This window comes from Janthinobacterium sp. Mn2066 (genome assembly GCF_049319705.1).
Lineage (GTDB): Bacteria > Pseudomonadota > Gammaproteobacteria > Burkholderiales > Burkholderiaceae_D > Janthinobacterium.
On sequence record NZ_JBMOUF010000018.1, the window covers coordinates 1 to 57,671 of the forward strand.

Genomic DNA, 57,671 nt, shown 5'->3' on the forward strand with positions numbered 1-57,671 from the left:
ACACCTGAACGGCTGGGGTCAGACCCCCTTGAGGCGCGCTGGTGCAATCATGCTGGCTGGTGTGGGGTCTGACCCCGGAGCTCGGTAGGTCGAATACGACCAGGGGGAGACGACGAGCTCCTCATTCGCACTCTCGATAATCAGCCGGCCCCATATATCGGACCGGCATATGCGTCATCATGGTTTATATCCATCGTTAAGTATCTTCAAGAAAGCGATGAGGTCAGCGATCTCTGCGTCGTTCAACGGCGGCTTATCGCCAGCTTTTTTGTCGAACGGTGCATCGAAGACGTCGATATTGGCGTGATCGCTTGCAGGTAGGTCATCGTATTGTTGAACATGTCCATTTTTATCGTGCGGATAAATTTTTTCGGGTTGCGTTGCCCGCAAATTATAAAAATCCAGGACTTGCTTCAGGTCGTGATAGACGCCGTTATGAAAGAAGACTTTTCGCATTGCCGCATTGCGCAGGGTCGGGGTCAGGAACATGCCGCAGTACTGCGATTGTGTCGCCATATCCCGGCGGAGAGGGCCGCAGATGCCCATGTCGTAGAACGTTGCAGCACGATTTGCCGGTAAATCCCGGTTACGGGGAACCCCCAGTGCTTCGTACTGCGTATCGGTAAACAGCGGTGGCTGACCATCCTGGGACGGTTGACTCAAATGGCACGCGGCACAATTTCCCTTGTTTTTATCGTTGAAAAGCACCATGCCACGTTGTTCCGACGACGTTAATCGTGCATGCCCTTCCAGCCAATAGTCGTACTTGCTGGAGAACGCATGAAACGAAGCATCTTCGAATTGGTAACGGCCGATTGCGAACATGGCCTCGGAAACGAACAAGTTCGGGTCCTTCGTCACCGCTGTACCGAAAATTTTTGCTAATTCGGCGCCATAACCAGCTTTGGCCAACTTACGCGCGACCTCGGCATTGTCCACGTTGGCCATCTCGGCCGGATTGGTCAAAGGACCGATTGCCTGGTCCTGAAGGGTGCTCGCACGGCCGTCCCAGAAGAACCCGCCCTGCGGCACCATTGCTGGTGCCGCCACCTTGACGTCTGCGGCCTTTTGCTGGCGAGGCGTATTGAGGGCGGAGGAGGCGAGTTGATCGAGATTCACCGGCGTGTCGGTCTCTCCGGCTTCAGGACCGATACCGAATACAGACTGGCGATACAGGTAGGCCAACGAGGGCACGGCCCGCAAGCCAGCTGTCGCCAGGTGCAGGCCGCCGAGTTGCACCGACTGTCCATTGGGCGGGCCATATCCGTTTTGCGCGTTATGGCAGGACGCACAAGATTGCCTGCCTGATGCCGAGAGCGTCGGGTCGTGAAATATGCGCTGGCCAATCAGGGCGACGGCGCTAAGCGGCATAACCGGAGGACGCACAAGCTTGACCGGGTGAGGGTTGATGCCGAACATATCTCCGGCGAGCTGCGCTATCGGTTCCGGCAGAGCTTGGGGACGGTAATATTGCGCGATGGTCGCGGCGATACAGATGACTGCGGCGCTGAGGATTGCTATCGACCAGCCTCGGCGAAAGAAGCGGGGAAAAGAAGTTGTGGACATGGTGGTATTGTTTAAACCCCAAAAAATTCGATAGCCTGGATTTTTTGGGGTTGGCTGGAGAATTAGCAGCAGTGTCTGCTGTTAAGCCGTCTTCCGCTCGTGCGCAAGGCGGCCGATTATCAGCTCAGATTGGTGTTAACAACAGGAGGTGTTGAAACCTTCAGGCCGGTTGTCGTGTCGATATAGACGGGTGGCGCAGGGTTGGCGGGTTTGAAATTGAACAAGCTCATGATACTGCCCGTTGTTGCATCGTGCGAACCGTTACCGAGACGCTTACCCCCCAGCCAGTTATCCTCGATGAACTGGACGATCGACGCCTGAGTGATTTGGGTATGGTCGATATAGTTCACCTTCGCATAAGGCGAAATTACCAATAAGGGAATACGGGTGCCAGGGCCGCAACGGCCGTTGACTGCACTGCCGGTGACGCCAACGCCTTGTTTTGCAGCGCTGGAAGTACAGGAACCCACACCGTTCAACTGGTCATGCACGGGGTCGAACGAGGAGGTGGTCGGTGCCGTATAGGCATGGTCGTACCAGCCATCCGAGTCGTCGTATGTAACGACCACGGCGGTATTCTTCCAGTCTGGCTGCTGTTGCAGGAAGTTAACCACGTTGGCGATAAATGCCTGTTCATCGAGTGGATCGGAATTGCCAGGATGCGCATCGCCGACGGCGGGCGCCTTGATGTAGCTTACCGAGGGGAAGTTACCTGCAGACACAGCAGCGAAGAAGTCATTCACGTCATATTGATGATGTACGGGAGTCGCTGTGCTGTCGAGCGGATCGGTGGCGCCGATCACAGCAGTCGAGCTTGGACGGGTATGCGCTGGATTTTGCGTCGTCGGATAATACTGGAACCAGGCATGGTGAGGCACATAGTCCGTCGAGTTGGCGGCCAGCACACTCGAATACGTACTGCGCTTGCAGCCATTTGTTCCGTTGGCGTTGACGGTTGCGAGATTGAAGCCGCCCATGAAACCACCCCAGGTGATGTTTTGGGCATTCAACAGGTCGCCGATGTTCTTGTTGTTCGAACTCATTTGCACGAGGCTGCTGGCGGAGGTCGAAGAGCAAACGTCACCGACCGGATCGGAGTCGCCGTTCATCGTGAAACCACCAGCCCCGTCGGCAATCACATTGTCGCCTTGCGCCGCACCGTTTGCCGGGATGGCGCCATTGGTCTGACCAGACACCACTTCGAGTGCGCCTGGCGTCGAAGGGCCGTACGTATCAGTGTACATATTGTCGCTCATGGCGAAATTCTGGGCGTAGTTCCAGAGTGCCGTGACCGTATTGCCATCGTAGTAGCCCATGACGAGACCGGGTGTACCGAACTTGGTGCCGCTTCCGCCACCGTTGTTACCGGTTTTTGCAGGGAACAGGTCGGCCGCGCCATTGTTGTAGGCCAATTGCTCGTTCGCGTAGTCGTGCGATTGGCCATTGGTATTCGCCTGGCTGCGATCCAGACGGAATGGATTGATACCGCTACCGGGAGCAGTGGCATTATTTTGCGGATTGAGGAAATTCGGGTTATTCGTCAGCAGTGTGCCTTGCGTCAGGTTGTTCGGCACGGTAGTGCCGGGAGCCGCATTGAAGGCTGGCTCGTTGAGGGGGTTCGCTGCGTTGGGATAGGTACCAAAATAATGGTCAAACGAGCGGTTTTCACTGAAGATCACGACCAGGTGCTTGATCGGCGTTGTGGTTGTCAACGCGTCCTGTGCCGAAACAGCTGGCGCGGGAGATCCATTTCCGCCACTCGCTGCAGGCGAGCTATCGCCTGAACTACAAGCGACTACTGTGAGCGCTAACGCAACACTTCCACATAAAATCTTGAGAGAATTATTATTAATTAACATATCGACAGGCTCCTGGAATACATATGATGATGCCGTCAAGGCAACGCCACGATAATTCGAAATGAATATAAGGGATGCATAATTAGCAACGGTTGGCGTTGCAACCATAAGTATGAAACGAATTTATGACCGTATTGTGACGTCGTGACTGAAGATGGCAAGTTTGCAAGCGTCACCGCTATGCATTCCTGATAATTATCGACAAACTATTACATTGATCTATGCAGGAAATGCAAGCTGTTACACGAAAAGCGATAGCAAATGTGGGAAGAACAGGGGATGCTGCGCCAGCAATTGGCAAGTCCGGCGCTTGAGCGTTATGCCGCTGCAGGCACGCTGCCGATACACAACAATTTGGTCGGGAACGCCATCCGGTCGATGGTCATCGGCAAGTTCAACCTGAATACCTTGCTTAGGTGGCGCGGCTTGCCGCTGACAAAAAAAAGCAGCGCGTAGCGCTGCTTTTTGGCTTTGATGGCCGTTCTTTATTGACCGGCTATCACTGGCATGGCGCCGCTTTTGGCTACCCAGTCGATCAACGCATCGGTAATGGCGCGCCCATTACCGTTGCCTGCCAGCTTGCTGTTGATCATGGCGACCACGATGCAGAGCTGGTTGTTGGCGTCGGGAACGTAGCCGGCGATGGCCACCACATTATTCAGGGTTCCTGTCTTGATGCGTGCCCGCGCTGCCGCCGGGCTGTTCAGCAGGCGCTTGCGCATGGTGCCGTCCAGGGCGGCGATGGGCAGGCTGGACTGGAACTCGGGCGCCCACACGCTTTGCTGCATGGCTTGCAGCACGCCCGCGATCAGGCGCGGTGAAACCCTTTCCGTGCGCGACAGCCCGGAGCCGTTCTCAATCTGCAAGCCTTGGTCATCGATATTATGCTGAACCATCCATGCATGGATGGCTTGCCGTGCGCGCGTGGCCGTGTCTTCCGGCGCGGCCATGGCGACAGGCCGGCTGCCCAGCCAGCCATCGCTTTGCAAGCTGCCCAGACTCAAGAAAAGCGTGCGGGCCAGGGTATTGTCCGAATTCTTGTTGGTATCGCGCAGCACTTCCGGCAAGGCGCGCGCCACGTGGTCCGCCAGCAAGCGGGTGCCGACCGGGTCGGCCGTGGCAGGCAGCCCGGTTGGCGTTGCTTCGCGCACCTTACCCGTGATGGTGCCGCCCAGGCGTTTCCAGGTGGCACGGAACAAGCGGTCCGCGTAATCGTTACGGTCCAGTACATTGATGCTGGTGGCTTTGGTGCAATTTTGCGGGAAGGTGCCGTGCAATATCACTTGCAGCTGGCCATTCGGGCCACGCACATATTCGGGCGGGCGCCAGCCATCTTCCCACCTGGAGCAATTGCCCTTGATCAGTTTCATGTCGCTGCTGATGCTGACATTATCCAGCGCCGGCATCATCAGCAGTTGTAATTGCCGCTCCGTCGAACTCATCTGGATGTCGAGCAGATTCGTGTTCAGCAGCAAGGCGTCGGGGATGACGTTGTAGCGGAACTCGCTCGACTCATCGAAGGGCGGCGCGCCGATATCGGGCCGGGCTGGCTGGAACAGCTGGCGGTCCAGGATCAGATCGCCCTTGATGGTGGTGATGCCCTGGTTGCGCAAGGCTTGCAGCATGTGCTCGAGCACATCGGCATTGAAATCCGTATCGGCGCCACCGCGCAATATCAAATCTCCCTTCAGTACGCCATTGATGACGTCGGCGCTGGTGCGCAATTCCGTGCGGCCCCGGAAGATCGGGCCCAATTGCTCCAGGCTGACGGCGGTGGTGACGATTTTCATGGTGGATGCCGGTTCCATGCTGCGCTCGGCGCCATGCGACAGCACGGTGGTATTGCCGCGCAAGACAATCGCACCGATGGCGTCTTCTGGAATATTGGCACTGCGCAACAGCAGGCTGACGGATTCAGGCAATTGCGCGTGGACATTGCTGATACCTATGCCGGCGAGCAAGGCGGCAAGCAAGACGGGACGTAACATGGCTCTCCTTAATGGAAAAAGACATAGGCGACAAAGATGGCGGCGATCACGCCGGCCAGGTCGGCGATCAGTCCGGCCGTGATGGCATACCGCGTCTTGCGAATGCCCACCGAGCCGAAGTACAAGGCCACGATATAGAAGGTGGTGTCGGCCGAGCCCTGGAACACGCAGGCCAGCCGGCCGACGAAGGAGTCCACGCCGTAAGTGTTCATGGCGTCGATCATCATGGCTTTCGAGCCGGAGCCGCTGAGCGGCTTCATCATGGCGGTTGGCAGGGCCGGCACGAAGTCGGTATTGATGCCCAGGTTGGCAAAGACCCAGTTGAGGCCTTCCATCACAAAGTTGAACACGCCCGCGTTGCGGATCACGCTGATGGCCACCAGCATGCCGACCAGATAGGGAATCACGGTAATCGAAGTCTGGATGCCGCCTTTTGCGCCTTCAATAAAAGCGTCGTAGACATTCACGCGCTTGCGCAGCGCGCCGATGATGAAGATGGCGATCACGCTAATTAACACCAGGTTGCTGACCACCTTGGAGACCAGCTCGATTTCCTGTTTCGTCAGGTAGTGCGTGAAATACCAGATCAGCGCGACGATGGCGCTGGTCATGCCGCCCAGCCAGCCCAGCACGACCCGGTTGATCAGGTTGATGCGCTGCTTGATGGCAACGGTGATGATGCCCACCACGGTGGCGACATAGGTGGCAATCATGCAGGGAATAAAGATGTCGGACGGATCGGCCGCACCCAGGATCGAGCGCTGCGCCATGATGGCCAAAGGAATTAAAGTCAGGCCCGAGGTGTGCAGCACCAGGAACATGATTTGCGCGTTGGTCGCCTCGTCCTTGTTCGGATTCAGGGTTTGCAGGCTTTCCATGGCCTTCAAGCCGAATGGCGTGGCGGCATTGTCCAGGCCCAAGAGGTTGGCCGAGAAATTCATCACCATGTGGCCGGTGGCCGGATGGTCCTTGGGAATTTCCGGGAAGATCCGAGAAAAGAAGGGAGCGATCACTTTCGCCAGCCAGCCCACGATACCGGCCTTCTCGCCGATATTCATGATCCCCAGCCACAAGGTCATCACGCCGGCCAGCGGTAGGGCGATATCCATCACGCCCATGCGCGCTGTTTCAAACGTACCATCGATGATGCGCTTGAAGATATCCGTGTCACCGAGAAATATCCACTGCAAGATGGCAGCGAGGAAACCAACGAGGAAAAAGCCGGACCAGATGTAATTAAGTGCCATATTGGATCAATTCTGTGTTTCGGGGGAACGGAGGAAACTATCTGCAAGCCAAGTATAGAGGCAGCCCGATACGAGTTGATGAAAGAATGCAGCAATCACATGCCAAAAAGTTATAAGCTGGCAGTCTGTTTTCATTGGCGCGCCATGGCTTGCCCGCGTAGTCTCGGTGACGCCTTTCCTTCTGCACTGGAATTCTGATGATGTCTCTGCATAAAACCGTCTGGGCCGCCGGCCTGGCCATCGCGCTGCTTTTTACCACCGGCAGCCAAGCCGCGCCCGAGGCGGCCGATGTCGACGGCCGCGCTGGCAAGACCTTGCACTTGTTCCTGAGCACCAGCGAGACGGGCCTGGACCCAGCCGTGGCGTCGGACCTGGCCAGCCTGAACCTGATGGAAAACGTGTTTGACCCGTTGCTGCGCTACGACTACCTGGCGCGCCCCGTCAAACTGCAGGGCAATACGGCGCGCGGCTTGCCCAAGGTCGAGGATGGTGGCCGCACGTATATCTTCCAGATACAGCCCGGTATTTTTTTTACGCCCGACCCGGCCTTCAAGGGCCAGCCGCGCGAAGTGACGGCGCAAGATTATGTGTACAGCCTGACGCGGCTGTACGACCCGAACCTGAAATCGCCATGGCTGTTTTTGCTGGAAGACAAACTGGTGGGCGATGCGGCCTTGAAGACCAAGTTCAGCTACGACAGACCGATCGCGGGCTTGCAGGCGTTGGACAAATACACCTTGCGCATCCGCTTGAATGGCGTCGATCCGAACTTTTTGTTTTACCTGGCGATGCCGGCTACCGGCGTGGTGGCGCGCGAAGTGGCTGAAGCGTATCCGGCGGCCGGCCAGTTCGGCAATCACCCGGTCGGCACGGGACCTTTCATGGTCAAGGAATGGAAGCGCAGCGACAAGATCGTGCTGCAAGCTAACCCGACTTTCCGCAAAAACGTGTTTCATACGGACGCGGCAGCGCTGGCCGCCTTGCCACCCGCCTACCAGGCGATTGCCGCCGCGCTGGAAGGCAAGCAATTGCCGCTGGTGCAACGTATCGAGGTGCGCATCGTTGAGGAATATCAATCGCGCATGCTGGGCTTCTTGAAAGGTGAATTTGATTATCTGGAGCAAGTGCCGGAATCCTTGACGGACATGGTGCTGGAGCACGGCAAGCTGAAACCGGAACTGGCGGCCAGGGGCATCACCCTCGACCGCTTTCCCGTGCTGCAGACGTATTACATGTGGATGAATATGGACGATCCCGTGCTGGGCGGCTATACCAGGGACAAGCTGGCCCTGCGGCGCGCGATTGCCCTCAGCTATAACAGCCGCGAAGATATTGCGCTGTTGAAAAAAGGCCTGGCCTTGCCGGCGCAATCGCCGCTGCCGCCGAACGTGCTCGGATATGACAAGGATTACCGTAGCCCTGTCGGCTACGATCCGGCGCTGGCGCGCGCGCTGCTGGACCGCTATGGCTACAAGCTGGGAGCCGATGGTTTCCGGCATCAGCCGGACGGCACGCCCTTGATTTTGAGCATGCATACGGAAGCGAATATGGTGGGGCGCTTGCGTGATGAATTGTGGCGCCGCAATTTGAACGCCATCGGCTTGCGCGTGGAATTCAAGAGCGACAAGAAGACGGAAATCATCAAGGCGTCGCGCCTCGGCAAGGTGCAGATGTTCGAGACCAACTGGGTGGCGGACTTTCCTGATGGTGATAACTTTATGCAATTGTTGTACGGTCCCAACAGTGGCCGCGCCAACTATGCCCGCTTTAATTTACCCGATTACAATAAACGCTATGAGGAGGCGCGCCTGCTGTCCGATTCGCCGCGCCGCCGCAGTCTGTACTTCGACATGTCACAGCTGATCCACGCGTACACGCCGTGGGTACTGCTGACACATCCCATCTCAGCCGACTTGCAGCAGCCGTGGCTAAAAAACTACAGGCGCCATCCCGTTGAATTCACGTCCTGGCGCTATCTGGATGTCGATATGACGCGGGGTCGCCCGGCTGGCAAGTGACCATGGTCTGCGAAAAAGGCATTCATTCCAAAAAGTTATAGTTAGGAAAGCATTTTTCATTAGCGGGTGTTTGAGGCAAGGCGTTACTCTGAAATTGAAAACAAATAAAGTCATGCGTAGAAGTCATTAGAAGAAGTAATGCGAAAAGTCCTACCGAGACCGACGCTACGACATGAAAAAACGACCTGACTTGAAAAATTCAAGTTTCGCTTGCCCAAACGAAGGAGAGACCCGTGAAATTGAAAAAGCTGGCGCAGTTGATGGCATTAATAGGGGTGGTGGGCCCGGCACTGGCACAGGAAGCCGAGCCGCAACCGTTGCAGCGGGTGGAAGTCACGGGCAGCAGCATCAAGCGCGTGGCCAATGAAGGCGCCTTGCCGGTGCAGGTGATCAGTTACGATCAAATCGAAAAACAGGGCATCACCAGTGCCGAGCAATTGCTGTCCATCATCTCTTCGAATGGCACGGGCGCCGATAACATGACTTCGGGCAATAACGTGTTTGGCGCCGATGCCGACCGCGTCAGCGGCGGCGCCTCGTTTGCCTCCTTGCGCGGCCTGGGCCCGAACAGTACCCTGGTGTTGCTGAACGGCCGCCGCATCGCCACCCACGGCGCCAGCGGCAAGGCGGTCGACCTGAACTCGATCCCGATGGGCGCGATTGCCCGCGTTGAAATTCTCAAGGATGGCGCCTCTGCCATCTACGGTACGGACGCCATCGGCGGCGTGATCAACTTCATCCTGAAAACCAATTACAACGGCCTGGAAGTATCGGGCACCACCAATTCCACGCAAGCGGGCGGCGGCATGCAACGTCGCGCGTCCCTGCTGGCCGGCCATGGCAACCTGGAAGAAGACCGCTACAACATCATGGTGAGCTTGACGGCGGACAATGACGACAAGCTCAGCTCGAACCAGCGCAAGTTTGCCAACGGCTTCCAGCCTGGCCGCGGCTTGTCGCCGGACACGACCGGCACGCCATATGCCAACCAGCTGACCGGGGCCGGCACGGCGCTCGGTACCTCGTTTACGGTGCCCGGCAGCACGAACCAGTATCTGCAAGCCAATCCGCTGAGTTTCCAGGGCAAGTGCGACACGGTCGCTGGCATGTCGCAATACCAGACGGCGCTCTGGTCGAAAGTCACCTCGCCGCTGCGTACCACCTATTCCTGCGCCTACGATTACGGCGGCGATTATGTGATCTCCTTCCCCGTCGAACGCGTCAATCTGCTCAGCCGTGGCACTTTCAAGCTGGCTGCCGATCACACGATGTTTGTCGAGTTGCTTGGTTCGCGCACCAAGGCGACGGCGGAATTTACGCCGATGCAGATCCAGGCCACGGCCGCGAATGGCGGCCTGTATCCGGTCGGTGGCGCGTATTACCAGGACCTGTCGGCCTACATCCCGACGTTCGACAAGACCAAGCCGATTTCCTATAAATGGCGCGCCAATGATTTCGGCAACCGCACGCAGGAAAACACCACCGACAACGTACGTTTGCTGGTCGGCTTCGAAGGCACGCTGGGCAAGTGGGACTACAAGGCTGGCGTATCGCATGCCGAAAGCAAGACCAATACCAGGCTGACCGATGGCTATGCGTACACGGCCGCCCTGTTCCCGGCCTTGGCCAGCGGCATCATCAACCCGTGGGTGGGTCCAGGCCAGACCCAGACCGACGCCGCCAAGGCCTTGATCGAATCGACCAAGTTCCGTGGCGACTTCCAGCATGGCAAGACGACCCTGACGGGCATCGATGGTTCGCTGTCGGGCGAAGTGATGCAATTGCCGGCCGGTCCCTTGTCCGCTGCCGTGGGCTTCGATCTGCGCCGCGAGAGTTATGCCTTCGCCCAGGATATCGATGCGACGACCGTGTATTTGTCGCCGGGCAATGCCGCGCTGGACAAGGCCAGCCGCAACGTCAAGGCCGTGTACGCGGAATTGCTGGTGCCTATCGTCAAGGACCTGGAAATGCAGCTGGCGCTGCGCCGCGATGATTACAGCCTGGTGGGCGCGACGACGAACCCCAAGGTTTCGTTCCGTTATCAGCCGGCTTCATGGCTGCTGTTCCGTGGTTCGGCCAACAAGGGTTTCCTGGCGCCCAGCTTCACGCAGCTGTATTCGGGGCAGTTGTACCAGGAGTTGTCGAGTGGCGTGATCGATACGGTCGGTTGCGCACGCCATCCTGGGGACCCGGCATTTTGCGCCCCGGCGCGCCTGAATTACTTTTCGGGCGGCAATCCGAACCTGAAACCGGAAACCTCGAAGCAAGGCAGCCTGGGGATGGTGATCGAGCCGTTCAAGGGGTATTCGGCGTCGCTCGATTACTGGGCCATCAATTCCAAGGACCGCATCCTGAATCGCTCGGCCACCATCGTGTTGCAGAACGCTGCCTTGTTGCCGCAATACATCATCCGCAACCCGGACGACACGATCAACTACGTGCAGGGCGGCTGGATCAATGCCGCCGGCTCGCGCACGCGTGGCGCCGACCTGAGCTTGCGTGGCGAAGGCAAAGTCAATGGCTTCAAATGGAATGCGGCGCTCGATGGCACGTGGACGCAAAGCTTCAAGTTCGCGGAAATCGCCGGCCAGGAATACAAGGAGTACGTGGGCAATTTCTACACGCGCGATCTGTACCTGCGCTGGAAACACAACGCCTCGTTCAGCCTGTCGCGTGGCGACTGGAGCGGCTTGCTGACGCAGAAATACAGCTCCGGCTATAAGGACCAGGTGCCGAACGGCGGCGCGCTGCCTTACCCGGTCGGCTTCAACCCCGACGTCTCCAGCTATACGACGTACAGTCTGTCGGGCACCTATACGGGCTTCAAGAACACCACCATCACCGTGGGCATCCAGAACCTGTTTGACCGTGATCCGCCATTTACGGCCCACAACGTCGATGATGTCGTCGGTGCGGGATGGGACCCACGGGTTGCTGATCCGCGTGGGCGTGCGCTGTCGTTCCAGGTAAAGTACAAGTTCCTGTAAAGGCAGATTGCCAGAAAGAGCCGCATGTCCAGTCCCACCCATCCTGGCCGACGCCGCTTCGGCGGCTTGCTGGCTTCCACCCTGGGGGCAGCCGGCGCAGTTGGGTTGCCGGCACTGGCGGCGGCGCAGCCAAAACCTATGCCGACTCCCCTTCCCCTGATCAAGCCGGCGCGGCTGCGCCAGGGCGACCTGGTCGCCATCATCGCGCCCGGTGGTGTTACGGACGATGAAGCGATTACCAAGGCGATCCACAATATCGAATCGCTGGGCTTGCGGGCCCAGCTGGGTGCGAACATCCGCGCCGTGCACGGCAATTATGCGGGCACGGTGCAGCAGCGGCTGGACGATTTGCATGCCGCCTTCCGCGATCCGCAAGTCAAAGCCGTGTGGGCGATACGCGGCGGCTCGGGCTGCATCTCGCTGCTGGCGCTGATCGACTATGGCTTGATCCGCAACTACCCGAAGATACTGATCGGCTATTCCGACATCACGGCGCTGCACCTGGCCATCGCCAGCCAGACGGGCCTGGTGACGTTCCACGGCCCGGTGGCGTCCTCGACGTTTTCCGATTACACGGTGACGCAGCTGCAAAATGTGCTGATGACGCCGCAGCCGCGCTACACCATCACGATGTCGGCGGAAAATCAGCTACTTGCTGAAACGCAATCCAACTTCGCCATCCGCACCGTGCATGGCGGCCTGGCCACGGGCCGTTTAATGGGCGGCAACCTGGCCATGGTCAGTGCGCTGGCCGGCACGCCGTATGCGGCCGATTTCCGCGAGCATATTTTGTTCCTGGAAGACGTCAACGAAGCGCCTTACCGCATCGACAGGATGTTGTGCCAGCTGGATTTATCGGTCGGCTTCAGGCACGCGGCAGCCTTGATGCTGGGTATTTTCGAGCATTGCGAAGCCGATGAAGGCGATACCTCATTGACCCTGGACGCCACCGTGGACCAGCATTTGCTGCCTGTATCGGTGCCAGCCGTGACCGGCTATTCCTTCGGCCATATCCGCCATCAGTTCACCTTGCCGTTGCAGATCCTGGCTACTTTGGATACCGAGCGGCAAAGCTTGACCTTGCTGGAAGCGGCTGTCACGTAGCGTACCCGTGCGCGCGGCGCGGCAAGCGTATTGCCGGTATGCTGAGCGCATGGACATCTTCAACCGCCGCGCCAGTGCGTATATCCTCGGCCATCCGCTGGCGTTTACGCTGCAGGTGCTGAAAGCCTTCCGCGCCAACCAGGGTTTGCTGCTGGCGGGCGCCGTGGCGTATTACTCGCTGCTCTCCATCGTGCCGCTGCTGATGCTGGTGGTGGTAGCCTTGTCGCATGTGATTGCGCAAGACGAATTGCTGCAAACCATAGGCCATTACCTGGAATGGCTGGTGCCGGGCCAATCGAAAGCCATCGTGGCCGAGGTCGCGCATTTTCTCGATAATCGCGGCGTGATCGGCTGGCTGCTGCTATTGACCATGCTGTTTTTCAGTTCGCTGGCGTTTACCGTGCTGGAAAACGCCATGAGCGTGATCTTCGTGCACCGCGTGGCCATCCGCCGTCGCCGTTACCTGATTTCCGCCATCTTGCCCTATTGCTACATCCTGTGCCTGGGCCTGGGCATACTGCTGATCACCTTGGTGGCGGGTAGTTTGCAAGTGATGGGCGAGGAAAGCGTGCACTTTTTACGCCACGACTGGGGCCTGGGCCGCGTGTCCGGCGTGCTGCTGTACTTGCTGGGGCTGGTGGGGGAAATCCTCGTGCTCAGCTCAATCTACCTGGTGATGCCGGTGGGGCGGCTGTCGATCTCGCACGCGCTGATCGGCGGCGTGACGGCAGCCCTGCTGTGGGAAATCGCGCGCCACGTGCTGGTCTGGTATTTTTCCACCTTGTCGCAAGTGAACGTGGTGTACGGTTCGATGACGACCGCCATCGTCGTGATGTTCAGCCTGGAGATCGGCGCCACCTTGCTGCTGTTGGGCGCACAAGTCATTTCCGAATACGAAAGAGTGGCCCGCGGCGACAAGGACAAGCCGTCAGGTGCGCTAAATACTTGATTTTAAATAGTTGTTGCATCGCACAAAAAAGCTGTGCTATAATAGCTTCAGTGATTGAGATTTGCTTGCAAATAGTCTCACTATTCAGCCCTCGCACGGCGACCGGCACAGGTGTAATGCCGATGGCGTGACAGTGTGAAGTATGGATTTTTGTAATTCCGGATACGATGGTCGCTACACCTTGGAGTCACCATGCAGATAGCATGGGAGTCCGAAAATCAGGAGGCACTTTGCAGATAGCACTGGCGTCCATGACTCGATTAAAGCATTGGTAATACATTGGAACAAAGCCTGCAACTATGCAGGCTTTTTTTTCGTCTATTGTTGGCGCATGATTGGGGTCTGACCCGCCGGGTCAGACCCCAGCTTTACAACGCCCGCGCGATCAGGATTTTCTGGATATCGCTGGTCCCCTCATAAATCTGGCACACGCGCACATCGCGGTAAATGCGTTCGACGGGGAAGTCGGACACATAACCATAGCCGCCGTGCACCTGGATCGCGTCGGAGCAGACTTTTTCCGCCATTTCGGACGCAAACAGCTTGGCCATGGCCGCTTCTTTCAGGCAGGGCAAGCCGGCATCCTTCATCGCTGCGGCATGGCGTATCAATTGCCGCGCCGCTTCGATTTGGGTGGCCATGTCGGCCAGGCGAAATTGCACGGCCTGGTGTTCATAGATGGGTTTGCCGAAACTTTCACGCTCGCGCGCATACGACAGGGCCGCTTCGTACGCGGCGCGCGCCATGCCCACCGCTTGCGAAGCGATGCCGATGCGTCCGCCTTCCAGGCCGGACAAGGCGATCTTGTAGCCTTGTCCTTCTTCACCAATCAGGTTTTCCGCAGGAATGCGGCAATTGTCGAACAGGATTTGCGCCGTGTCCGACGAATGCTGGCCCATCTTCTGTTCCAGTCCTGCCACGATATAACCGGGTGTATTGGTGGGCACCCAGAAGGCGCTGATGCCGCGCTTGCCGGCCGCCTTGTCGGTCACGGCCATGACGATGGCCACGTCCGCATATTTGCCGCTGGTAATGAACTGCTTCGCGCCATTGATGACGTAGTCATTGCCGTCGCGCGTGGCCGTGGTGCGCAGGGCCGAGGCGTCGCTGCCTGTATGGGGCTCGGTCAGGCAAAACGCGCCCAGCATGCTGCCTTGCGCCAGCGGGCGCAGCCACTGTTCTTTTTGCGCCTCATTGGCGTACATCATGGCGATGCTGCACACGGGGCAATTGTTGACGGAGATAATCGTCGACGTACCGCCATCGCCAGCGGCGATTTCTTCCAGCACCAGGGCCAGCGAGACATAATCGAGTCCGGCGCCGCCCAGCGCTTCGGGCACGGCCACGCCGAATGCACCGAGCGCGGCCAGTTCCTGCAATTCTTCTTTCGGGAAATGATGTTCCTTGTCCCAGCGCGCTGCGTTGGGCGCCAGGCGCTCGCGCGAAAAACTGCGCAAGGCGTCCTGGATCATCGCTTGTTCTTGATTCAGTATCATCGGTGCTTGTCTCTTTCGTTTTTATGATTGTGCGCCGGGTCAGCTGTTTGTCCGCTTACCAGCCGATAGGCTTGCCATCGTAATTGCGGAACACGGCCTCTTGCGTGGGCGCAAGGCTGGCCAGGGTGGCGCGGATGCCGGCCGCGCTTTCTTCAGGGGAAATATCGGCGCCGTCGCCGCCCATCGCCGTGCGTACCCAGCCCGGATGGAAAGCCACGCAGCTGACGCCTTGCGGGCCATGCACGAGGGCCGTATCGATCAGCACGGAATTCAAGGCCGCCTTGCTGGCGCGGTACAGCGAGCCACGTGGGCTGTTGCGTTCGGAAAGCGAACCCATGTGCGATGACAGTACGGCCAGCTTGCCTTGCGCATGGGCGACCAGCGGCGCCAGGATGGGTAATAAACGCATGGCGGCCAGCACATTGGTGTGCATCACCGTGTCGAAATCCTGCTGCGAGGGAAAGCCATCATGACGGGGACCGAACACGCCCGCATTGAGGATGGCCACGTCGAGCTTTTCATCATCGAGTTTCCAGCCCATGCCGGCGCAGCCTTCCACGTCCGTCACGTCCAGCAGATGCGCTTCGGCGCCCAGCTGTTTGAGCGCTTCGCAATCGTCCGGTTTGCGGGCGGTGGCGATGACGCGCCAGCCGTCGTGGCGGTATTGACGAACGATTTCGTGGCCGATGCCGCGCGAGGCGCCGATGATCAATGCTGTAGGCATGTGCTTCTCCCTGGAATGAAATAAAAAAGCGCGCCGTCTGCAAGCTGAATGCTGACTGCGCGCCTGTCGTGTCAAGCAGGAAGCTTATACCAGTTCGATCGCCATTGCAGTGGCCTCGCCGCCGCCGATGCACAAGGCTGCCACGCCGCGCTTGCCGCCGGTTTTTTTCAGGGCGCCCAGCAGGGTGACGATGATGCGCGCACCGGAAGCGCCGATCGGATGGCCCAGCGCGCAGGCACCGCCATGGATGTTGATCTTGCTGTGTGGAATGTCGAGATCATGCATGGCAGCCATCGGCACGGCGGCAAACGCTTCATTGATTTCAAACAAATCCACATTGCTGCTGCTCCAGCCCGTCTTGGCGTACAGCTTTTTCACCGCGCCGATCGGGGCCGTGGTGAATTCGTTGGGCGCCTGTGCATGGGTGGCGTGGCCATGGATTTTGGCGATCACGGTGCAGCCCAGTTTCCTGGCTGTCGATTCGCGCATCAGCACCAGCGCCGCAGCGCCGTCATTGATCGACGACGACGAGGCGGCGGTGATGGTGCCGTCTTTCTTGAAGGCAGGTTTGAGCGAAGGTATTTTTTCCAGGCGCGCTTTTTGTGGACCTTCATCGAGGCTGATCACGGTGTCGCCGCCACGGCCGGAGACGGTCACGGGTGCGATTTCCCATGCGAAGCTGCCATCCTTGCTGGCCGCCTGGGCACGTTGTACCGAAGCGATGGCAAACGCATCCTGCGCCTCGCGCGTGAACGCGTACTGGCTGGCGCACTCTTCGGCAAAGGTGCCCATCGAGCGGGCATTGCCTTTTTCATCGCGGCTGTAGGCGTCTTCCAGGCCATCCATCATCATGTGGTCGTAAATCATGCCGTGGCCGATGCGGTAGCCGCCGCGCGCCTTGGGAATCAGGTAGGGCGCATTGGTCATCGATTCCATGCCGCCCGCCACCACCACCTCGGCGCTGCCGGCCAGCAAGGTATCGTGGGCAAACATGGTCGTTTGCATGGCCGAGCCACACATTTTCGACAGGGTCACGGCGCCGGTGGAGTCTGGCAAGCCGGCCTTGCGCAGGGCCTGGCGCGCAGGCGCCTGGCCCTGGCCGGCCATCAGGCAATTGCCGAAATACACGTGCTCGACGGCCTCCGGCGCCACGCCAGCGCGCTCGACGGCGGCGCGGATGGCCACGGCGCCCAGGTCGCTGGCCGTAACGTTGGAAAAGTCGCCCTGGAAGGCGCCCATGGGGGTGCGCGCGGCACCGACGATGACTACTGGATCATGCATGATGGATCTCCGTTATCTAGGGTGGCTTACTTCGTTTCCGCAAACAGCTCGCGGCCGATCAGCATGCGGCGGATTTCGCTGGTGCCGGCGCCGATTTCATACAGTTTGGCGTCGCGCCACAGACGGCCGGCCGGATACTCGTTGATGTAGCCATTGCCGCCCAATGCCTGGATCGCTTCGCCCGCCATCCAGGTGGCTTTTTCGGCGCTGTACAGGATCGCGCCGGCTGCATCCTTGCGCAACTGGCGCACGGCTTCGGGCGTGCTGGCGCGGTCGCAGGCCTGGCCGACGGCGTAGACATAGGCCTTGCAGGCCATCATGGTCGAATACATATCGGCCAGTTTGCCCTGCATCAATTGGAATTCACCGATGGCCTGGCCGAATTGCTTGCGGTCATGCACATACGGCACCACCAGGTCCATGCAGGCTTGCATGATGCCCAGCGGGCCGCCGGACAGCACGGTGCGCTCGAAATCCAGGCCCGACATCAGCACGTTGACGCCCTTGCCCAGGCCGCCCAGCACGTTTTCAGCCGGCACTTCGCAATCCTGGAACACCAGTTCGCCCGTGTGCGAGCCGCGCATGCCCAGCTTGTCGAGTTTTTGCGCTATCGAAAAACCCTTGAAGTTCTTTTCGATCAGGAAAGCCGTCATGCCGCGCGGACCCGCTTCCAGGTCATTTTTTGCGTACACCACCAGCACGTCCGCATCGGGGCCGTTGGTGATCCACATCTTGGTGCCGTTCAAGACCCAGCGGTCGCCCTTGAAATCGGCGCGCAGTTTCATGCTGACGACGTCCGAGCCCGCGTTCGGTTCCGACATGGCCAGCGCGCCGATATGTTCGCCCGTGATCAGTTTCGGCAGGTATTTGGCTTTTTGTTCTTCGGTACCGTTGCGCTTGATCTGGTTCACGCACAGGTTCGAGTGGGCGCCATACGACAGGCCGACCGATGCCGAGGCGCGCGAGATTTCTTCCATGGCGATGATGTGGGCCAGATAACCCATGCCGGCGCCGCCGTATTCTTCGCCGACGGTGATGCCGAGCAAACCCATCTCGCCCATCTTGCGCCACAAATCCATGGGAAATTGGTCAGTACGGTCGATTTCAGCGGCGCGCGGGGCGATTTCGGCAGCGGCAAATTGCTGGATCGCTTCACGCAGCGAGGCGATATCTTCGCCGTGGTCAAAGGTCAAGCCTGGGAGATGGAGCATGTCGTCCTCGTCTTCGTTATAAGTATGGCAATCAAGGCTGCCGTGTCAGAAGCTAATGATACCGAGTCGTGACGTTAACGTAAACGTCAAGTAAGCGTGAAATATACACCCGATCGCGACGCCGGGTACTGCGGGTCTTATTTTGCCACGACCGTGCCGCCGTCCAGGCTGGCCAGCATCTGCGCGCACGCTTCTTCGTGCGAACTGATTTCCGCCAGCGCCATTTCGATGTCGATGCGCTGCTGCTCCAGGGTTTGCCGGTGCTGGGCCAGCACGCCCAGGAAGCGGTCCATCTGCGCGCGCGTGTCCTTGGGTGTTTCATACATATCGACCAGGCTCTTGATCTCGGACAAGGCCAGGCCCAGGCGCTTGCCGCGCAGGGTCAGCTTGAGGCGGGTACGGTCGCGTGGCGTGTAGACGCGGTTGCGCCCGCCCGCGCCTTCGCGCTTGGGACTGAGCAAGCCCTGGTCTTCATAAAAGCGGATGGCGCGCGCCGTGATGTCGAATTCTCGGGCCAGTTCGGTGATGGTGTAGGTCGTCATCTGTACGGGCGGTGTCGTTTGCATGGCTGGGCGTAGTGGGCGGTGAAAGTGTCGTTTTACTGTCATTGACGTTAACGTCAATCACATTGTAGCGCGCCTGCAGCGGGTGGCAGCAAGGAAAACGCGATGGCGATACGTAGTTGCTCTTAGCGAAGAGTTGCAACGAATAAATGGATTCCATGCGCAAAAAGCAGGCGCAGATCGAGAGTTGGTGGCTAATATGACACCAAAAGGAACTTTCTTTGTGTCAACTGCGCATATTTTCGTTATGATAGGAGCGAATTGCAAACCAGGCAATCATGGCGCGATAACATGTTCCTAAGAAACATTTTAGAAATGAAATATCACTTTACTTGCATTCTAAAATGCAAATAAAATGGTGTTTATATAAAGTTTGTTATTAGGAAAGTGTATGACATGCGTCTTGCACTCAGCGGTGTAGGAGCGCATGATCCGATACCGTACGTTGTAGCGCCAAACCGAAGCTTTGAATCGTGTTGCAGTGCGAAAATCAAAGCTGGCCGCGAATTTGACCCGAAGCCATACAGGATAACAATAGAAAATTCGGCTCAGGTTTTTATCTGAAACCCCCGTCGGACTGTTAATTGTTAATTACTTTATTTTCAAATGTAACAATCCGTATGGTCATTCAAGAAACTGACTTTCATGTTACAACATGAAATAGTGCACCTATGAATTCTTCTAACGAACGCGAAAGCTTTAGCCAACGACTTCAGTTGGCTCTCAAAAACGCCCATTACTCCCCAGATAGCCCGACCAGATTGGCACGGGAATTCAACATCCGTTTCGATGGGCGCCCGATTACCGTGCATGCTGCTAGGAAATGGTTGGTAGGTGAAGCAATTCCGACGCAAGAGAAATTGCGCATGATCGCCCAATGGCTGGGCGTGCCTGCGGAATGGTTGCGTTTTGGTGGCCCTGAAAGTGCCACGCCGAATGGCGAATCGACCGGCGCCTTGTCGCGTTTTGAGTCGGCCGATGTGAAATTGATTGCTGATTTGCAAAGATTAGATGAACATCATCGGCAAATCGCGCGCGAATTTATTCGCATGCTGGTCAGGGTTAACTACCAAAAGTAATCATTCTGGCGTCCACACGCCGTTGCCGTCCGGCTACACGCCGGCGGCCTCACCCTTGTACTTTTTTTGCGCCGGGTCATACTGGAGACATGATTTTGCCGCACAATAAGACCTCGTATGTTGCGCTGCAACCCGATTTTTTGATGATCATCGTGTAACAGTCAGCGCAGTGGCAAATACTAGCTCATAATCACATCAGAAACAGCCAGTTGTCATCCACCACGGAGCCGAGCATTTGAGCCGTCTTATGAAAAGTAACTACAGCAACACCGCGCAGCTGAAAGACTTGATGACCGTGCCGCCCATGACTGCCGCGCAACATGCGGAAGTCATGCGCAAACGGATAGCCCACCGCAGGATGGTTGAAGAAGCCAGGGATTTGAAGCAGGCAAGCGCGGTTCAGTTCGAAAAGCGTTGAACCGCTGGCATTACAGAGCAGTACCGCCGTCGCTGGCGCTGGCCTTCAGGCCATTCCAGCGCGGCGCCAGACCATGTTCGATGCCGAACAGGTCGATGACGCGCGCCACAGTATGGTCGACCATTTCAGAAATGCTTTGCGGATGGTGATAAAAACTGGGCAGTGGCGGGAAGATGATGCCGCCCATTTCGGTCACGGCGGTCATATTGCGCAGGTGCGCCAGGTTGAACGGCGTTTCGCGCACCATCAGCACCAGGCGGCGACGCTCCTTGAGCACCACGTCGGCGGCCCGCGTGATCAGGTTATCCGACAAGCCATGGGCCACGGCCGCCAGCGTTTTCATCGAGCACGGCGCGATCACCATGCCATCCGACTGGAACGAGCCGCTGGCAATCGCCGCGCCGATGTCGCGCAGCTTGTGCACCACGTGCGCCAGCGCTTCGACTTCCTTGCGGGCCATGCCCGTTTCCTGATGCAGGGTCAATACCGCCGCATCCGACAAGACCAGGTGCGTCTCGACACCGGGGATGGCGCCGAGCAATTGCAGCAGCCGCAAGCCATACACGGCGCCGGTGGCGCCCGTGATGGCGATGACGATACGGCGCGGCTTTTGTTGTTGGCTATCAGGCATTCAACAGGGATTTCAGTTCGCCCGACTCAAACATTTCATTCATGATGTCGGAGCCGCCGATGAACTCGCCTTTGACATACAGTTGTGGAATGGTTGGCCAGTTCGAGTAATCCTTGATGCCTTGGCGAACTTCCGGATCGTCCAGCACGTTGACGGTGGCGATGTTTTCAACGCCGCATGCTTTCAGGATCTGGATGGCGCGGCCGGAAAAGCCGCACTGCGGAAATTGGGCCGTGCCCTTCATGAACAGCACGACGGGCGTGTTCGTCACGGTTTCTTTGATCCAGGTTTGTACGTCGCTCATAGCTGCCTCTGATGGGGAAATAAATAAGATGGCGTCATTTTATAAGAAAACGACGCCATGAGTATGGGCCGGGCCCACAAATGGGGAATGCCGGCCACGCTGGCAGGCTTATAACACTTTCCCCAGACAAATAGATTGCGCGGCGCCCACATATTTGCCATACGCCGGGATGTCGGCATAGCCGTGCTTGCGGTAAAACGCCACCGCCCGGTCATTGGCCAGGCGGGTCGCCAGCCAGATTTCTGCATAAGCATACTGGCGCGCCATGTTTTCCACATGGGCCACCAGGGCGGCGCCCACGCCAGCCTGGCCGGGGCGCGCATACATGCGCTTGAGTTCGCCGATGGTGCTGTTGCCGTCGCCGCCCAGGGGCCGCAAGGCGGCGCAGCCCAGCAGTTTTCCATCGCTATTGCTGGCGATAAAGAAACCACCGCGTCCACCGCGGGTTTCACTGGCGTCGAACGAGGAGCGCCCGCTGTCGCCGTTGATGCTCAGCAAGGCGTCCGACAAGTCCTGCAGCAATTGCTGCGCCTCGGCACTATCGGCGTCCACCGCCGTAATAATGCAGTTTGGGGCGGTGGCCATGCGGTTAGCCTCTCAGTTTGGCGAAGGCGGCGGCCATGCTGCCGGCCGGTTCAGGCGCGTTGCGCGATTGCGACTGGTGCTGGGCCATGCTGCGGCGGTCGTTGCGGTCGCCGCGCTGTTCCGGTTTGCTACCTGCTTGCGGTGCGCTATCGGTCAGGCGCATGGTCAGCGCGATGCGCTTGCGCTTTTCATCGACTTCCAGCACTTTGACGCGCACCACCTGGCCCGCTTTCACGACCGTGTGCGGATCTTTCACGAAGTTGTTCGACAGGGCCGAAATATGCACCAGGCCATCCTGGTGCACGCCGATATCGACAAACGCGCCGAAAGCCGCCACGTTGGTGACCACGCCTTCGAGGATCATGTCAGGGCGCAAGTCGCGGATTTCTTCCACGCCTTCCTTGAAGGTGGCGGTGGTAAATTCCGGACGCGGATCGCGGCCCGGTTTTTCCAGCTCTTTCAAGATGTCGGAAATGGTCGGCACGCCGAAGGTCTCGTCGGCATATTTGGCCGGGCTCAGGGTTTTCAGCAGCGCCGTTTCACCGATCACGGCCTTGATGTCTTTCTTGATGTCGGCCAGGATCTTTTCCACCAGCGGGTACGATTCCGGGTGGACCGCCGACGCGTCCAGCGGATTCTCGCCACCCATCACGCGCAAAAAGCCCGCTGCCTGTTCAAACGTCTTGTCGCCCAGGCGCGGCACGGCTTTCAGTGCCGCGCGCGAAGTGAACGCGCCCTTCATGTCGCGGTAGGTGACGATGCTTTGCGCCACGCTGGCCGACAGGCCCGACACGCGCGCCAGCAGCGGCGCCGAGGCCGTGTTGACATCCACGCCCACGGCGTTCACGCAATCTTCCACCACCGCATCGAGCGAGCGGGCCAGCTGGCTTTGACTCACGTCATGCTGGTACTGGCCCACGCCGATCGATTTCGGATCGATTTTCACCAGTTCGGCCAGCGGATCTTGCAGGCGGCGCGCGATCGAGACGGCGCCGCGCAAGGACACATCCATGTCCGGCAATTCTTTCGAGGCGAACTCGGACGCCGAGTACACCGACGCGCCCGCTTCCGAGACGACGATCTTCGTCATCTTCGCTTCCGGATGCTGCTTGATCAAGTCCTGCGCCAGCTTGTCGGTTTCACGCGAGGCGGTGCCGTTGCCGATCGAAATCAGGGATACATTGTGCTTGGCCGCCAGGCGGCCCAGGGTATGCAGCGAACCGTCCCAGTCGTTTTTCGGCTGGTGCGGATAAATCACGGCCGTATCGACCACTTTACCGGTGGCGTCGACCACGGCCACTTTCACACCCGTGCGCAGGCCCGGGTCCAGGCCCATGGTGGCGCGCTGGCCGGCTGGCGCTGCCAGCAGCAGCGCTTTCAGGTTGGTGGCAAACACATTGATGGCGTCCAGTTCCGAGCGTTCGCGCAGCGCGCCCATCAATTCCGTTTCCAGGTGCATGAAGCTTTTCACGCGCCAGGTCCAGCGGGCCGTGTCCGCCAGCCATTTATCGGCCGGGCGGCCCAGTTGCTTGATGCCGAAACGGGCGGCGATGCGGCCTTCGCACGGATTGTGCGGCGCATCCCACTTCGGTTTTTCCGCTTCCGTATCGAGGCGCAGGGTCACGTCGAGGATGCCTTCGCGGCGGCCGCGCAGCAGCGCCAGGGCGCGGTGCGATGGCACGGTAGAAATAGTTTCTGAGTAATCGAAATAATCGGCGAATTTTTCGCCTTCATCCTGCTTGCCTTCCACCACTTTCGATTCGACCACGCCGTGTTCCTGCACGTACTCGCGCAAGGTTTGCAGCAAGGTCGCATCTTCGGCAAAACGTTCCATCAGGATCTGGCGCGCGCCATCGAGCGCCGCCTTGGTGTCGGCCACGCCAGGGTTGTTGCCATCGGCACTGGTAAACGCCTCGCGCAGGAATTTGCCTGCTTCCATTTCCGGCGTCAGTTCCGGGTTTTCCAGCAAGCCATCGGCCAGTGGCATCAAGCCCGCTTCGATGGCGATCTGCGCCTTGGTGCGGCGTTTTTGCTTGTATGGCAAGTACAAATCTTCCAGGCGCGTCTTGTCTTCCGCGTGCATGACGGCATCTAACAGGGCGGGCGTCATCTTGTTCTGTTCGGTGATCGAGGCCACGATGGCGGCGCGCCGCTCTTCCAGTTCGCGCAGGTAGCGCAAGCGCTCTTCGAGCAGGCGCAACTGGATATCGTCGAGGCCGCCGGTCGCTTCCTTGCGGTAACGGGCGATAAAGGGCACGGTCGCGCCTTCATCGAGCAGTTCGATGGCGGCGGCAACCTGCACCGGTTTGGCGGCAAGTTCAAGGGCAAGACGTTGTTCGATAGTGGGCAGCATGGTTGTTTCCAAAGCGATCAAGCCTGGAATGATACGCAATCGGCGCGATTGCGCAATCTTGACAGTGCAAATGGACTGTGCGTTACCGCCGGCGGCCAGCGGCGACTGAAAAAATTGCCAAATAGCTTGATTTATTTCCTAAATGAATCATTTTGGCGGCCGGGGCCAGACAGGGCAAGGCGCATGTCACATGCCTCTGCGGGCTGTTTTCACGCCCATGCGTGTCAATTTTGCTTGTCGAATGGCTGGAATGTAGCATTAAATAATTATTTTTTAAGCATCGCACAGGAAAACTGCCTAAACAGCGTGTGCGAATCAAGCCAGCAGCGCGTGTATGGCGGATAATATCGCCTGTTGCCGATTTGGATACGACCTTTACATACTCATGCGCCCCATGGATTTTACCCGCGACGAAACCAGTGAAACCCCAGTTGCCCCGGCCGCGCCGGGAGCGCCTTTGCCGTACGCCATCGCCACGTGGCTGCAACGGGTGGAGGCAGCCGCTCATCCGAAAGCCGTGCTCAATGTTGTCGAGCCCGACGCCAAACTGAACCAGCATCGCCTGATTTATGTCCTGGCGCCCACCAGCGGTGGACGCCATGTGGCGCTGTGCCTGTACAAGGCGCGCCTGCGGCCGAATGGCGACGTGGCGGCGGCCAGTCCCATCAGCGAAATTTTTTCGCTGCTGTCGGCGCCGCCCACCTTTTTGACGCCCGCCGATGAAGACCTGGTGCGTTTCTTCGTTGCCATGCGCAGCGGGCAGAATTCGCAGACGGGCAGCGCTACCGAGCCCAAGGGCAAGGTCGGTGCGGCCCTGCTGAAAATGCTGGCCGAGCAAGACAAGCTGTTGTGGGCCAATTCCTGGGCCGATGTGGGCAATGGCCTGGTGTATCCGCTGAAGGAAGGTCCGGTCCGTCCGGCCCGGCTGTTCTGGCGCGACGAGGGCAAGACCATGCGGCTGGGCTGGCAAGTCGATCCGCCGGAAGGCGTGAAACACCATGGCGCCGACCAGATCGACTACATGCTGCCGACCGATCCGCCGTGGTATATCGATAATCTGTCGTGCGGGGTGCTGGAACTGAACCAGGGCGGCTCCGAAATTTCGCTGGCCGACCTGCAGGCGCTGGTGGCGCAGGCGCCGCCCCTGAATGCGAACGACAAGGTGCGCGTGTCGCAATTGCTGCTGGCGCAAGGCTTGCAGCATCTGATGCCGCTGCCGCAACCTTTGCCGCAGCGCTTGCGCAAGGATGTGCCGGCGCAGCCGGTCTTGCTGCTCGATAGCGCCATGCTGGCCGATGGCAGCTTGCAGCGCTGGCACGATTTCGCCGTGCTGTCCTACGATTACGATGGCGAGCGCGTGTCGTTCGACCCGGCCCAGCGCGTGGTGCGCCAGATCGGCGATGTGACGGAAATTATCCAGCGCAATACGGCCGACGAGGCGCGCGCGCTGGCGACCCTGGCGGGACTGCAATTCAAGAAGCCCGGTTCGGCGCCGCTGAGCGGCTTGAAGGGCGCCTTGCTGCTGCCTAGCCAGGCGGAATGGCTGCGCTTTGCCGAGGCCGGCATTGAACAGTTGCAAGCGCAGGGCTGGATCGTGGAAAAGACGGCCAAGTACCGCTACGACGTGAGCGAGGTGGGCGACTGGTATGCCGAGATCGATGACCAGGATCCGGACAGCGGCAATGCCTGGTTCGAGCTGGAGCTGGGCATCGTCGTCAACCACGAGCGCGTGCCGCTGCTGCCGGTGCTGGTGCAACTGATACGCAATGCGCCCAATGATTTCAATCCGAAAACCATCGAAGCGCATGGCGAGGAAGATCACATGCTGGCCACCTTGCCGGATGGCACCCGCGTGGCCCTGCCGTGGGGCCGGGTGCGGCCGATCTTGAATACCCTGGGCGAGCTGTATTTCAGCGACAAGATCAAGCATGCCGTGCGCATGTCGACCCTGGACGCGGCGCGCCTGGAAGAGCTGGCGCGCGGCCTGGAAATGCGCTGGACGGGCGGCGAACAATTGCGCGCCATGGGCCGCAAGCTGAGCCAGTTCGGTTCCGTGCAAAAAGTGGCGGCGCCCGCCGGCTTGCAGGCGACCTTGCGCGATTACCAGGCGGACGGCCTGGCGTGGATGCAATTCCTGCGCGACCATGACCTGGCGGGGATTTTGGCCGATGACATGGGGCTGGGCAAGACCGTGCAAACTCTGGCGCATATCCTGGTAGAAAAAGAAGCGGGCCGCCTGACGCATCCGGCGCTGGTGATTGCGCCGACCAGCCTGATGGGCAACTGGCAGGACGAGGCGGCCAAGTTTGCGCCGTCCCTGAAGGTCTTGCTGCTGCAAGGCAAGGACCGCGCCCAGCAGTTCGATCAGATCGATCAATGCGATCTGGTGCTGACGACCTATGCGCTGTTGCCGCGCGACGAGGATATTCTGCGCGAACACGATTTCCACCTGGTGATTCTTGATGAATCGCATTACATCAAGAATACCCGCAGCAAGGCGGCGCAAAGCGCGGGCCTGCTGCGCGCGCGCCACCGTTTGTGCCTGTCCGGCACGCCGCTGGAAAACCATCTGGGCGAATTGTGGTCGCAATTCCACTTCTTGCTGCCGGGCTTGCTGGGCGACGAGAAAACCTTCAATACGCAATTCCGCCACCCGATCGAGCGCCAGGATGATCCGCTGCGCCGCATGCTGCTGAACCGCCGTATCAAGCCGTTCCTGTTGCGCCGTACCAAGGACAATGTGGCCAAGGAATTGCCGCCGAAGACGGAAATGGTGCGCAAGGTCGAATTGACGGGGCCGCAGCGCGACCTGTACGAAACCGTGCGATTGGCGATGGACCAGAAAGTGCGCGAAGAGATCGACAAGAAGGGCGTGGCGCGCAGCCAGATCGTGATCCTGGAAGCGCTGCTGAAACTGCGCCAGGTCTGTTGCGACCCGCGCCTGGTGAAATCCCTGCCGGCGAAAAAGCAGTCGGCCGGTTCGGCCAAGCTGCTCGACCTGATGCAGATGGTGGAAGACTTGCTGGACGAGGGCCGCAAGATCCTGGTCTTCTCGCAATTTACCAGCATGCTGGAATTGATCGAGGAAGAACTGGAATCGCGCGACATTCCATATGCCTTGCTGACGGGCGAAACCAAGGACCGCGGCGCGCAGGTGGCGGCCTTCCAGCAGGGCGCCGTGCCGATCTTCTTGATCAGCCTCAAGGCCGGTGGCGTGGGCTTGAACCTGACGGCGGCCGACACGGTCATCCATTATGACCCGTGGTGGAATCCGGCCGCGGAAAACCAGGCCACCGACCGCGCCTGGCGTATCGGCCAGGACAAACCGGTGTTTGTCTACAAGCTGATCGCCAAGGGCACCCTGGAAGAAAAAATCCAGTTGCTGCAGCAAAAGAAAGCAGAATTGGCGCAATCGATCCTGGTCGAAGGCGAATCGCAAAAAATGGCCCTGACGCAGGAAGACTTGCAGCAAATTTTCGCGCCGCTGGAAGATTAAACGGCGTGGCGCGCTCTATACTTGGCGTTTCAATCTTGCCAGGTGTAAAGCATGCTGCCCTTTTTACTCTTGCTGTTTGCCGGCGCCATCCTGATGGCGCTGCGTTTCGTGCAATTGCGCCGCGCGCTGCTGCGCGCGCGGACCGGCGAGGCGCAGTTTCGCCAGCTGGCGGAACACAGCCTGGATGCGCTCTGGCTGCTGGACTGCGCCACCCTGGAACTGCGTTATGTGAGTCCGGCTGCGCAGCGCCTCAGCGGCCATGACTTGCCGGCACTGCGGGAGCACGCGGCGCGCCTGGCCGCTGACGTGCCGGCCCGCTTGCAGCGCTGGCGCGCTGGCGACACCAGCCGCTTGAGTCTGCTGCGCGAAGTGGAATTGCCGCACCGCGACGGCCATATGCTGGCGCTGGAAATCACCTCGACCTTCGTGCTCGATGCGGCCGGCCAGCCCGTTTCGCTGGTGGGCGTGGTGCGCGATGTCACGCAGGCACAGGCGCAAGAGGCAGAGCGCGAAAAGGAACAAAAGCGTTTCGCATCGATGCTGTCGCACGAATTCCGTACGCCGTTGGCCACCATCGATGGCGCCATCCAGCGCCTGGTGGCGACGGCCGGTGCGGCGGGCGCCGACGAGGGCACGCACAAGCGTTACGTGAAAATCCAGACAGCCGTGGACCGTTTGCTGGCCATGATCAACGATTATCTGTCGCCCGAGCGCATGGCCGCCATCGGCCGTGAAAAAACCGCGAACGGCATCGCGCCGCTGGCCTTGCTGCAACAGGCGGCCGCTACCGTGCCGGCCAGCCATCCGGTGCAGCTGCAGCTCGATGAAGACTTGCCGCCGTATCTGCGTTGTGACGTGCAGGGCATGAGCTTGTGCCTGAAAATCTTGCTGGACAACGCTGTCAAGTTCAGCCCGGCCGGCAGCCCGATCGTGTTGTCCGGCCGGCTGGCGCCTGAAGGCGGCGTGGCCTTGTGCGTCAGCGACCAGGGGCCGGGCGTGCCTGACGACGAGATGGGCAGGGTATTTGAAAAAGGTTTTCGCGGCATGCATGCGGGCGGACATGCGGGCGCTGGCCTGGGTTTGTACATGGCGCGCGCCGTGGTCGAGGTGCATGGCGGCAGTTTACAGCTGCAGAATCGTCCTGAAGGCGGTGCGATTTCCCGAATTTGGCTGCCGATCCCCGTCGATGCGGGGAAAAGCCTTGCTTCCGCTGTAAGCAACCATGATAATTCCTTGACGTAAACCTATTAGGCCGTCCATCATGGATGCAGGAGTGTTTGGCAGGTTTGCCCACGATGTTCCACTAACGGAAGAATGGCGTAGCAATGACGAAAATACTGATCGTCGAAGACAACCTGGACTACGCAGAAGACATGGCGGAGTTTCTGGTGGAACTCGAACACGAAGTCCATATCACCAGCTCGGCTGGCGGTATGTGGACGGCTTTGAGTCATGGAAATGTTGACGTGGTCGTGCTCGACCTGGGCCTGCCCGATGAAGATGGTTTCAATGTCATCCCCCGTATGCGCCAGCTGTATCCGCAGATCGGCGTGCTGGTATTGACGGGCCGCGTGGCGTTTGACAGCCGCATCCTGGGCTTGCGCCTGGGCGCCGACCATTACCTGACCAAGCCGATCAAATTCCCAGAACTGGCCGCCCACATCGAGGCGCTGGACCGCCGCGTCGGTCCGCAAGACCCCATGCCCGAGCCTAACAAATGGACCTTGAAAGTAAGCGCTCGCCAACTTGAGCTGATGGGGTCGGTGATCGCCCTGACGGAAAAGGAATTCAACTTCCTGCACCTGCTGACGATCAACACCCGCCCGGTGCCCCGCGACGTGATCGTGGCCGGCATGGGCGGCGAAGATCCCGATGCCGGCCGCCGCGTCGACATGCTGGTATATCGCCTGCGCAAGAAAGCCAAGACGGGCCTGGGCCAGGATTTGCCACTGCGCAGCGCGTATGGCGAAGGTTATAGCTTGTCGGCCAGCTTTAATTTGTCTTGAATGGTTATGCCATAGCGATGGCGGGCTAAAAAGGGACAGAGTCAAGCTGTTTTTCCGGCATCAAAAATAAATCAGGGCCAGAGTCATGTCCTGCACGGTAGTGTGTGTAAAATCAAGGCTTTAGCCTTTTTTACGCACATAACCATGGCCCGCTTGCCCCGCCTGATCATCCCCAATCTCCCCCATTACGTGATACAGCGCGGCGCCAACCGCCAGCCGGTGTTCCAGGATGCCGATGATTACGCGCAATTTTTGTCCTGGCTGAAAAGCGGGGCAAAAATGTTCAAGGTCGCCATCCACGCCTACGTTTTATTACCTGATCAACTGCATTTGCTGGCTACGCCGGCCGATAGCACGGGACTGGGACAGTTGATGCAATGGCTGGGGCGCTATTACGTGCCGTATTTCAATCAAAAATACGGCCGTGAAGGCAGCTTGTGGCAAGGGCGCTACAAAACGGCCGTGATCGACGCCGACAATTTTTTCCTGCTCTGCTGCCGCTACCTGGAATGTGTGCCCGTGCAAGCGGGACTGGTTGCCCAGCCACTTGACTACAGCTGGTCCAGCTATGCCCACCATGCGGGTTTCCGTCCCGATGCCCTGATCACTGACCACGCTTTGTACTGGGCGCTGGGCAACACGCCGTTCGACCGCGAAGCAGCTTATCTGCGTCTGTTTGAACAGGGCCTGGGCAGCAGCCAGGTCAAGACGGTGGAACAGGCGGTACTAAAAGGGTGGCCGCTGGGTTCCGAGGCGTTCAAGCAGGCGCTGGAACTGAAAATGAAGCGGCAAGTGCTGCCCGCCAAGCGGGGACGGCCGCGCAAGAGCGCCAGCGAAACGGCCGAGCAATAACTTTTTAATAAAATATAGCTTGTTTTCCAGGACCGAATCAGGATTGCGTTGACTATGTCCCCATTTAATTTTGAGGTCGGCAAAATATGATTTAATTCGACTCCGACCCTAATTATTTCAGTTGAGTTTTCTATTGCATTGCACTACTCTAGTTTTTCGATAGTCATATGCAGCGGAGAAGCCCATGAAAGCGCAAGGCCTGTACGACCCAGCCAATGAACACGATGCCTGCGGCGTCGGTTTCGTCGCCCATATCAAGGGCAACAAGACCCATTCGATCGTCGAACAGGGTTTGCTGATCCTGAAAAACCTCGATCACCGGGGCGCCGTGGGCGCCGATGCGCTGATGGGCGATGGCGCCGGCATCCTGATCCAGATTCCAGACCAGTACTACCGCGAAGAAATGGCCAAGCAGGGCGTGGAATTGCCGCCGCCTGGCGAATACGGCGTGGGCATGGTCTTTTTGCCGAAAGAAAACGCTTCGCGCATCGCCTGCGAACAGGAAATCGAGCGCGCCGTGCGCATCGAAGGCCAGGTGGTGCTGGGCTGGCGCAACGTGCCGATCGATACCGAGATGCCGATGTCGCCCACCGTGCGCGCCAAGGAACCCGTGATCCGCCAGATCTTCATCGGCCGTGGCCCGGACATCATGGTCACCGACGCGCTCGAGCGCAAACTGTACGTGATCCGCAAATCGTCGGGCCACGCCATCCAGGCCTTGAAACTGCTGCATGGCAAGGAATTCTTCGTGCCGTCGATGTCGGCCCGCACCATCGTCTACAAGGGCTTGTTGCTGGCCGACCAGGTGGGCGTGTATTACAAGGACTTGCAGGATGCGCGTTGCATCTCGGCGCTGGCGCTGGTGCATCAGCGTTTCTCGACCAATACTTTCCCTGAATGGCCGCTGGCCCACCCGTATCGCCTGATCGCGCACAATGGCGAGATCAACACGGTGAAAGGCAATTTCAACTGGATGCGCGCGCGCGAAGGCGTGATGAAGTCGGCCGTGCTGGGCGAAGACTTGCAAAAGCTGTTTCCACTGATTTATGAAGGCCAGTCCGACACGGCGTGTTTCGACAATGCGCTGGAATTGCTGCTGATGGCCGGTTATCCGATCGCCCAGGCGATGATGATGATGATCCCGGAAGCGTGGGAAAACCACACCACCATGGATGACAACCGCCGCGCCTTCTATGAATACCATGCCGCCATGATGGAGCCGTGGGACGGCCCGGCCGCCATGGCGTTTACCGATGGTCGCCATATCGGCGGCACCCTGGACCGCAACGGTTTGCGTCCGGCGCGCTACATCGTCACCGACGATGACCTGGTGGTGATGGCCTCGGAATCGGGCGTGCTGCCGATCCCGGAATCGAAGATCATCCAGAAATGGCGCTTGCAGCCTGGAAAAATGTTCCTGATCGACCTGGAAGCGGGCCGCATCATCGACGACCAGGAATTGAAGAATACCTACGCCAACGCCAAGCCATATAAAGCGTGGATCAACTCGGTGCGGATCAAGCTCGACGCGATCAAGCTGCTGGACGGCCAGGCCAGGCAGGCGCCTGCACAGGGCGAAAAAGCCCAGACGTCCTTGCTGGACCGCCAGCAAGCGTTTGGCTACACGCAGGAAGACTTGAAATTCCTGATGGCGCCGATGGCCGTGGCCGGCGAAGAAGCGACTGGATCGATGGGCAATGATTCGCCGCTGGCCGTGATGTCGAACAAGCTCAAGCCGCTGTATAGCTACTTCAAGCAATTGTTCGCGCAAGTGACCAATCCGCCGATCGACCCGATCCGCGAAGCGATGGTGATGTCGCTGGTATCGTTTATCGGCCCGAAACCGAACTTGCTCGACACGAATAACGTCAATCCGCCGATGCGCCTGGAAGTGGCGCAACCGGTGCTGGGTTTTGACGACATGACGCGTTTGCGCAATATCAGTGCCCATACGGGCGGCAAGTTCAAGTCGTATGAACTCGATATCTGCTATCCATTGGCCTGGGGCAAGGAAGGCGTGGAAGCGTGCCTGGCCTCGCTGTGCGCCGAGGCGGTCGATGCCGTGAAATCCGGCCACAACATTTTGATCGTCTCGGATCGCGCTATCTGCGCCGATCAGGTGGCGATCCCCGCGCTACTGGCGACATCGACCGTGCATCAGCACCTGGTCAGCAAGGGCTTGCGCGCCTCCACCGGCCTGGTGGTGGAGACGGGCTCGGCGCGTGAAACGCACCACTTCGCCTTGCTGGCAGGCTATGGCGCGGAAGCCGTTCATCCTTACCTGGCGATGGAAACCCTGGTCGAGCTGGCGCATGGCTTGCCGGGCGATCTGTCCGGCGACAAGGCGATCTACAACTACACCAAGGCCGTCGGCAAGGGCTTGATGAAGGTGATGTCGAAGATGGGCATCTCGACGTATATGTCGTATTGCGGTGCGCAAATCTTTGAAGCGATCGGCTTGAACAAGTCGCTGGTCGACAAATACTTCAAGGGCACAGCCTCGAACGTGGAAGGCATCGGCGTATTTGAAGTGGCGGAAGAAGCGCTGCGTTTGCACAACTTGGCTTTCGGCAACGATCCCTTGCTGGCCGAGAAGCTCGATGCAGGTGGCGAATACGCGTTCCGCGTGCGCGGCGAAGACCATATGTGGACGCCGGACGCGATTGCGAAGCTGCAGCACTCTACGCGCAGCAACAATTTCTCCAGCTATAAAGAGTACGCGCAGATCATCAATGACCAGAGCCGCCGTCATCTGACCTTGCGCGGCCTGTTCGAGTTCAAGCTCGATCCGACCAAGGCGATCCCGCTCGATGAAGTGGAACCGGCGAAAGAAATCGTCAAGCGTTTTGCGACCGGCGCCATGTCGCTGGGCTCGATCAGCACGGAAGCGCACGCAACCCTGGCCGTGGCGATGAACCGCATCGGCGGCAAGTCGAATACGGGCGAGGGCGGCGAAGATCCGAACCGCTACACGCAGGAACTGAAGGGCATCCCGATCCGCCAGGGCGAGACCATGGCGTCGGTAGTGGGCGCCGAGCAGATCGTGGTCGATATCCCGCTGCAGGAAGGCGATTCCATGCGTTCGCGCATCAAGCAAGTGGCGTCGGGCCGTTTCGGCGTGACGGCCGCCTACCTGAATTCGGCTGACCAGATCCAGATCAAGATGGCGCAGGGCGCGAAACCGGGCGAAGGCGGTCAGTTGCCTGGTCATAAGGTGTCGGAATACATCGCCAGCCTGCGCTTTTCCGTGCCCGGCGTAGGCTTGATTTCGCCGCCGCCGCACCATGACATTTATTCGATCGAAGACCTGGCGCAACTGATCCATGACTTGAAAAACGCCAATCCGCGCGCGTCGATTTCCGTGAAACTGGTGTCGGAAGTGGGTATCGGCACGGTGGCGGCCGGCGTCACCAAGGCCAAGGCCGACCACGTGGTGGTGGCGGGCCACGATGGCGGCACGGGCGCTTCGCCTTTGTCTTCCGTGAAACATGCGGGCACGCCGTGGGAACTGGGCCTGGCCGAAACCCAGCAAACGCTGGTGCTCAATGGTTTGCGCAGCCGTATCCGCGTGCAAGCCGATGGCCAGATGAAAACCGGCCGCGACGTGGTGATCGCCGCCTTGCTGGGCGCCGATGAAATCGGTTTCGCCACGGCGCCGCTGGTGGTCGAAGGCTGCATCATGATGCGCAAATGCCATCTGAATACTTGCCCGGTCGGTGTGGCTACGCAAGATCCGGTGCTGCGCGCCAAGTTCTCGGGCAAACCCGAGTATGTCGTCAATTACTTCTTCTTCGTCGCCGAAGAAGCGCGCCAGTTGATGGCGCAGCTGGGCATCCGTACCTATGACGAGCTGATCGGCCGGGTCGACCTGCTCGATAAATCGAAGGCGATTTCGCACTGGAAGGCGCAGGGCCTGGACTTCTCTGCCATCTTCCACAAGCCGGAAACCACGGATGGCCAGTCCTGTCGCCACGTGGAAAACCAGGACCACGCGCTGGAAAAAGCGCTGGACCACAAGCTGATCGCGCAGGCGCGCGCGGCGCTGGAAAAGGGCGAGCGCGTCTCGTTCATTTCGCCGGTGCGCAACCTGAACCGCACGGTGGGCACCATGCTGTCCGGCGAAGTGGCGAAGCGTTATGGCCATGCCGGCTTGCCGGACGACACGATTCACATCCAGCTGCAAGGCACGGCGGGCCAGTCGGCCTGCGCCTTCCTGGCGCACGGCATCACGATCGACCTGGTGGGCGAAGGCAACGATTACGTGGGCAAAGGCTTGTCGGGCGGACGCATCATCGTGCGGCCGAATACGGAATTCCGCGGCTGGGCAGTGGACAACATCATCATCGGCAACACCGTGCTGTACGGTGCGATTGCCGGCGAAGCCTTCTTCAATGGCGTGGCCGGCGAACGCTTTGCCGTGCGCAACTCGGGCGCCACCACGGTGGTCGAGGGCCTGGGCGACCATGGCTGCGAATACATGACGGGCGGCACGGTGGTGGTGCTGGGCGCCACGGGACGCAACTTTGCGGCCGGCATGTCGGGCGGCATTGCCTATGTGTATGACCCGGCCGGCGAATTTGCCAGCAAGTGCAACACGGCCATGGTCAGCCTGGACAAGGTGGTGAGCGCTTCCGAACAGCAAGTGGACCGCGACGCCTGGCATACCCAGCACCGCGATGGCTTGCCGGAAGCCGACGAAGTGATCCTGAAACGCCTGATCGAGCGCCACTTCAAGCATACGGGCAGCACCCGCGCCCGTTTCCTGCTCGATGACTGGGCCACGGCACGCGCCAAGTTCGTCAAGGTCTTCCCGAACGAATACAAGCGCGCACTGATCGAAATGGCCGCCGACGCCGCCATGCAAGTCGAAGCCGTTGCGGCCTGAGCCAGCTTAACACTATGACCGGGAGCGGCCAGGCCGCTCCCCGCTAGCCAAATACAAAGGAATTATCGTGGGTAAAATTACCGGCTTCATGGAATTCAAGCGGCAGGACGAGCAATATCTGGAGCCTGCCGCCCGTTTGAAGAACTACAAGGAATTCGTGCTGCACCTGACGGATGCGCAGGCGACCGTGCAGGGCGCGCGCTGCATGGATTGCGGCATCCCTTTCTGTAATACGGGTTGTCCAGTCAATAACATCATTCCCGACTGGAATGACCTGGTCTACCGTGGTAACTACCGCGAAGCACTCGATATCTTGCATTCGACCAATAACTTCCCGGAGTTCACGGGCCGCGTCTGCCCGGCGCCGTGCGAGTCGGCGTGCACCCTGGGCATCCATGAAGATCCGGTCGGCATCAAGTCGATCGAACATAAAATCATCGACATGGGCTGGGAGCATGGCTGGGTGGTGCCGCAGCCAGCCGGTTTCAGCACGGGCAAGAAAGTGGCCATCGTCGGTTCCGGCCCTGCCGGCCTGGCGGCGGCGCAGCAGCTGGCGCGCGCCGGCCATGCCGTGACGGTGTTTGAAAAGAGCGACCGGGTGGGCGGCTTGCTGCGCTACGGCATTCCCGACTTCAAGATGGAAAAGTCGCACATCGACCTGCGCGTGAAACAGATGGAAGCCGAAGGCGTGGTATTCCGCACCAGCGTGCTGGTCGGCAAGGATTTCCCTGCCAGCGTGAATAACTGGGCCAAGGAAACGATTTTCCCGGAAGACCTGGAAAAAGAGTTCGACGCCGTCATCATCGCCGGCGGCGCCGAGCAGCCGCGCGACTTGCCGGTGCCGGGCCGCGAACTGAAAGGCGTGCATTACGCGATGGATTTCTTGCCGCTGCAAAACAAGGTCAATGCGGGCGACAAGCTGAAAGACCAGATCAAGGCGACCGGCAAGCACGTGGTGGTGATCGGCGGCGGCGATACGGGCTCGGACTGCGTGGGCACCTCGAACCGCCACGGCGCCGCCTCGGTGGCGCAGTTCGAACTGATGCCGCAGCCGCCGGAAAAAGAAAACAAGCCGCTGGTCTGGCCGTACTGGCCGACCAAGCTGCGCACTTCGTCGTCGCACGAGGAAGGCTGCGAGCGCGACTGGGCGGTGGCCACCAAGCGTTTCGAAGGCAAGGGCGGCAAGGTGGAAAAACTGATCGCCTGCCGGGTGGAGTGGAAAGACGGCAAGATGAGCGAAGTGCCGGACTCGGAATTCGAGATGAAAGCCGACCTGGTCTTGCTGGCGATGGGCTTTGTTTCTCCTGTGCAACAAGTGCTGGATGCTTTTGGCGTGGATAAAGATGCGCGCGGCAACGCCCGCGCCAGCACCGAGGGGGATGACTGCTACCACACGTCGGTGCCCAAGGTGTTTGCCGCCGGCGACATGCGCCGTGGCCAGTCGCTGGTGGTGTGGGCCATCCGCGAAGGCCGCCAATGCGCGCGCGCCGTCGATACCTTCCTGATGGGTAATTCCTTGCTGCCACGCTGATCAGCATCAGCTGCTTGCTTCGGGGGCCATGGCGCAAACTGCGTCGTGGCCCCTGTCATTTTGTCCGTGCCACCTCCGCTGAAGGGCGATCGCAAGCAGAGCGTGGCTTTTTACAATAAACTATCTGACTTTCGATTCATTAGTGTTGTATTCTTCCCCCTTACCGGGATGCCCAAGGGGGCCTCTCAGCAGAGTTTGGCGTTTCTGCACTACAATACGCCATTAAAAAAAATGAGTTCCGTCGTGCCAAATCTTGTTGAAATCCGTGATTTACACTTTGCCTATGGTGAACGTTCGATCTTGTCGGGCCTACACATGGATTTCCCACGTGGAAAAGTTGTGGCGGTCATGGGTGGTTCCGGCAGCGGCAAGACGACCGTATTGCGCCTGATCGGCGGCCAGTTGCGCCCCAGCGCCGGCACCGTCAACGTCGATGGCCAGGTCGTGCACGCACTCGATACCAGGCAGCTGTACCAGATGCGCCGCAAGATGGGCATGCTGTTCCAGCACGGCGCCTTGTTTACCGACCTGACGGCGTTTGAAAACGTGGCGTTTCCGCTGCGCGAACATACGGACCTGAATGAAGAACTGATCCGCACCCTGGTGCTGATGAAGCTGCAGGCAGTGGGTCTGCGCAATGCGGCGCAACTGAAGCCGGGCGAGATTTCGGGCGGCATGGGCCGCCGCGTGGCGCTGGCGCGGGCGATTGCGCTCGATCCTGAATTGATCATGTATGACGAACCGTTTGCCGGCCTGGACCCGATTTCGATGGGCGTGACGGCCAATTTGATCCGCAATCTGAACGATGCGCTCGGTTCCACGTCCATTTTGGTGTCGCACGATGTGAAGGAGTGTTTCGCGATCGCTGATTATGTGTATTTCCTGTCATCAGGAAAAATTGTGGCGCATGGCACGCCGGCCGAAATGGCCGTCTCCACGCACCCGTATGTCAAACAATTCGTCAATGCGGAAGCCGATGGCCCCGTGCCATTCCATTATCCGGGCAAGTCGCTGGCCGATGACCTGGGTCTGCAAGCGGGAGCGGGCCGATGATCGCGCGTTTTCTGGGTGCGATCGGAGCCTGGCTGCGTCGTTCGGTACAAGACCTCGGCTTTGCCGTGCGTTCGTTCTTTATCATCATCGCCTCGTCGGGCGGCCTGTGGCGCCGTCCGCGCTTGGTGATTGAGCAACTGTTTTTTATTGGTAATCGCTCGCTGGTGATTACTGCTGTGTCCGGCCTGTTTGTCGGCATGGTGCTTGGTTTGCAAGGTTATTACACCTTGACGACGTATGGCGCGGAACAATCGCTGGGCCTGCTGGTAGCGCTGTCGCTGACGCGCGAACTGGGGCCGGTCGTGACGGCGCTGCTGTTTGCGGGCCGCGCAGGCACGTCGCTGACGGCCGAAATCGGCTTGATGAAGGCCGGCGAGCAATTGTCCGCCATGGAAATGATGGCCGTGAATCCGGTCGAGCGCGTGCTGGCGCCCCGCTTCTGGGCTGGCGTGATCGCCATGCCGATCCTGGGCGCGATCTTCACGGCGGTCGGCATCATCGGCAGTTACCTGGTCGGCGTGGTGCTGATCGGTGTCGACGAAGGCTCGTTCTGGTCGCAGATGCAAAGCGGCGTGGATGTCTGGAAAGAAGTCGGTAACGGTACCCTGAAGAGCCTGGTGTTCGGTATCGCGGTGACGTTTATCGCCCTGTTCCAGGGTTATCAGGCACAGCCGACGCCAGAAGATGTTTCCGGCGCCACCACGCGCACGGTTGTTATATCGTCGCTGATGGTGTGGTGGCTGGACTTCATGATGACGGCGTTGATGTTTAGCAAGTAATTCGGTCACTGGCGTAAAAATTAGCGGCTTGCGCAGTGTCTGCGCAGGCTGCGGCAAGTAAAAATTATTTAGGATTGTTTATGCAACGTAAATCTTTGGATGTCTGGGTAGGCTTGTTCGTCTTGCTGGGCGTAGCAGCATTGATGTTTCTGGCGCTCAAGGCTGGCAATATGAGCTCGCTGTCTTTCAGCAAGACGTATACCATTAGTGCCAAGTTCGACAACATTGGCGGCCTCAAGCCGCAAGCGCCCGTCAAGGGCGCCGGCGTGGTGGTCGGCCGCGTGGCCGAGATCACGTTCGATGACAAGAGCTACCAGGCGCTGGTCAAGCTGGACATCGAAGACGGTTATAAATTCCCGAAAGACAGCTCGGCCAAGATTCTGACGGCTGGTCTGTTGGGTGAGCAATACATCGGCCTGGAAGCAGGCGGTGATTTGGCAAACCTGGCAGAGGGCGACAAGATTGCCCGCACTCAATCGGCCACAGTGCTGGAAGACCTGATCAATCAGTTCATCTACAGCAAGGCAGCGGATGGAAAGGATAGCAAATGAGCGAATCGAACAAACACAGCAGCAAAGCTCGCCTGGCCCGTATCGGCCTGGCCGTCGCCATCGCCGCGACCCTGAGCGCCTGCGCCAGCACCACCGCCAACAATCCGGCCGATCCGTTCGAAGGCTACAACCGCGCCATGTTCAAGTTCAACGATACGGTCGATACGTATGCCTTGAAACCGGCCGCCTCTGCCTACAAGACCGTCTTGCCATCGTTCGTGCAAACGGGCGTGGGCAACTTCTTCGGCAACTTGTCCGACGTCTGGAGCGCCGTGAACAACTTGCTGCAAGGTAAGGGTGAGAAGGGCTTGCAAGATATTGCACGCGTTGGCCTGAACTCGACCTTCGGTATTTTCGGCCTGATCGACTTCGCGTCGCCAGCGGGCATCCCGAAACACAATGAAGACTTTGGCCAGACCCTGGGCTGGTACGGCGTGCAGTCGGGCCCGTACCTGATGCTGCCATTGCTGGGGCCGTCGACCGTGCGTGACACGGTGGCCCTGCCTGCCGATATCACGGGCGACCCATGGCGCTACAAGGAACCTGCGTCGGTGCGCAATATCGGCACGGCCACGCGCGTGGTCGACAAGCGCGCCGCGCTGCTCGATGCAACCAACCTGATGGAAGCGGCGGCGCTGGACCGCTACGAATTCATCCGCGACGGCTTCCTGCAAGCGCGTGAAAGCAAGGTCTTCGATGGCGACTTGAGCCGTAGCAAAAAATACAAGAACGATTCCAGCTCGCTGGACTCGGATCATGACGACTTGAAACAAGCGCCAATGACCGCAGATGCTGCCCCTGAAGCCCCAGCCGTCACTCCGGCACCTGTCGAACTCGTAACATCTGGTAGCAATACCGTTGCGTCACAGGCCAAGCCGCAGGAGTAGACTAAGGCATGAAAGAACACACGGCTGTATATAAAATGCCAGCCGGTGCCGAGCAACACCACCATAAGGGTAGAACCATGAAATTAATGAAACAATTGCTCGCGATGGCCACCATCGCCTTCGCTACCGCCGCACAGGCTGCGCCTGCCGCCCCTGCAACGGAAGCCCCGGACGTGCTGGTCAAGCGTATCAGCCAGGACGTGCTCGACACGGCCAAGACCGACAAGGCCATCCAGGCTGGCGACATCAAGCGCGTTACCGAACTGGTTGAAACCAAGATCCTGCCCTACGTGGATTTCCAGCGCATGACCGCTCTGGCCGCTGGTCGCTTCTGGCGCGACGCCACGCCGGATCAGCAACAGCAGCTGTCGGCAGAATTCCGCACCCTGCTGATCTACACGTATTCGGGCGCCCTGTCGCAAGTCAGGAATGAAACCGTGGAATTCAAGCCACTGCGCGCCGATCCTAGCGACACCGACGTGGAAGTGCGCTCGCAAGTGAACATGCCGCGCGGCGAACCTGTGCCGCTGAACTACCGTGTTTCCAAAACGCCAACTGGCTGGAAGATCTACGATATCAACGTGCTGGGTGCGTGGCTGGTGGAAACCTACAAGAGCAGCTTTGCCAGTGAAATCAGCAAAGGCGGCATCGATGGCCTGATCAAGACCTTGCAAGCGAAAAACAAGGCTTTGGCAAACCGTCCGGCGCCCAAAGCCAAATAATCGGCTATCATATAGCTCCACACGCTAAACCAGCGCAACCCGACGCCATGCCAGACTCTCTCGACACTTTGCAGTCCCTGACTTCACTGACCGTGCACAACGCCACTTCGGCGCTGGCGCAGGGTCTGGAGGCGATCAAGTCTGGCCAGACGCGGTTTGACCTGCGCAACGTCAAGGCCGTCGATTCGGCGGCCGTGTCGGTGATGCTGACCTGGCAGCGCGCTGCGCAAGAGGCCGGCGGCGTGCTGGAGCTGAAGAACCTGCCGACCAATCTGAAAAACCTGACCAAGCTGTATGGCGTCTGCTCGCTCGTCTCGAGCACCACCAGCGACGAAAACTGCGGCACTGCCGGCGACACCGCCGAACGCAGCCCGTCCGACCTGCATCATCATTGATCCTGTCCCACTCCCCGCATCAGCAGTAGCTTTCAAGCCGGCATGCCAGCAGCGCCGCCGGATTGATCTCCAAGTGTTCCACGAATTTTCAAACTATAATTGACTGTTGCGCTACTTCTCCGGAAGGCGGCGCCTTGTACCGGCCTGTGGCCCGCCTTGTGGCTGACACACGCATCACATCTGATAAGCACATGACCGCAATTCAAATAACGAATGTAGAAAAGAGCTATAAATCGCTCAAGGCGCTGGGCGGCGTGTCGCTGGCGATCGAGGAGGGCGAGTTTTTCGGCCTGCTCGGTCCCAACGGCGCCGGCAAGACCACCCTCATTTCCATCATCGCCGGCCTGATACGGCCCGATGCGGGCACCGTCAAGATCCATGGCCACGATGTGGTCAAGGATTTCCGCAATGCCCGCCGCAACCTGGGCGTGGTGCCGCAGGAACTGGTGTTCGACCCGTTTTTCACCGTGCGCGAAACCTTGCGCCTGCAGTCCGGCTATTTCGGCCTGCCGAACAATGACAAATGGATCGACGAGGTAATGGAAAACCTCGACCTGACCGGCAAGGCCGACACGAACATGCGCGCCCTGTCCGGCGGCATGAAGCGCCGCGTGCTGGTGGCCCAGGCGCTGGTGCACAAGCCGCCCGTGATCGTGCTCGACGAGCCGACCGCCGGGGTCGACGTGGAGCTGCGCCAGACCCTGTGGAAGTTCATTTCGCGCCTGAACCGCGAAGGCGGCCACACGGTCGTGCTGACCACCCACTACCTGGAAGAGGCGCAAGCCATGTGCCAGCGCGTGGCCATGCTCAAGTCGGGCAAGGTGGTGGCGCTCGACACCATGTCGGCCCTGATCCGCCGCATCGCCGGCTCGCAGCTGCAGGTGCACCTGAAACATGGCGCCTTGCCGGCCGACCTGCAGCACCTGCTGCTGCATCCGGAAGAGCGGCAGGCGCCCAACAAGTTCAGCCTGCGCGTCAATGAATACAGCGAAGTCGAGCAAATCCTGGCCCGCCTGCGCGAGTCGGGCGCCGAAATCGACGAAATGCAATTGCAACAAGCCGACCTGGAAGATATCTTCTTGCAGATCATGGATAAAGGTACCGTATGATTTCGACAGGATTCCGCACCCTCGTCTACAAAGAGACTTTGCGTTTCTGGAAAGTGGCGACGCAAACCGTGGCCGCGCCCGTGCTCACCTCGATGCTGTACCTGCTGGTATTCGGCCACGTGCTCGATGGCCGCGTGCAGCCCAGCCCCGGCATCAGCTATACGGCCTTTCTGATTCCCGGCCTGGTGATGATGAGCGTGCTGCAAAACGCCTTTGCCAATTCCTCGTCCTCGCTGATCCAGTCCAAGATCACGGGCAACCTGGTATTCGTGCTGCTCACGCCCCTGTCGCACTGGGAAATCTTTTCGGCGTATGTGCTCGCTTCGGTCGTGCGCGGCCTGGCGGTGGGCTTTGGCGTATTCGCCATCACCTACTGGTTCGTCGACCTGTCGTTCGTGGCACCGCTGTGGATCGTCATCTTTGCCTTCCTGGGCGCCGCCATGCTGGGCACCATGGGCTTGATCGCCGGTATCTGGGCCGAGAAATTCGACCAGCTGGCCGCCTTCCAGAACTTCCTGATCATGCCGGCGACCTTCTTGTCGGGCGTGTTTTATTCGATCCATTCGCTGCCCGCTTTCTGGCAGACGGTATCGCATCTGAACCCTTTCTTTTACATGATCGACGGCTTCCGCTACGGCTTCTTCGGCACGTCCGACGTCAGCCCATGGATCAGCGTATCGGTGGTCGCCGGTTTCCTGGCGGTGCTGGCGCTGGCGTCGATCCGTCTGCTGAAAAGCGGCTATCGTTTGCGCCACTAATTGCGCCAAGCTCAATTACCATATTATTCAATATCAAGGACTTATCGTGACTACCACCCCAGAACTGATCCATGGCTACCTGTCGGCAGGCCTCGACTGCACCCACCTTGAAGTGGAGGGCGATGGCCAGCACTTCCAGGCCGTGATCGTTTCGCCGCAATTTGCCGGCAAGCGTCTGATCCAGCGCCACCAGATCGTCTACGCGGCGCTGGGCGACCGCATGCGCGAAGAAATCCACGCGCTGTCGATGAAAACCCTGACCCCTGAAGAATTCCAAGGATAAGCAATGGACAAGCTCCTCATCAACGGCGGCAACCGCCTGAACGGCGACATCGCCATCTCCGGCGCGAAAAACGCCGCCCTGCCGATTCTGTGCGCTGGCCTGCTGACCTCGGGCGACCTGGAACTGACGAACGTGCCGAACCTGCACGACGTCTCCACCATGCTGAAATTGCTGGGCCAGACGGGTTTGAAAGTGCAGCAGGACGGCGACCGTGTAGTCTTGAACGGCAGCGCCATCAGCACCCTGGAAGCGCCGTATGAACTGGTGAAAACCATGCGCGCCTCGATCCTGGTGCTGGGCCCCATGCTGGCGCGCTTCGGCGAAGCCAAGGTGTCCTTGCCGGGCGGCTGCGCCATCGGTTCGCGTCCGGTCGACCAGCACATCAAGGGCCTGGAAGCGCTGGGCGCGGAGATCCGCATCGAAGCCGGCTATATCTACGCCAAGTGCGCCAAGCTGAAAGGCGCGCGCATCGTCACCGACATGATCACCGTCACCGGCACCGAGAACCTGCTGATGGCCGCGACCCTGGCCGAAGGCGAGACCATCCTGGAAAACGCCGCCTGCGAACCGGAAGTGACCGACCTGGCGCACCTGCTGGTGGCCATGGGCGCGAAGATCGAAGGCATCGGCACCAACCGCCTGGTGATCCAGGGCGTGCCTGCATTGCACGGCGCCGCCCACGCAGTGATTGCCGACCGCATCGAAACGGGCACTTTCCTGTGCGCCGTGGCCGCCACCGGTGGCGACATCACCCTGCGCAACGTGCGTACCGATATCCTGGACGCGGCGCTCGACAAGCTGCGCGCCATGGGCTTGACGATGACTTTCGGCGCCGACTGGATCCGTGCCGAGATGTCGGCCCGTCCGACCCCGGTCAGCTTCCGCACCACCGAATACCCGGGTTTTCCGACCGATATGCAGGCGCAGTTCATGGCGGTCAACACCATCGCCAATGGCGCCAGCCGCGTCACCGAGACGATCTTTGAAAACCGCTTTATGCACGTACAGGAAATGAACCGCCTGGGCGCCGACATCAGCATCGATGGCAAGACGGCCATCATCACCGGCGTCAAGCAGTTGCGCGGCGCACCCGTGATGGCGACCGATCTGCGTGCTTCGGCGTCCTTGGTGATCGCCGCCCTGGCGGCCGATGGTGAAACCCTGATCGACCGCATCTATCACCTCGACCGTGGCTACGACCGCATGGAAGTGAAACTGTCGGCGGTGGGCGCGAACATCGTGCGCGTCAAATAAATACAACAAGGACTGAGCATGAACGGATCGAACAGTGGCGCCAACGGGCAGCTGATACTGGCGCTCTCAAAAGGCCGCATTTTTGAAGACACCATGCCGCTGCTGGAAGCGGCCGGCATCAAGGTGCTGGAAAACCCGGAGACGTCGCGCAAGCTGATCTTGGCCACCAACGATCCGAACGTGCGCGTCATCATCGTGCGCGCCAGCGACGTGCCCACCTATGTGCAGTACGGCGCGGCCGACTTCGGCGTGGCCGGCAAGGATGTCTTGCTGGAGCATGGCGGCGAAGGCTTGTACCAGCCGATCGACCTCAATATCGCCTCCTGCCGCATGTCGGTGGCGGTGCAGGCGGGCTTCGATTATGAAAAAGCCGTGCACCAGGGCGCGCGCCTGCGCGTGGCCACCAAGTTCGTGCACACGGCGCGCGAGCACTTTGCCGCCAAGGGCGTGCACGTCGATTTGATCAAGCTGTATGGCTCGATGGAGCTGGCGCCGCTGGTCGGTTTGTCCGACGCCATCGTCGACCTGGTCAGCACGGGCAGCACCCTGCGCGCCAACAACCTGGTCGAAGTCGAACACATCATGGAAATTTCGTCGCGCCTGGTGGTGAACCAGGCTGCCTTAAAGCTCAAGCGCGAACGCTTGCAGCCGATTATCGAGGCCTTTGAACGCGCCTCGCAGACCCGATAACAGCAGGAGGCTATGATGCCGCTACAGATACGCAAGCTCGATTCAAGCCAGGATGATTTTCAACAATCGCTCGATACCTTGCTGGCGTTCGAAGCCGGCACCGATGAAGCGATTGAAACGGCGGTCACGAAAATCCTGGCCGACGTGAAAGCGCGCGGCGACGCCGCCGTGCTGGAGTACACCAACCGCTTCGACCGCATTCCCCATGGCGGCGCGGCGGAAATGGCGGCCTTTGATATTTCGCAAGCCGAGCTGCAGGCCGCGCTGAATGGATTGCCATCGGCCCAGCGTGAAGCATTGCAAGTGGCGGCCCAGCGCATCCGCGCTTTTCACGAACGCCAGCGCGAGGAATTGCGCAGCTTTAGCTATACCGAGGCGGATGGCACCGTGCTGGGACAAAAAATCACGCCGCTGGACCGGGTCGGCATCTATGTCCCGGGCGGCAAGGCAGCCTATCCATCGTCGGTGCTGATGAATGCGATTCCGGCCCACGTGGCGGGCGTCAAGGAAATCATCATGGTGGTGCCGACCCCGGACGGCGTGAAAAACCAGATGGTGCTGGCCGCTGCCGCGATTGCCGGCGTGACGCGCGTGATCACCATCGGCGGCGCGCAAGCGGTCGGCGCGCTGGCGTATGGCACGCAGACCATCGCCGCGGTCGACAAGATCGTCGGCCCCGGCAACGCCTATGTGGCGGCCGCCAAGCGCCGCGTGTTCGGCATCGTCGGCATCGACATGATCGCCGGCCCGTCGGAAATCCTTGTCATCTGCGATGGCACGACGGACCCGGACTGGGTGGCGATGGACCTGTTTTCGCAGGCCGAACACGACGAGCTGGCGCAAGCCATTTTGCTGTGCCCGGACGCCGCCTATATCGCGCGCGTAGAGGAAAGCATCCAGAAGCTGTTGCCCACCATGCCGCGCCAGGCCACCATCAGCACCTCGCTGGCCGACCGTGGCGCCTTGGTCAAGGTGCGCGACATGAATGAGGCGTGCGAGATCGCCAACAGCATTGCGGCAGAACACCTGGAAATTTCGGCAGAGAACCCGCAGCAATGGGCCGACCAGATCCGCCATGCGGGCGCCATGTTCCTGGGCCGATTCTCGTCCGAGTCGCTGGGCGACTATTGCTGCGGCCCCAATCACGTGCTGCCGACGTCGCGCACGGCGCGTTTTTCGTCGCCGCTGGGCGTGTACGACTTCCAGAAGCGCTCGTCCATCATCCACGTCAGTGAAGCGGGCGCGCAAACCCTGGGCCGTGTTGCCGCCACGCTGGCGTATGGCGAAGGCTTGCAGGCGCACGCGCGCAGCGCCGAACTGCGTTTGAAGCCGCAGCCATGACGAATATGGCGGACCGGCCGGACTGGCTCAACCGGGTCTATTGCGAAGATGCGCTGGCGGGGCTGGCGCGGATTCCCGATGGTTCGGTGGACCTGATCCTGACCGACCCGCCGTACAACCTGGGCAAGGATTACGGCAATGCCTCGGACCAGCAATCGGTGGCGGACTACCTGCGCTGGACCGAACAATGGATCGATGCGGCGCTGCCCAAGCTGAAAGCCAACGGCAGCCTGTACATTTTTTTGACCTGGCGCTACTCGCCGGAGATTTTCGTCATGCTGAAACAGCGCATGGCGATGATGAACGAGATTATCTGGGACCGCCGCGTGCCATCGATGGGTGGCAGCGTGCGCAGCTTTTCATCGGTGCACGACACCATCGGCTTCTTCGTCAAGCGCAAGGATTACTACTTCGATCTTGATGCGGTGCGCATCGCCTACGACGCGGCCACCAAAAAAGCCCGTTCGCGCTCGATCTTCATCGGCGCGAAATGGCTGGAAGTGGGCTACAACCCGAAAGACTTGTGGAGCGTCTCGCGCTTGCACAAGGAACACCCTGAACGGGCCGATCACCCGACCCAAAAGCCGCTCGAAATCATCGAGCGCATGGTCAAGGCTTCCTGCCCACCCGGCGGTGTCGTACTCGACTTGTTCATGGGCAGCGGCACCACGGCGCTGGCCGCCAAGCGCTGCGGGCGCGATTTCGTCGGTTTTGAATTGAACCCCGATTATTGCGCCATCATCGAACAGCGTTTGACGGCGCAGGAACTGGACATGAGCGCGCCGCCGGCGCCGCTCAAGAAAGCCGCGGCCAAGCGCAAGACTGCCGTGAAAAAAGCCACCGCCGTGAAAAAGCCGGCGGCCAGAAAAACACCGTCCAGGAAGACGCCGGCCGCCGTGCCGGAAGACGTCACCACCTAGACCCTTAAAAAATTATCAGGAGTGCTTGCAGCAATGTCTTTCCTCGATCAGTTAATCAGCAATACGGTACGTGCAGACGTACAGGCGATCGGTAGTTACCATGTGCCCGACGCCAGCGGTTATATCAAACTCGATGCGATGGAAAATCCGTATCTGCTGCCGCAGCATTTGCGCGACGCACTGGGTGCGCGCCTGGCTGGCGCGGTGCTGAACCGCTATCCGCCGTCGTACGCCAGCCTGAAGGCGGCCATCTGCGACAAACTGGGCGTGCCCGCCGGCTACGATGTCTTGCTGGGTAATGGCTCCGATGAATTGATCTCGATCCTGGCCATGGCTTGCGCCGTGCAAGCGCCGTTGCAACAGCGGTCGCGCCGCGCGGTGCTGCTGGCGCCCGTGCCCGGTTTTGTGATGTATGCCCGTTCGGCGCAGTTCGCCGGCATGGATTTTGTCGGCGTGCCTTTGCTTGCCGACCTGAGCCTCGATATCGACGCCATGCTGGCCGCCATCGAACAGCACCGCCCGGCGCTGGTGTTCCTGGCGTATCCGAACAACCCGACCGGCAACCTGTTCAGCGTGGCCGATATCGAGCGCATCATCGCCGCCCTGGGCGACACCGGTATCGCGGTGGTCGATGAAGCGTACGAACCGTTCGCGCAGCAGAGCTTCATGGGCCGCTTGCCGGAATTCGAGAACCTGGTGGTGATGCGCACCGTGTCGAAACTGGGCCTGGCCGGCATCCGTCTCGGTTATATGTCGGCGGCGCCAGCCTTGCTGGCCCAGTTTGAAAAAGTGCGTCCGCCGTATAACGTCAACGTGCTGACGCAGGCGGCCGCTGAATTTGCGCTGGAACACATCGACGTGCTCAATGCACAGGCGGCCTTGCTCAACAGCGCACGCGATGCGCTGGCCGAACAATTGGCGGCCTTGCCCGGCGTGACCGTGTTTCCCTCCAAGGCAAATTTTCTTTTGATACGCGTGCCAGATTCCGACGATGTCCATGCCAAATTGCTTGCTCACCGGGTATTAATCAAAAATGTGAGTAAAATGCATGCAGTGCTGGCCAATTGCCTGCGCATCAGCGTCAGCACGCCAGAAGAAAATGCCGTCTTTTTCAATGCCTTCAAAGCATCCCTCGTTTAGCCTACCGCCAGAGTCCCGCCATGAACCGCACCGCAGAAATCACGCGTAACACCAACGAGACGCAAGTACGCGTCGCCCTCAACCTCGATGGCACCGGCCAGCAAAAGCTGAACACCGGCGTGCCCTTCCTCGACCATATGCTGGACCAGATCGCCCGCCATGGCTTGATCGACCTGGACATTGAAGCGACGGGCGACGTGCATATCGATAACCATCATACGGTGGAAGACGTGGGCATTACCCTGGGCATGGCGGTGGCCAAGGCCATCGGCGACAAGAAGGGCATCCGCCGTTATGGCCATGCCTATGTGCCGCTCGATGAAGCGCTGTCGCGCGTGGTGCTCGATTTTTCGGGCCGCCCAGGCATCGAATACCACATCCCTTTTACGCGCGCCATGATCGCCGGCTTCGATGTCGACCTGACCTTGGAGTTTTTCCGCGGCTTCGTCAACCATGCGGGCGTGACCTTGCATATCGACAACTTGCGCGGCACCAATGCCCATCACCAGTGCGAAACCGTGTTCAAGGCCTTTGGCCGCGCCCTGCGCATGGCTGCCGAGCTCGACGAGCGCGCAGCCGGCATCATCCCATCGACCAAGGGCAGCCTGTAAGCTGACCTTGACTCCTGGCTAGTAGATTCTTACATTAAAACACATGAATAAAATTGTGGTGGTGGATTACGGCATGGGCAATCTGCGCTCGGTAGCGCAAGCCTTGCGGGCCGTGGCGCCGGAAGCGGACGTGTGCATTTCCGGACAGGTGGCCGATATCGACAGCGCCGACCGTATCGTCTTGCCGGGCCAGGGCGCCATGCCCGACTGCATGCGCAGCCTGCGCGAATCGGGCGTGCTGGACGCCTTGCTGCGGGCCGCCGACAGCAAGCCCGTGCTGGGTGTGTGCATCGGCGAGCAAATGCTGTTCGACAGCAGCGAAGAAGGTGATGCGGCCGGTTTGGGCTTGCTGCCAGGCAAAGTCGTGCGTTTCCAGCTCGACGGCCAGGTGCAGGAAGACGGTTCGCGCTTCAAGGTGCCGCAGATGGGCTGGAACCAAGTGCACCAAACGGCGTCCCATGCCATGTGGGATGGCATCGCCGATGATGCTTATTTTTATTTTGTGCACAGCTACTTTGCTCAGCCTCAAGTGGCGGCCCACACGGTCGGCCAGACTGTCTACGGCAAGCCGTTCGCTTGCGCCGTCGCCCGTGATAATATTTTCGCGACCCAGTTCCATCCTGAAAAAAGCGCTGCCGCAGGTCTGCAGCTGTACAAGAATTTCGTTCACTGGCAACCTTGATTTTCATTTGACCCTCCCAGCTACTTTTACTTACCTTTATAACCCTGACCACAACGACCATGCTGCTCATTCCCGCCATCGACCTGAAAGACGGTCACTGCGTACGCCTGAAACAAGGCGATATGGAACTTGCCACCGTATTTTCCGAAGATCCTGCTGAAATGGCGCGCCATTGGCTGCAGCAAGGCGCGCGGCGGCTGCATCTGGTCGACTTGAACGGCGCGTTTGCCGGCAAGCCGAAAAATGAAGGCGCCGTGAAAGCCATCCTGAAAGCCGTGCAGGATTTTGCGCTGGAAAACGATATCGAAGAAATTCCCGTGCAACTGGGGGGCGGCATCCGCGATCTCGACACCATCGAGCGCTACCTGGACGCCGGCATCAGCTATATCATCATCGGCACGGCGGCCGTGAAAAGCCCGGGTTTCCTGCACGACGCCTGCAGCGCCTTCCCCGGCCATATCATCGTCGGCCTGGACGCCAAGGATGGCAAGGTGGCGACCGATGGCTGGAGCAAGATGTCGGGCCACGAAGTGATCGACCTGGCCAAGAAATTCGAAGCGTATGGCGTGGAATCGATTATTTACACGGATATCGGCCGTGACGGCATGATGGGCGGTATCAATATCGACGCCACCGTCAAGCTGGCGCAAGCGGTCAAGATTCCCGTCATCGCCTCGGGCGGCCTGCACAATATCGGCGACGTGGAAGCCTTGTGCGCGGTGCAGGCCGAAGGCATCGAAGGCGTGATTTGCGGCCGTTCGATTTATGAAGGCACGATCGATCTGGCGCAGGCGCAAGAACGCGCCGACGAACTGAGCGACGAGGCTGTTTAAGCCAGCCTGGCCGGGGAGGCGCATGCCTTCCCTGGCCAAGCGACAATTGGATACCATCATGCTTGCAAAACGAATTATCCCCTGCCTGGACGTGACCAATGGCCGCGTCGTCAAAGGCGTCAATTTCACGGAATTGCGCGACGCGGGCGATCCGGTGGAAATTGCCCGCCGTTATGACGAGCAGGGCGCCGATGAAATCACTTTCCTCGACATCACCGCTTCCAGCGATAACCGCGGCCTGATCTTCGACATCATCGAAGCGGTCGCCTCGCAAGTGTTCATTCCGCTGACGGTGGGCGGTGGCGTGCGCGTGGTGGAAGACGTGCGCCGCCTGCTCAATGCGGGCGCCGACAAGGTCAGCATCAATACCTCGGCCGTGACCAACCCGCAACTGGTGTATGAAGCCTCGCAAAAGCACGGCTCGCAATGCATCGTGGTCGCCATTGACGCAAAACAAGTGTCGCCCGGCAAGTGGGAAGTATTTACCCATGGCGGGCGCAATGCCACCGGCCTCGATGCGTTCGAATGGGCGCGTAAAATGGAAAGCCTGGGCGCTGGCGAAATCTTGCTCACCAGCATGGACCGCGACGGCACCAAGGTGGGCTTCGACCTGGGCCTGACGCGCGGAGTGTCCGATGCGGTCAGCATCCCCGTGATCGCCTCGGGCGGCGTGGGTGGCTTGCAGGATCTGGCCGACGGCATCAAGATTGGCAAGGCTGATGCGGTATTGGCTGCCAGTATTTTTCACTATGGTCAGCACACGGTGCAGGAAGCCAAGCGTTTCATGGCGCAGCAGGGCATTCCCATGCGGTTGAGCTGATAGGATATGAATAACATGCAAAACGGAACTATCGTGTCTAGCAATGCAAAGTGGCTGAAAAAGGTCAAGTGGGACGAGCACGGCCTGGTGCCGGTGATCGCGCAGGAGGCGGGCAGCAATGACGTGCTGATGTTTGCCTGGATGAACCGTGACGCGCTGGCGCGTACGGTGGAGCTCGGCGAAGCCGTGTACTGGAGCCGTTCGCGCAAGAAACTGTGGCACAAGGGCGAAGAGTCGGGCCATACGCAGAAAGTGCTGGAAATCCGTCTCGATTGCGATGAGGACGTGGTCTTGCTGAAGATCGAGCAGGCGGGCGGCATCGCCTGCCATACGGGCCGCCATTCGTGTTTCTTCCAGAAATTCGAAGGCGACGAGAAAACGGGCGAGTGGCAAGTCACCGATCCCGTGCTGAAAGACCCGGAAACGATCTACGCGGACACAAAAAAATGAGTGAAACCTTGAAACGCCTGGCCGCCGTGATCGAATCGCGCAAGCTGGCCAATGGCGGCGATCCTGCCACCTCGTACGTGGCGCGCTTGTTCGCCAAGGGCGACGATGCGATCCTGAAAAAAATCGGCGAGGAAGCGACGGAAACAGTGATGGCCGCCAAGGATGCGCGGCGCGACAATGACCCGTCGAAAGTGTTGTACGAGTGCGCCGACCTGTGGTTTCATAGCCTGGTGATGCTGGCCCAGTTCGACTTGACCCCGCAACAGGTGCTCGATGAGCTGGCGCGCCGCGAAGGCTTGTCGGGCCTCGACGAAAAAGCTGCGCGTACAGATACGCCTGATACGCCGCATCAACCCTGATCATTCTGGAGACTGCGTGGATAACTGTATTTTCTGCAAAATTGCTGCGAAAAAAATTCCATCGACCATCGTCTATGAAGACGATGATTTGCTGGCCTTCAAGGATATCAATCCGGCCGCGCCCGTGCACTTGCTGCTGATTCCGAAACGCCATGTATCGACCTTGTCCGAGTGCGACGACAGCCATACGGAAGTGCTGGGCAAGCTGCTGCGCCTGGCGCCGAAACTGGCGGCCGAGTTCGGCTGCGCGGTCAGCTACGACGCCGATGGCGTACCGTCGGGTGGCTTCAAGACCATGATCAACAGCGGCCCCGATGGCGGGCAAGAGGTGTATCACCTGCACATGCACGTGTATGGCGGCCCGCGTCCATGGCGTGGCCAGCACTGATTTCGCTGCGCGCCGGGTTCGCGTGTATACTGTCTGCATAGTTTGATGCGATCCGGGCGCCGTCCCGCAAGGAGAATATGATGGGTTCATTGAGTATTTGGCACTGGCTGATCGTTCTGGTCATTGTGATGCTGGTCTTTGGCACCAAGAAACTGGGCAATATCGGTGGTGATATTGGCAAGGCCGTCAAAGGCTTCAAGGATGGCGTCAAGGGCGAGGATGAAACCCCGCCAGCAAACACCCCTGCTGCCACGCCATCGCAAGTGGCCGACAAAACCACGATCGACGTGGATACGAAAGAGAAAAGCAAGTTCTGATAGCGGGGCGGGACCAGTTTCCTGCCTGGCCACAGCACTTGTACGCTTATGATCGATCTCGGTCTTTCTAAAATCGCCATCATCGGCGTGGTTGCCCTGATAGTCATCGGCCCTGAAAAGTTGCCGAAAGTAGCCCGCATGGCCGGCACCCTGTATGGCCGTGCGCAGCGCTACCTGAATCAGGTGAAATCCGAAGTCACCCGTGAAATTGAATTGGAAGAGCTGAAAAACCTGCAGAAGGAAGTGCAGGACGCAGCGCATTCCGTCAAGCAAAGCGTGGAGCAATCCATGCATGGCCTGGAAAATTCTATCTCTGGCAACATTTCCTCTATGGAAGATAGCTGGCGCGGCAATAACGACCACTATGGCGAGCCGGGTGGCGATGCGCATGAAGCCATGCTGCGCGCTACCAAGGATGAGCTGGCCCGCAAGGCGCGCGAATTCCGCCGCAAGAAACTGGTGCGCAATTCGGCCGTGCCGGGCTGGTACAAACACCGTCATGGCGGCAAGATGCATGTGCAATCGGGCGCCGCGCGCGTGGCCCGCTTCCGTCCCCGTAGCACCACTTCCTCGACGTCCTTTTACTCATGAGTAACAAAGCTCCGCTGGAAGAAACGTTTATCTCGCATCTGGTCGAGCTGCGCAACCGCCTGGTCAAGGCCTCGATCGGCTTTGCCGTCGTCTGTGCCGTGCTGTTTTACTGGCCCGGCGCCGCGCACATCTATGACTTTATCGCCGAACCCATGCTGGCCGCGCTGCCGGCCGGCTCGAAACTGATCGCCACCGGTGTGGTGTCGCCCTTCCTGATCCCCATGAAGGTGACCTTGCTGCTGGGCTTTATTGTTTCCTTGCCATGGGTCTTGTACCAGCTGTGGGCGTTTATTGCGCCTGGCTTGTACACGCATGAAAAGCGCCTGATTGCGCCGCTGGTGATTTCCTCGTCGCTGCTGTTCATCGCCGGCGTGGCCTTCTGTTATTTCTTCGTGTTTGGCCGCGTATTCCACTTCATCAGCAATTTCGCGCCCGCCTCGATAGCCGTCACGCCCGATATCGAAAATTATCTCGATTTCGTCATGTCGATGTGCCTGGCGTTTGGCGCCACGTTTGAAGTGCCGGTGGTGGTGGTAATCCTGGTGCGCATGGGCCTGGTGAGCATCGCCAAGCTCAAGCAAATGCGTCCTTACGTGATCGTCGGCGCCTTCGTGATCGCCGCCATCGTCACGCCGCCCGACGTGGTCAGCCAGTTTTCGCTGGCCATCCCCATGTGGCTGCTGTTCGAACTGGGCTTGCTGGTGGCGCCTATCTTTGTGAAAGCCACGCAAGCGCCCGAAGAAGCTTCCTGAATTGCTCGCTATTGACATGAAAAAGCCGCTGACTTCGCAAGAAGCAGCGGCTTTTTTGTCGATGGACTAAAACGCTATTGCAGCACGCTATTGCAACATCAATTTGCTCAAGATGCCCAGGTTCAGGAGGATCAGGGTGCTCATCATCCAGTAGACATGTTTCATGTCCGCGCCCTGACGCAAGTCCATGCGTTCGAGCCGGCCATGGAGCTGCTGTTCGCCAAGCTTGATCGCGGACAGCAGGTTTTGTTCCAGTGCAGACAGTTCACCGCGTGCCACGGCGGATGACGCCAGTGCATTGCCCAAGGCGGCTGCATGGGCTTCCGCCTGCGGTGCGGGGATGCCGGCAGAGGATAATTTTTTTGCGTAATCGAGCGTATCGAATTGGATGGTCATGTTCATGATGCTCCCTGCCTTCCAGCGTAGCAGAAAAAGTGGCAAATGCCAGGCGCCGCATAGTTGGCGCTGGCATCAATCAGGCTAGTCCTTTGCGCGAGCAGCGGTTTGCGCGCGCACAAGCCCATGAAAAAGGGCGCCGCAGCGCCCTTGATCAGAAAGTTTCCTGATTTTTACTGCATCAATTCCTTGATGACTTTGACAGGCGCGCTGCCATAGCTGAGGAATTGCTCATGGAAATCCTTCAGCACGAACTTGCTGCCCAGGGCTTGCTTGCGTTCTTCACGCAAGTCCATGATTTCGCTGAAGCCGCTGAAATAGCTGGTCAGTTGTACTGAACTCAGCTGTACGCGGCGCCATTTTTCCTTGGCTTCGCGCGGGGTCTGGAAAGCCTGGCGCGTCAGCAAGTCGAGCGCCTGTTCTTCCGTCATGCCCAGCACGTGCACGCTGTAGTCGAGGATGGTGTTGGTGACGCTGCGCAAGTTCCACTTCGAGTACATCAGCCACATTTCCGGGGCATTGTCGCCATAACCGGATTCGAGCATCATGCGCTCGCCATACACGGCCCAGCCCTCGACCATGGCGCCATTGCCGAAGATGGACTTGATCAGCGATGGCGACTTGTTGGCGTAGATCAGCTGCGTGTAGTGGCCTGGAATGGCTTCGTGGATATTCAGGATCTGCAAGATCCAGTGATTGTATTCACGCAAGCTGCTTTCCTGCTGTTCCGGCGTTTCGCCATCGAGCGGCGTCACGTTGTAATAGGTGCGGTCTTGCGGACGATACGGGCCGGGTGCTTCGATGCTGGCGCCAGCCACGCCGCGCTGATAAGCCGGCGTTTCACGCACCACCAGCGGCTTTTTCGGGTCCATGGTCAGCAGGTTGTGGCTGGTGACCCAGGCTTGCAGTTCGGGAATCTGGCGGCGGATTTCCGGTACGAAATCAGCCGGCGCCACGTGATTGCTCGACAGCTTGTCGATCACCATGCCGATCTTGGCCGTGCGGTCGGCTGGTTTCGGCGTATCGCCCATGGTCTTGCTCCACAGTTCGTCGGACAGGCTATCCATATGCGTCAGCAGCTTTTCGCGCTCGTCCAGCGCCTTCTGGTACATCTGCTCTGCCGTCACACCGGCCTGGATATCGTAGGCAAATTTCTGGTCATACAATTCCTTGCCGATACGGAAGGAACGCGCGCCGTTTTGCGCCAGCAAGGCGTCTTGCTCGCCCAGCCAGCTGGCGTAGCCTTGCACGGCTGTCTTGGCGGCCGTGATGCGCACGTTGTACAGCTGCTTCTCGGTCGGCGTCAGGATCGATGCCTGCGCCGTCTTGTTCAGGTCATCGAGCACGCTCAGCACGCCCGCGCTTTGCGCGATGGCCAGCTGCGTGTGTTCCCGCGTCGGGTGATTGATGTTGGCGCGCGCCGCCGCATAGTATTGCGGCACGCTGGCGATGCGCTTGAGCAAGGTGCGCAAGCGTTGCGGCTGGGATGCATATTCCGTGTTGAGAATAAAGTCGATCGTGCCGGCCACGTTGTATTCGGCCGGATTCCACTCGAAATCGCGGAAGGTGGTCAGATACCAGCGGTCCGATTGCAGCTTGTTGGTGACCAGGGCCAGGTCGGTGCGCTGCTTGGGCGACATCTTGCTGCCGTCGAGCTTGCCGAATTTGTCCGTCCATTCATCGATGAAGGCCAGGCGCGCCTGGCGGTTGGCGGCGTCGGGAATGGTGAGGTTGGCGGCGCCATCATATTTGCCGACGGAGATCGCCGCTTCCGGATCGAGGCGCCACAGGGCCGTCAGGAATTGGCCGCTGAGAGTATTCATGGCGCGGTCGCGGCTGTTTTCTGCCGCGACGGGCGCGGCGGCGGCAACGGCTTTTTTCTTGCTGGCGCTGGCGGCTGCCTTGCCGTGTTTTTGCGTTTTCTTGGCAGCGATGGCAGGCGCCATCGTGAAGGCCATCATCAATGCAGCGATTACAACTTTATTCTTCGTCATCATCTCAAATCTCTTGATTATTTGGTTATTTGTAAAAATCAGTGAATAAAAAACTGACAATATAAGTAACAAACAATTATTTTTAACGTGGGTTTGCTTGCCTGGACGGCCCAAAGATTAGCATCAATTACCAGGCCTGCGCAGATTTTTGCGGCTGGCAACTGCGCTAGTTGCCTACAAGGTGACGGCGTGGCTGCGTATCATCTCTTGCAGACGCGCATTCACGCTGGCCACGGCATCCTTGCCGCGCGCCATCCCGCTGGCGAAAATTTCCGTGTCTTGGGTATAGCGCTGGCCGATGCGTACCGTATAAGAGCGGAACAGCCAGCTCCAGAAATTGCTTTCATAGCTGGCTTCATCCATGTCGCGCCATTTCACGCCGTTCAATTTTTTCTTCCACGGCAAGATGCCCGAGGCTAGCCATACGCCCGCCTCGTCGTAATACAGCTGCACGCTGCGGATA

At 59.4% G+C, this 57,671-nt stretch carries 53 protein-coding genes (1 of these 53 running past the window's edge); 37 read left to right on the top strand and 16 right to left on the bottom strand.

Annotated elements, in window-relative coordinates; translation table 11 throughout:
* Window positions 1-177 precede the first annotated feature (177 nt).
* Both ACL9RI_RS25955 and ACL9RI_RS25960 read right to left on the bottom strand, forming a co-directional pair.
* Entirely contained in the window at window positions 178-1,566 is a 1,389-nt protein-coding gene (locus ACL9RI_RS25955) for a cytochrome-c peroxidase (RefSeq protein WP_422729356.1), read from the bottom strand.
* 119 nt (window positions 1,567-1,685) lie between these two features.
* Entirely contained in the window at window positions 1,686-3,425 is a 1,740-nt protein-coding gene (locus ACL9RI_RS25960; protein WP_422729357.1) for a phospholipase C, read from the bottom strand.
* A 261-nt stretch (window positions 3,426-3,686) separates the two neighbouring features.
* On the opposite strand from ACL9RI_RS25960, the gene ACL9RI_RS25965 reads away from it, so the two are divergent.
* A complete protein-coding gene (locus ACL9RI_RS25965) occupies window positions 3,687-3,881 on the top strand; it encodes a hypothetical protein (RefSeq protein ID WP_422729358.1) in 195 nt (64 codons plus the stop codon).
* A gap of 29 nt (window positions 3,882-3,910) precedes the next feature.
* Here ACL9RI_RS25965 and dacB read toward each other — a convergent pair whose 3' ends face one another.
* Together dacB and ACL9RI_RS25975 are read right to left on the bottom strand one after the other, a co-directional pair.
* Window positions 3,911-5,413, bottom strand: a complete 1,503-nt coding sequence (gene dacB, locus ACL9RI_RS25970) for a D-alanyl-D-alanine carboxypeptidase/D-alanyl-D-alanine endopeptidase (RefSeq protein WP_422729359.1) — start codon at window positions 5,411-5,413, stop codon at window positions 3,911-3,913.
* Window positions 5,414-5,421: 8 nt separating this feature from the next.
* Window positions 5,422-6,660 (bottom strand): nucleoside recognition domain-containing protein, encoded by a 1,239-nt coding sequence (locus ACL9RI_RS25975; RefSeq protein ID WP_422729360.1) that lies wholly within the window; start codon window positions 6,658-6,660, stop codon window positions 5,422-5,424.
* Window positions 6,661-6,860: 200 nt separating this feature from the next.
* On the opposite strand from ACL9RI_RS25975, the gene ACL9RI_RS25980 reads away from it, so the two are divergent.
* The 4 genes from ACL9RI_RS25980 to ACL9RI_RS25995 all read left to right on the top strand — a co-directional run bounded on the left by ACL9RI_RS25980 (window position 6,861) and on the right by ACL9RI_RS25995 (window position 13,718).
* Complete coding sequence (locus ACL9RI_RS25980; RefSeq protein ID WP_422729423.1) at window positions 6,861-8,678, top strand: ABC transporter substrate-binding protein; 1,818 nt, start codon at window positions 6,861-6,863, stop codon at window positions 8,676-8,678.
* Window positions 8,679-8,911: 233 nt separating this feature from the next.
* A complete protein-coding gene (locus tag ACL9RI_RS25985; RefSeq protein ID WP_422729361.1) occupies window positions 8,912-11,665 on the top strand; it encodes a TonB-dependent receptor in 2,754 nt (917 codons plus the stop codon).
* Window positions 11,666-11,689: 24 nt separating this feature from the next.
* Window positions 11,690-12,769: a S66 peptidase family protein gene (locus ACL9RI_RS25990; protein WP_422729362.1), complete on the top strand. Its 1,080-nt coding sequence runs from the start codon at window positions 11,690-11,692 to the stop codon at window positions 12,767-12,769.
* 49 nt (window positions 12,770-12,818) lie between these two features.
* Complete coding sequence (locus ACL9RI_RS25995) at window positions 12,819-13,718, top strand: YihY/virulence factor BrkB family protein (RefSeq protein WP_422729363.1); 900 nt, start codon at window positions 12,819-12,821, stop codon at window positions 13,716-13,718.
* Window positions 13,719-14,086: 368 nt separating this feature from the next.
* Here the strand turns inward: ACL9RI_RS25995 and ACL9RI_RS26000 are convergent, their stop codons facing one another.
* The 5 genes from ACL9RI_RS26000 to ACL9RI_RS26020 form a co-directional block, all read right to left on the bottom strand.
* Window positions 14,087-15,214, bottom strand: coding sequence for an acyl-CoA dehydrogenase family protein (locus ACL9RI_RS26000; protein WP_422729364.1), 1,128 nt, complete (start codon window positions 15,212-15,214; stop codon window positions 14,087-14,089).
* A gap of 55 nt (window positions 15,215-15,269) precedes the next feature.
* Window positions 15,270-15,938, bottom strand: coding sequence for an SDR family oxidoreductase (locus tag ACL9RI_RS26005; protein WP_422729365.1), 669 nt, complete (start codon window positions 15,936-15,938; stop codon window positions 15,270-15,272).
* An 84-nt stretch (window positions 15,939-16,022) separates the two neighbouring features.
* Window positions 16,023-17,219, bottom strand: coding sequence for an acetyl-CoA C-acyltransferase (locus tag ACL9RI_RS26010; protein WP_422729366.1), 1,197 nt, complete (start codon window positions 17,217-17,219; stop codon window positions 16,023-16,025).
* A 26-nt stretch (window positions 17,220-17,245) separates the two neighbouring features.
* On the bottom strand, window positions 17,246-18,430 hold the full coding sequence (locus tag ACL9RI_RS26015; protein ID WP_422729367.1) for an isovaleryl-CoA dehydrogenase: 1,185 nt from the start codon (window positions 18,428-18,430) through the stop codon (window positions 17,246-17,248).
* 137 nt (window positions 18,431-18,567) lie between these two features.
* A complete protein-coding gene (locus ACL9RI_RS26020) occupies window positions 18,568-18,972 on the bottom strand; it encodes a MerR family transcriptional regulator (protein ID WP_422729424.1) in 405 nt (134 codons plus the stop codon).
* A gap of 692 nt (window positions 18,973-19,664) precedes the next feature.
* Here ACL9RI_RS26020 and ACL9RI_RS26025 point away from each other — a divergent pair.
* On the top strand, window positions 19,665-20,072 hold the full coding sequence (locus ACL9RI_RS26025) for a hypothetical protein (RefSeq protein WP_422729368.1): 408 nt from the start codon (window positions 19,665-19,667) through the stop codon (window positions 20,070-20,072).
* Between the two features lie 247 nt (window positions 20,073-20,319).
* On the top strand, window positions 20,320-20,490 hold the full coding sequence (locus ACL9RI_RS26030; RefSeq protein ID WP_183741643.1) for a hypothetical protein: 171 nt from the start codon (window positions 20,320-20,322) through the stop codon (window positions 20,488-20,490).
* A 10-nt stretch (window positions 20,491-20,500) separates the two neighbouring features.
* On the opposite strand, the gene ACL9RI_RS26035 is transcribed toward ACL9RI_RS26030, so the two are convergent.
* The 4 genes from ACL9RI_RS26035 to ACL9RI_RS26050 all read right to left on the bottom strand — a co-directional run bounded on the left by ACL9RI_RS26035 (window position 20,501) and on the right by ACL9RI_RS26050 (window position 24,363).
* Window positions 20,501-21,121: a UbiX family flavin prenyltransferase gene (locus ACL9RI_RS26035; RefSeq protein WP_422729369.1), complete on the bottom strand. Its 621-nt coding sequence runs from the start codon at window positions 21,119-21,121 to the stop codon at window positions 20,501-20,503.
* Complete coding sequence (gene grxD, locus ACL9RI_RS26040; protein ID WP_183682494.1) at window positions 21,114-21,425, bottom strand: Grx4 family monothiol glutaredoxin; 312 nt, start codon at window positions 21,423-21,425, stop codon at window positions 21,114-21,116. The genes ACL9RI_RS26035 and grxD overlap by 8 nt, the downstream gene beginning before the upstream one ends.
* Before the next feature lie 108 nt (window positions 21,426-21,533).
* Window positions 21,534-22,010, bottom strand: a complete 477-nt coding sequence (locus ACL9RI_RS26045) for a GNAT family N-acetyltransferase (protein ID WP_422729370.1) — start codon at window positions 22,008-22,010, stop codon at window positions 21,534-21,536.
* A gap of 4 nt (window positions 22,011-22,014) precedes the next feature.
* On the bottom strand, window positions 22,015-24,363 hold the full coding sequence (locus ACL9RI_RS26050) for a Tex family protein (protein ID WP_422729371.1): 2,349 nt from the start codon (window positions 24,361-24,363) through the stop codon (window positions 22,015-22,017).
* 394 nt (window positions 24,364-24,757) lie between these two features.
* Between ACL9RI_RS26050 and ACL9RI_RS26055 the strand changes: the two genes are divergently transcribed.
* From ACL9RI_RS26055 to tatC, 30 genes are all read left to right on the top strand, one after another.
* On the top strand, window positions 24,758-27,859 hold the full coding sequence (locus ACL9RI_RS26055; RefSeq protein ID WP_422729372.1) for a DEAD/DEAH box helicase: 3,102 nt from the start codon (window positions 24,758-24,760) through the stop codon (window positions 27,857-27,859).
* A 51-nt stretch (window positions 27,860-27,910) separates the two neighbouring features.
* Entirely contained in the window at window positions 27,911-29,101 is a 1,191-nt protein-coding gene (locus ACL9RI_RS26060) for an ATP-binding protein (RefSeq protein WP_422729373.1), read from the top strand.
* 83 nt (window positions 29,102-29,184) lie between these two features.
* On the top strand, window positions 29,185-29,865 hold the full coding sequence (locus tag ACL9RI_RS26065) for a response regulator transcription factor (RefSeq protein ID WP_422729374.1): 681 nt from the start codon (window positions 29,185-29,187) through the stop codon (window positions 29,863-29,865).
* Between the two features lie 144 nt (window positions 29,866-30,009).
* Window positions 30,010-30,717: a transposase gene (locus tag ACL9RI_RS26070; RefSeq protein WP_422729375.1), complete on the top strand. Its 708-nt coding sequence runs from the start codon at window positions 30,010-30,012 to the stop codon at window positions 30,715-30,717.
* Window positions 30,718-30,901: 184 nt separating this feature from the next.
* Window positions 30,902-35,602 (top strand): glutamate synthase-related protein, encoded by a 4,701-nt coding sequence (locus ACL9RI_RS26075; protein ID WP_422729376.1) that lies wholly within the window; start codon window positions 30,902-30,904, stop codon window positions 35,600-35,602.
* Between the two features lie 67 nt (window positions 35,603-35,669).
* Complete coding sequence (locus tag ACL9RI_RS26080) at window positions 35,670-37,133, top strand: glutamate synthase subunit beta (protein ID WP_422729377.1); 1,464 nt, start codon at window positions 35,670-35,672, stop codon at window positions 37,131-37,133.
* Between the two features lie 243 nt (window positions 37,134-37,376).
* Window positions 37,377-38,186, top strand: coding sequence for an ABC transporter ATP-binding protein (locus ACL9RI_RS26085; protein ID WP_422729378.1), 810 nt, complete (start codon window positions 37,377-37,379; stop codon window positions 38,184-38,186).
* On the top strand, window positions 38,183-38,965 hold the full coding sequence (gene mlaE / locus ACL9RI_RS26090; protein WP_183741621.1) for a lipid asymmetry maintenance ABC transporter permease subunit MlaE: 783 nt from the start codon (window positions 38,183-38,185) through the stop codon (window positions 38,963-38,965). The genes ACL9RI_RS26085 and mlaE overlap by 4 nt, the downstream gene beginning before the upstream one ends.
* 80 nt (window positions 38,966-39,045) lie before the next feature.
* Window positions 39,046-39,516 carry an outer membrane lipid asymmetry maintenance protein MlaD gene (gene mlaD / locus ACL9RI_RS26095; protein WP_183682528.1) on the top strand — a complete coding sequence of 157 codons (471 nt, stop codon included), beginning with the start codon at window positions 39,046-39,048 and terminating at the stop codon, window positions 39,514-39,516.
* Window positions 39,513-40,403, top strand: a complete 891-nt coding sequence (locus ACL9RI_RS26100) for an MlaA family lipoprotein (protein WP_422729379.1) — start codon at window positions 39,513-39,515, stop codon at window positions 40,401-40,403. Before mlaD ends, ACL9RI_RS26100 begins: the two co-directional genes overlap by 4 nt.
* Before the next feature lie 77 nt (window positions 40,404-40,480).
* A complete protein-coding gene (locus tag ACL9RI_RS26105) occupies window positions 40,481-41,125 on the top strand; it encodes an MlaC/ttg2D family ABC transporter substrate-binding protein (protein ID WP_422729380.1) in 645 nt (214 codons plus the stop codon).
* A 47-nt stretch (window positions 41,126-41,172) separates the two neighbouring features.
* Window positions 41,173-41,520 carry an STAS domain-containing protein gene (locus ACL9RI_RS26110; RefSeq protein WP_422729381.1) on the top strand — a complete coding sequence of 116 codons (348 nt, stop codon included), beginning with the start codon at window positions 41,173-41,175 and terminating at the stop codon, window positions 41,518-41,520.
* 191 nt (window positions 41,521-41,711) lie between these two features.
* Window positions 41,712-42,629: an ABC transporter ATP-binding protein gene (locus ACL9RI_RS26115; protein ID WP_422729382.1), complete on the top strand. Its 918-nt coding sequence runs from the start codon at window positions 41,712-41,714 to the stop codon at window positions 42,627-42,629.
* Window positions 42,626-43,387 carry an ABC transporter permease gene (locus ACL9RI_RS26120; protein ID WP_422729383.1) on the top strand — a complete coding sequence of 254 codons (762 nt, stop codon included), beginning with the start codon at window positions 42,626-42,628 and terminating at the stop codon, window positions 43,385-43,387. The genes ACL9RI_RS26115 and ACL9RI_RS26120 overlap by 4 nt, the downstream gene beginning before the upstream one ends.
* Window positions 43,388-43,433: 46 nt before the next feature.
* Window positions 43,434-43,670: a BolA family protein gene (locus ACL9RI_RS26125; RefSeq protein ID WP_314627708.1), complete on the top strand. Its 237-nt coding sequence runs from the start codon at window positions 43,434-43,436 to the stop codon at window positions 43,668-43,670.
* A 3-nt stretch (window positions 43,671-43,673) separates the two neighbouring features.
* On the top strand, window positions 43,674-44,924 hold the full coding sequence (gene murA / locus ACL9RI_RS26130) for a UDP-N-acetylglucosamine 1-carboxyvinyltransferase (RefSeq protein WP_422729384.1): 1,251 nt from the start codon (window positions 43,674-43,676) through the stop codon (window positions 44,922-44,924).
* 18 nt (window positions 44,925-44,942) lie between these two features.
* The gene (gene hisG / locus ACL9RI_RS26135; protein WP_183741606.1) at window positions 44,943-45,614 is read left to right on the top strand and encodes an ATP phosphoribosyltransferase; all 672 of its coding nucleotides are present in this window, start codon (window positions 44,943-44,945) and stop codon (window positions 45,612-45,614) included.
* A gap of 15 nt (window positions 45,615-45,629) precedes the next feature.
* On the top strand, window positions 45,630-46,955 hold the full coding sequence (hisD, locus tag ACL9RI_RS26140; protein ID WP_422729385.1) for a histidinol dehydrogenase: 1,326 nt from the start codon (window positions 45,630-45,632) through the stop codon (window positions 46,953-46,955).
* 5 nt (window positions 46,956-46,960) lie between these two features.
* Window positions 46,961-47,875, top strand: a complete 915-nt coding sequence (locus ACL9RI_RS26145; protein ID WP_422729425.1) for a DNA-methyltransferase — start codon at window positions 46,961-46,963, stop codon at window positions 47,873-47,875.
* A gap of 33 nt (window positions 47,876-47,908) precedes the next feature.
* Window positions 47,909-49,015, top strand: a complete 1,107-nt coding sequence (gene hisC, locus ACL9RI_RS26150) for a histidinol-phosphate transaminase (RefSeq protein WP_422729386.1) — start codon at window positions 47,909-47,911, stop codon at window positions 49,013-49,015.
* Between the two features lie 20 nt (window positions 49,016-49,035).
* The gene (gene hisB / locus ACL9RI_RS26155) at window positions 49,036-49,626 is read left to right on the top strand and encodes an imidazoleglycerol-phosphate dehydratase HisB (RefSeq protein ID WP_010402123.1); all 591 of its coding nucleotides are present in this window, start codon (window positions 49,036-49,038) and stop codon (window positions 49,624-49,626) included.
* Window positions 49,627-49,669: 43 nt separating this feature from the next.
* Window positions 49,670-50,308, top strand: coding sequence for an imidazole glycerol phosphate synthase subunit HisH (hisH, locus tag ACL9RI_RS26160; RefSeq protein ID WP_422729387.1), 639 nt, complete (start codon window positions 49,670-49,672; stop codon window positions 50,306-50,308).
* Between the two features lie 59 nt (window positions 50,309-50,367).
* A complete protein-coding gene (hisA, locus tag ACL9RI_RS26165; RefSeq protein ID WP_422729388.1) occupies window positions 50,368-51,141 on the top strand; it encodes a 1-(5-phosphoribosyl)-5-[(5-phosphoribosylamino)methylideneamino]imidazole-4-carboxamide isomerase in 774 nt (257 codons plus the stop codon).
* A gap of 58 nt (window positions 51,142-51,199) precedes the next feature.
* Window positions 51,200-51,961 carry an imidazole glycerol phosphate synthase subunit HisF gene (gene hisF, locus ACL9RI_RS26170; RefSeq protein WP_183682568.1) on the top strand — a complete coding sequence of 254 codons (762 nt, stop codon included), beginning with the start codon at window positions 51,200-51,202 and terminating at the stop codon, window positions 51,959-51,961.
* Window positions 51,962-51,994: 33 nt separating this feature from the next.
* Window positions 51,995-52,411 carry a phosphoribosyl-AMP cyclohydrolase gene (gene hisI / locus ACL9RI_RS26175; RefSeq protein ID WP_183741596.1) on the top strand — a complete coding sequence of 139 codons (417 nt, stop codon included), beginning with the start codon at window positions 51,995-51,997 and terminating at the stop codon, window positions 52,409-52,411.
* The gene (locus ACL9RI_RS26180; protein WP_422729389.1) at window positions 52,408-52,770 is read left to right on the top strand and encodes a phosphoribosyl-ATP diphosphatase; all 363 of its coding nucleotides are present in this window, start codon (window positions 52,408-52,410) and stop codon (window positions 52,768-52,770) included. The genes hisI and ACL9RI_RS26180 overlap by 4 nt, the downstream gene beginning before the upstream one ends.
* A gap of 16 nt (window positions 52,771-52,786) precedes the next feature.
* A complete protein-coding gene (locus ACL9RI_RS26185) occupies window positions 52,787-53,158 on the top strand; it encodes a histidine triad nucleotide-binding protein (protein WP_422729390.1) in 372 nt (123 codons plus the stop codon).
* A gap of 80 nt (window positions 53,159-53,238) precedes the next feature.
* Window positions 53,239-53,475, top strand: a complete 237-nt coding sequence (tatA, locus tag ACL9RI_RS26190; protein WP_422729391.1) for a Sec-independent protein translocase subunit TatA — start codon at window positions 53,239-53,241, stop codon at window positions 53,473-53,475.
* A gap of 48 nt (window positions 53,476-53,523) precedes the next feature.
* Window positions 53,524-54,066, top strand: a complete 543-nt coding sequence (gene tatB / locus ACL9RI_RS26195) for a Sec-independent protein translocase protein TatB (protein ID WP_422729392.1) — start codon at window positions 53,524-53,526, stop codon at window positions 54,064-54,066.
* Entirely contained in the window at window positions 54,063-54,818 is a 756-nt protein-coding gene (tatC, locus tag ACL9RI_RS26200) for a twin-arginine translocase subunit TatC (protein ID WP_183682585.1), read from the top strand. The genes tatB and tatC overlap by 4 nt, the downstream gene beginning before the upstream one ends.
* 87 nt (window positions 54,819-54,905) lie before the next feature.
* Here the strand turns inward: tatC and ACL9RI_RS26205 are convergent, their stop codons facing one another.
* The 3 genes from ACL9RI_RS26205 to ACL9RI_RS26215 all read right to left on the bottom strand — a co-directional run.
* Window positions 54,906-55,220 (bottom strand): hypothetical protein, encoded by a 315-nt coding sequence (locus ACL9RI_RS26205; RefSeq protein WP_422729393.1) that lies wholly within the window; start codon window positions 55,218-55,220, stop codon window positions 54,906-54,908.
* Window positions 55,221-55,387: 167 nt separating this feature from the next.
* Window positions 55,388-57,208, bottom strand: coding sequence for a DUF885 domain-containing protein (locus ACL9RI_RS26210; protein WP_422729426.1), 1,821 nt, complete (start codon window positions 57,206-57,208; stop codon window positions 55,388-55,390).
* 174 nt (window positions 57,209-57,382) lie between these two features.
* Window positions 57,383-57,671: the 3' portion of a hypothetical protein gene (locus ACL9RI_RS26215; protein ID WP_422729394.1), read on the bottom strand. The gene runs 200 nt beyond the window's last position; 289 of the gene's 489 nt are visible here — the last part of the coding sequence; the start codon falls outside the window, past its right edge — the gene reads right to left on this strand; the stop codon is at window positions 57,383-57,385.

Bases quoted from the DNA above. Each gene is read 5' to 3' on its own strand.
- ACL9RI_RS25955 (WP_422729356.1), bottom strand. From the start codon at position 1,566: ATGTCCACAACTTCTTTTCCCCGCTTCTTTCGCCGAGGCTGGTCGATA.
- ACL9RI_RS25960 (WP_422729357.1), bottom strand. From the start codon at position 3,425: ATGTTAATTAATAATAATTCTCTCAAGATTTTATGTGGAAGTGTTGCG.
- ACL9RI_RS25965 (WP_422729358.1), top strand. From the start codon at position 3,687: ATGTGGGAAGAACAGGGGATGCTGCGCCAGCAATTGGCAAGTCCGGCG.
- dacB (WP_422729359.1), bottom strand. From the start codon at position 5,413: ATGTTACGTCCCGTCTTGCTTGCCGCCTTGCTCGCCGGCATAGGTATC.
- ACL9RI_RS25975 (WP_422729360.1), bottom strand. From the start codon at position 6,660: ATGGCACTTAATTACATCTGGTCCGGCTTTTTCCTCGTTGGTTTCCTC.
- ACL9RI_RS25980 (WP_422729423.1), top strand. From the start codon at position 6,861: ATGTCTCTGCATAAAACCGTCTGGGCCGCCGGCCTGGCCATCGCGCTG.
- ACL9RI_RS25990 (WP_422729362.1), top strand. From the start codon at position 11,690: ATGTCCAGTCCCACCCATCCTGGCCGACGCCGCTTCGGCGGCTTGCTG.
- ACL9RI_RS25995 (WP_422729363.1), top strand. From the start codon at position 12,819: ATGGACATCTTCAACCGCCGCGCCAGTGCGTATATCCTCGGCCATCCG.
- ACL9RI_RS26000 (WP_422729364.1), bottom strand. From the start codon at position 15,214: ATGATACTGAATCAAGAACAAGCGATGATCCAGGACGCCTTGCGCAGT.
- ACL9RI_RS26005 (WP_422729365.1), bottom strand. From the start codon at position 15,938: ATGCCTACAGCATTGATCATCGGCGCCTCGCGCGGCATCGGCCACGAA.
- ACL9RI_RS26010 (WP_422729366.1), bottom strand. From the start codon at position 17,219: ATGCATGATCCAGTAGTCATCGTCGGTGCCGCGCGCACCCCCATGGGC.
- ACL9RI_RS26015 (WP_422729367.1), bottom strand. From the start codon at position 18,430: ATGCTCCATCTCCCAGGCTTGACCTTTGACCACGGCGAAGATATCGCC.
- ACL9RI_RS26020 (WP_422729424.1), bottom strand. From the start codon at position 18,972: ATGACGACCTACACCATCACCGAACTGGCCCGAGAATTCGACATCACG.
- ACL9RI_RS26025 (WP_422729368.1), top strand. From the start codon at position 19,665: ATGAATTCTTCTAACGAACGCGAAAGCTTTAGCCAACGACTTCAGTTG.
- ACL9RI_RS26030 (WP_183741643.1), top strand. From the start codon at position 20,320: ATGAAAAGTAACTACAGCAACACCGCGCAGCTGAAAGACTTGATGACC.
- ACL9RI_RS26035 (WP_422729369.1), bottom strand. From the start codon at position 21,121: ATGCCTGATAGCCAACAACAAAAGCCGCGCCGTATCGTCATCGCCATC.
- grxD (WP_183682494.1), bottom strand. From the start codon at position 21,425: ATGAGCGACGTACAAACCTGGATCAAAGAAACCGTGACGAACACGCCC.
- ACL9RI_RS26045 (WP_422729370.1), bottom strand. From the start codon at position 22,010: ATGGCCACCGCCCCAAACTGCATTATTACGGCGGTGGACGCCGATAGT.
- ACL9RI_RS26050 (WP_422729371.1), bottom strand. From the start codon at position 24,363: ATGCTGCCCACTATCGAACAACGTCTTGCCCTTGAACTTGCCGCCAAA.
- ACL9RI_RS26055 (WP_422729372.1), top strand. From the start codon at position 24,758: ATGGATTTTACCCGCGACGAAACCAGTGAAACCCCAGTTGCCCCGGCC.
- ACL9RI_RS26060 (WP_422729373.1), top strand. From the start codon at position 27,911: ATGCTGCCCTTTTTACTCTTGCTGTTTGCCGGCGCCATCCTGATGGCG.
- ACL9RI_RS26065 (WP_422729374.1), top strand. From the start codon at position 29,185: ATGACGAAAATACTGATCGTCGAAGACAACCTGGACTACGCAGAAGAC.
- ACL9RI_RS26070 (WP_422729375.1), top strand. From the start codon at position 30,010: ATGGCCCGCTTGCCCCGCCTGATCATCCCCAATCTCCCCCATTACGTG.
- ACL9RI_RS26075 (WP_422729376.1), top strand. From the start codon at position 30,902: ATGAAAGCGCAAGGCCTGTACGACCCAGCCAATGAACACGATGCCTGC.
- mlaE (WP_183741621.1), top strand. From the start codon at position 38,183: ATGATCGCGCGTTTTCTGGGTGCGATCGGAGCCTGGCTGCGTCGTTCG.
- mlaD (WP_183682528.1), top strand. From the start codon at position 39,046: ATGCAACGTAAATCTTTGGATGTCTGGGTAGGCTTGTTCGTCTTGCTG.
- ACL9RI_RS26100 (WP_422729379.1), top strand. From the start codon at position 39,513: ATGAGCGAATCGAACAAACACAGCAGCAAAGCTCGCCTGGCCCGTATC.
- ACL9RI_RS26105 (WP_422729380.1), top strand. From the start codon at position 40,481: ATGAAATTAATGAAACAATTGCTCGCGATGGCCACCATCGCCTTCGCT.
- ACL9RI_RS26110 (WP_422729381.1), top strand. From the start codon at position 41,173: ATGCCAGACTCTCTCGACACTTTGCAGTCCCTGACTTCACTGACCGTG.
- ACL9RI_RS26115 (WP_422729382.1), top strand. From the start codon at position 41,712: ATGACCGCAATTCAAATAACGAATGTAGAAAAGAGCTATAAATCGCTC.
- ACL9RI_RS26120 (WP_422729383.1), top strand. From the start codon at position 42,626: ATGATTTCGACAGGATTCCGCACCCTCGTCTACAAAGAGACTTTGCGT.
- murA (WP_422729384.1), top strand. From the start codon at position 43,674: ATGGACAAGCTCCTCATCAACGGCGGCAACCGCCTGAACGGCGACATC.
- hisG (WP_183741606.1), top strand. From the start codon at position 44,943: ATGAACGGATCGAACAGTGGCGCCAACGGGCAGCTGATACTGGCGCTC.
- hisD (WP_422729385.1), top strand. From the start codon at position 45,630: ATGCCGCTACAGATACGCAAGCTCGATTCAAGCCAGGATGATTTTCAA.
- ACL9RI_RS26145 (WP_422729425.1), top strand. From the start codon at position 46,961: ATGGCGGACCGGCCGGACTGGCTCAACCGGGTCTATTGCGAAGATGCG.
- hisC (WP_422729386.1), top strand. From the start codon at position 47,909: ATGTCTTTCCTCGATCAGTTAATCAGCAATACGGTACGTGCAGACGTA.
- hisB (WP_010402123.1), top strand. From the start codon at position 49,036: ATGAACCGCACCGCAGAAATCACGCGTAACACCAACGAGACGCAAGTA.
- hisH (WP_422729387.1), top strand. From the start codon at position 49,670: ATGAATAAAATTGTGGTGGTGGATTACGGCATGGGCAATCTGCGCTCG.
- hisA (WP_422729388.1), top strand. From the start codon at position 50,368: ATGCTGCTCATTCCCGCCATCGACCTGAAAGACGGTCACTGCGTACGC.
- hisF (WP_183682568.1), top strand. From the start codon at position 51,200: ATGCTTGCAAAACGAATTATCCCCTGCCTGGACGTGACCAATGGCCGC.
- ACL9RI_RS26180 (WP_422729389.1), top strand. From the start codon at position 52,408: ATGAGTGAAACCTTGAAACGCCTGGCCGCCGTGATCGAATCGCGCAAG.
- tatA (WP_422729391.1), top strand. From the start codon at position 53,239: ATGGGTTCATTGAGTATTTGGCACTGGCTGATCGTTCTGGTCATTGTG.
- tatB (WP_422729392.1), top strand. From the start codon at position 53,524: ATGATCGATCTCGGTCTTTCTAAAATCGCCATCATCGGCGTGGTTGCC.
- tatC (WP_183682585.1), top strand. From the start codon at position 54,063: ATGAGTAACAAAGCTCCGCTGGAAGAAACGTTTATCTCGCATCTGGTC.
- ACL9RI_RS26205 (WP_422729393.1), bottom strand. From the start codon at position 55,220: ATGAACATGACCATCCAATTCGATACGCTCGATTACGCAAAAAAATTA.
- ACL9RI_RS26210 (WP_422729426.1), bottom strand. From the start codon at position 57,208: ATGACGAAGAATAAAGTTGTAATCGCTGCATTGATGATGGCCTTCACG.